38 protein-coding genes and 1 pseudogene (1 of these 39 running past the window's edge) are annotated in these 40516 nt (G+C 39.8%); 30 read left to right on the forward strand and 9 right to left on the reverse strand.

Annotation, left to right across the window (positions count from 1 at the left end; all coding sequences use genetic code 11):
• On the forward strand, nucleotides 1-451 hold the 3' portion of the coding sequence (adhP, locus tag H5058_RS06615) for an alcohol dehydrogenase AdhP (RefSeq protein WP_011330135.1). It extends 560 nt beyond the left edge of the window; the window shows 451 of its 1011 coding nt (coding positions 561-1011); the start codon falls outside the window, past its left edge; it ends in the stop codon at nucleotides 449-451.
• A 73-nt stretch (nucleotides 452-524) separates the two neighbouring features.
• Here the strand turns inward: adhP and H5058_RS06620 are convergent, their stop codons facing one another.
• A complete protein-coding gene (locus H5058_RS06620; protein WP_182677369.1) occupies nucleotides 525-2945 on the reverse strand; it encodes a TonB-dependent siderophore receptor in 2421 nt (806 codons plus the stop codon).
• Between the two features lie 277 nt (nucleotides 2946-3222).
• Entirely contained in the window at nucleotides 3223-4494 is a 1272-nt protein-coding gene (locus H5058_RS06625; protein WP_089369290.1) for an amidohydrolase family protein, read from the reverse strand.
• A gap of 157 nt (nucleotides 4495-4651) precedes the next feature.
• On the opposite strand from H5058_RS06625, the gene H5058_RS06630 reads away from it, so the two are divergent.
• From H5058_RS06630 to asd, 14 genes are all read left to right on the forward strand, one after another.
• On the forward strand, nucleotides 4652-6505 hold the full coding sequence (locus H5058_RS06630; protein ID WP_089369291.1) for a DUF885 family protein: 1854 nt from the start codon (nucleotides 4652-4654) through the stop codon (nucleotides 6503-6505).
• A 93-nt stretch (nucleotides 6506-6598) separates the two neighbouring features.
• On the forward strand, nucleotides 6599-7111 hold the full coding sequence (locus tag H5058_RS06635) for a YcgN family cysteine cluster protein (RefSeq protein WP_011330139.1): 513 nt from the start codon (nucleotides 6599-6601) through the stop codon (nucleotides 7109-7111).
• Nucleotides 7111-7623 carry an RNA methyltransferase gene (locus tag H5058_RS06640; protein WP_011330140.1) on the forward strand — a complete coding sequence of 171 codons (513 nt, stop codon included), beginning with the start codon at nucleotides 7111-7113 and terminating at the stop codon, nucleotides 7621-7623. Before H5058_RS06635 ends, H5058_RS06640 begins: the two co-directional genes overlap by 1 nt.
• Before the next feature lie 279 nt (nucleotides 7624-7902).
• Nucleotides 7903-9792, forward strand: a complete 1890-nt coding sequence (locus H5058_RS06645; protein WP_182677372.1) for a methyl-accepting chemotaxis protein — start codon at nucleotides 7903-7905, stop codon at nucleotides 9790-9792.
• Nucleotides 9793-9895: 103 nt separating this feature from the next.
• Nucleotides 9896-10510 (forward strand): DsbA family protein, encoded by a 615-nt coding sequence (locus tag H5058_RS06650; RefSeq protein ID WP_182677374.1) that lies wholly within the window; start codon nucleotides 9896-9898, stop codon nucleotides 10508-10510.
• 300 nt (nucleotides 10511-10810) lie between these two features.
• A complete protein-coding gene (locus tag H5058_RS06655) occupies nucleotides 10811-11563 on the forward strand; it encodes a DUF3450 domain-containing protein (protein WP_058375113.1) in 753 nt (250 codons plus the stop codon).
• Between the two features lie 10 nt (nucleotides 11564-11573).
• Nucleotides 11574-12941, forward strand: coding sequence for a MotA/TolQ/ExbB proton channel family protein (locus H5058_RS06660; RefSeq protein WP_182677376.1), 1368 nt, complete (start codon nucleotides 11574-11576; stop codon nucleotides 12939-12941).
• Between the two features lie 3 nt (nucleotides 12942-12944).
• Nucleotides 12945-13472: a MotA/TolQ/ExbB proton channel family protein gene (locus H5058_RS06665; protein WP_086999103.1), complete on the forward strand. Its 528-nt coding sequence runs from the start codon at nucleotides 12945-12947 to the stop codon at nucleotides 13470-13472.
• Nucleotides 13473-13525: 53 nt separating this feature from the next.
• On the forward strand, nucleotides 13526-13936 hold the full coding sequence (locus H5058_RS06670) for a biopolymer transporter ExbD (RefSeq protein WP_011330147.1): 411 nt from the start codon (nucleotides 13526-13528) through the stop codon (nucleotides 13934-13936).
• Nucleotides 13937-13945: 9 nt separating this feature from the next.
• Nucleotides 13946-14551 (forward strand): energy transducer TonB, encoded by a 606-nt coding sequence (locus H5058_RS06675; RefSeq protein WP_182677377.1) that lies wholly within the window; start codon nucleotides 13946-13948, stop codon nucleotides 14549-14551.
• 67 nt (nucleotides 14552-14618) lie between these two features.
• On the forward strand, nucleotides 14619-15944 hold the full coding sequence (locus tag H5058_RS06680; RefSeq protein WP_182677404.1) for a lipopolysaccharide assembly protein LapB: 1326 nt from the start codon (nucleotides 14619-14621) through the stop codon (nucleotides 15942-15944).
• Between the two features lie 309 nt (nucleotides 15945-16253).
• A complete protein-coding gene (locus H5058_RS06685) occupies nucleotides 16254-17870 on the forward strand; it encodes a hypothetical protein (protein WP_182677379.1) in 1617 nt (538 codons plus the stop codon).
• Between the two features lie 90 nt (nucleotides 17871-17960).
• Nucleotides 17961-20642 (forward strand): TonB-dependent receptor plug domain-containing protein, encoded by a 2682-nt coding sequence (locus tag H5058_RS06690; RefSeq protein ID WP_182677381.1) that lies wholly within the window; start codon nucleotides 17961-17963, stop codon nucleotides 20640-20642.
• Between the two features lie 198 nt (nucleotides 20643-20840).
• Nucleotides 20841-21980, forward strand: a complete 1140-nt coding sequence (asd, locus tag H5058_RS06695) for an aspartate-semialdehyde dehydrogenase (protein ID WP_182677383.1) — start codon at nucleotides 20841-20843, stop codon at nucleotides 21978-21980.
• Between the two features lie 153 nt (nucleotides 21981-22133).
• On the opposite strand, the gene H5058_RS06700 is transcribed toward asd, so the two are convergent.
• Entirely contained in the window at nucleotides 22134-22943 is an 810-nt protein-coding gene (locus tag H5058_RS06700; protein ID WP_176359708.1) for an ion transporter, read from the reverse strand.
• An 80-nt stretch (nucleotides 22944-23023) separates the two neighbouring features.
• On the opposite strand from H5058_RS06700, the gene H5058_RS06705 reads away from it, so the two are divergent.
• The 5 genes from H5058_RS06705 to H5058_RS06725 all read left to right on the forward strand — a co-directional run bounded on the left by H5058_RS06705 (nucleotide 23024) and on the right by H5058_RS06725 (nucleotide 25046).
• Nucleotides 23024-23236 (forward strand): hypothetical protein, encoded by a 213-nt coding sequence (locus tag H5058_RS06705; protein WP_011330154.1) that lies wholly within the window; start codon nucleotides 23024-23026, stop codon nucleotides 23234-23236.
• A gap of 96 nt (nucleotides 23237-23332) precedes the next feature.
• Nucleotides 23333-23614, forward strand: coding sequence for a hypothetical protein (locus tag H5058_RS06710; RefSeq protein ID WP_011330155.1), 282 nt, complete (start codon nucleotides 23333-23335; stop codon nucleotides 23612-23614).
• 69 nt (nucleotides 23615-23683) lie between these two features.
• On the forward strand, nucleotides 23684-23875 hold the full coding sequence (locus H5058_RS06715) for a YwbE family protein (RefSeq protein WP_011330156.1): 192 nt from the start codon (nucleotides 23684-23686) through the stop codon (nucleotides 23873-23875).
• Nucleotides 23875-24393, forward strand: a complete 519-nt coding sequence (locus H5058_RS06720) for a DUF4240 domain-containing protein (protein ID WP_086999126.1) — start codon at nucleotides 23875-23877, stop codon at nucleotides 24391-24393. Before H5058_RS06715 ends, H5058_RS06720 begins: the two co-directional genes overlap by 1 nt.
• Before the next feature lie 191 nt (nucleotides 24394-24584).
• Nucleotides 24585-25046, forward strand: coding sequence for a hypothetical protein (locus H5058_RS06725; RefSeq protein ID WP_011330158.1), 462 nt, complete (start codon nucleotides 24585-24587; stop codon nucleotides 25044-25046).
• An 18-nt stretch (nucleotides 25047-25064) separates the two neighbouring features.
• On the opposite strand, the gene H5058_RS06730 is transcribed toward H5058_RS06725, so the two are convergent.
• The 3 genes from H5058_RS06730 to H5058_RS06740 all read right to left on the reverse strand — a co-directional run bounded on the left by H5058_RS06730 (nucleotide 25065) and on the right by H5058_RS06740 (nucleotide 27227).
• On the reverse strand, nucleotides 25065-26324 hold the full coding sequence (locus H5058_RS06730; protein WP_182677385.1) for a Y-family DNA polymerase: 1260 nt from the start codon (nucleotides 26322-26324) through the stop codon (nucleotides 25065-25067).
• The gene (gene umuD / locus H5058_RS06735; RefSeq protein WP_086999133.1) at nucleotides 26312-26725 is read right to left on the reverse strand and encodes a translesion error-prone DNA polymerase V autoproteolytic subunit; all 414 of its coding nucleotides are present in this window, start codon (nucleotides 26723-26725) and stop codon (nucleotides 26312-26314) included. Before umuD ends, H5058_RS06730 begins: the two co-directional genes overlap by 13 nt.
• Before the next feature lie 82 nt (nucleotides 26726-26807).
• Nucleotides 26808-27227, reverse strand: a complete 420-nt coding sequence (locus tag H5058_RS06740) for a MarR family winged helix-turn-helix transcriptional regulator (RefSeq protein ID WP_086999137.1) — start codon at nucleotides 27225-27227, stop codon at nucleotides 26808-26810.
• 120 nt (nucleotides 27228-27347) lie between these two features.
• Between H5058_RS06740 and H5058_RS06745 the strand changes: the two genes are divergently transcribed.
• The 3 genes from H5058_RS06745 to H5058_RS06755 all read left to right on the forward strand — a co-directional run bounded on the left by H5058_RS06745 (nucleotide 27348) and on the right by H5058_RS06755 (nucleotide 30502).
• Entirely contained in the window at nucleotides 27348-28091 is a 744-nt protein-coding gene (locus H5058_RS06745) for a siderophore-interacting protein (protein ID WP_182677387.1), read from the forward strand.
• Nucleotides 28092-28219: 128 nt separating this feature from the next.
• Entirely contained in the window at nucleotides 28220-29209 is a 990-nt protein-coding gene (locus H5058_RS06750; protein WP_041455000.1) for an LLM class flavin-dependent oxidoreductase, read from the forward strand.
• 270 nt (nucleotides 29210-29479) lie between these two features.
• Nucleotides 29480-30502, forward strand: coding sequence for a patatin family protein (locus tag H5058_RS06755; protein WP_179807665.1), 1023 nt, complete (start codon nucleotides 29480-29482; stop codon nucleotides 30500-30502).
• Nucleotides 30503-30595: 93 nt separating this feature from the next.
• Here H5058_RS06755 and H5058_RS06760 read toward each other — a convergent pair whose 3' ends face one another.
• Nucleotides 30596-31027, reverse strand: a complete 432-nt coding sequence (locus H5058_RS06760; protein WP_058375129.1) for an Lrp/AsnC family transcriptional regulator — start codon at nucleotides 31025-31027, stop codon at nucleotides 30596-30598.
• 168 nt (nucleotides 31028-31195) lie between these two features.
• On the opposite strand from H5058_RS06760, the gene H5058_RS06765 reads away from it, so the two are divergent.
• The 5 genes from H5058_RS06765 (at nucleotide 31196) to H5058_RS06785 (ending at nucleotide 36680) form a co-directional block, all read left to right on the forward strand.
• The gene (locus H5058_RS06765) at nucleotides 31196-32266 is read left to right on the forward strand and encodes an ornithine cyclodeaminase (RefSeq protein ID WP_182677389.1); all 1071 of its coding nucleotides are present in this window, start codon (nucleotides 31196-31198) and stop codon (nucleotides 32264-32266) included.
• Nucleotides 32263-33174, forward strand: coding sequence for a citrulline utilization hydrolase CtlX (gene ctlX / locus H5058_RS06770; protein WP_182677406.1), 912 nt, complete (start codon nucleotides 32263-32265; stop codon nucleotides 33172-33174). The genes H5058_RS06765 and ctlX overlap by 4 nt, the downstream gene beginning before the upstream one ends.
• A gap of 112 nt (nucleotides 33175-33286) precedes the next feature.
• A complete protein-coding gene (locus tag H5058_RS06775; protein WP_182677392.1) occupies nucleotides 33287-34693 on the forward strand; it encodes a sodium:alanine symporter family protein in 1407 nt (468 codons plus the stop codon).
• Nucleotides 34694-34876: 183 nt separating this feature from the next.
• Complete coding sequence (locus H5058_RS06780; RefSeq protein WP_182677394.1) at nucleotides 34877-35920, forward strand: patatin-like phospholipase family protein; 1044 nt, start codon at nucleotides 34877-34879, stop codon at nucleotides 35918-35920.
• Between the two features lie 211 nt (nucleotides 35921-36131).
• On the forward strand, nucleotides 36132-36680 hold the full coding sequence (locus H5058_RS06785; protein ID WP_182677396.1) for a hypothetical protein: 549 nt from the start codon (nucleotides 36132-36134) through the stop codon (nucleotides 36678-36680).
• A gap of 292 nt (nucleotides 36681-36972) precedes the next feature.
• Here H5058_RS06785 and H5058_RS06790 read toward each other — a convergent pair whose 3' ends face one another.
• Complete coding sequence (locus H5058_RS06790; RefSeq protein ID WP_011330176.1) at nucleotides 36973-37536, reverse strand: YSC84-related protein; 564 nt, start codon at nucleotides 37534-37536, stop codon at nucleotides 36973-36975.
• Between the two features lie 138 nt (nucleotides 37537-37674).
• Here H5058_RS06790 and H5058_RS06795 point away from each other — a divergent pair, with 138 nt between their 5' ends.
• Entirely contained in the window at nucleotides 37675-38886 is a 1212-nt protein-coding gene (locus H5058_RS06795) for a tyrosine-type recombinase/integrase (RefSeq protein ID WP_011330177.1), read from the forward strand.
• Entirely contained in the window at nucleotides 38886-40079 is a 1194-nt protein-coding gene (locus H5058_RS06800; protein ID WP_182677398.1) for a sodium:proton antiporter, read from the forward strand. Before H5058_RS06795 ends, H5058_RS06800 begins: the two co-directional genes overlap by 1 nt.
• A 68-nt stretch (nucleotides 40080-40147) precedes the next feature.
• Here H5058_RS06800 and H5058_RS06805 read toward each other — a convergent pair.
• Nucleotides 40148-40516: pseudogene (locus tag H5058_RS06805) on the reverse strand (hypothetical protein); the annotation flags it as partial.

Genomic DNA, 40516 nt, shown 5'->3' on the forward strand with positions numbered 1-40516 from the left:
GGGATTTAATGTTATAGCGGTTGATACCGGCAAAGAAAAACTCGCGCTGGCCAAAGAGCTTGGCGCAGATATTACCCTCGACTTTAAAGAAGTGGTTCCAAGCGAAGCCATTTTTGAACAAGTAGGCGGCGCGCATGCAGTTGTATGTACTGCAGTTTCAAAGCCTGGTTTTGAGCAAGCTTATAAAAGTGTACGTCGTGGTGGTAAGTGTGTGTTAGTTGGTTTACCGCCAGAGGATATGCCATTACCTATTTTTGACACAGTATTAAATGGTGTGTCAGTTGTGGGCTCTATTGTAGGTACTCGAAAAGATTTACAAGAGTGCTTAGAATTTGCAGCACAAGGTAAAGTAAAAGCAATTATTGAAGAAAAACGCTTAGAGGATATTAACGAAATTTTTGATGATATGCTCAAAGGCGAAATTAACGGCCGTATAGTTGTTACTATTTAACGGTTAAAAAAGGCAATAAAAGGCGTACATATTAAGTATGTACGCCTTTTATTATTTTAGTGACAAATCCTAGTTAAAGTGTGTAGCTAAAGCTCAATTTAGCATTGCGCTCTTGCCCAGGCATACCGCCTAAAAACATGGCTTTAGAGTAATAACGCTTATTAAATAAATTATTAAGATTTAGCTGCATATGCCATTTATCAGTTGTGTACGAAATAGCAGTGTCATAAATTGTATAGCTAGGTACATAACCATCCGGAATCGAAAACGAGCTAGAGTTAGTGCTGCGGTTATCTACAAAAGTAATACCGCCGCTAATATTTACCGCCTCTGGTAAATTAAACATGTTTGCGTAGTAAGTTACCCAAGTGCTGGCAGTTACATAGGGCACGCCTTTTTGGCGAGTATCGAAACTGCTGCTATTAGGATTACTTTGATCACGTGCATCTTGGTATACGCCGTTGACGTTTATTTTCCATTTATCGTTTAAGTAAGCGTTTAAATCAAGCTCCACACCTTTGGTTTCTTCTTTACCATTATAAAAGCTTTCAACTACCCCCTCTGCAGATACACCCGCTTCATAAAGAGGATTAGCATACTCTAAATTAGTTCGTGCGCTTTCAAATACCACAATAGATGCTAATAACTGATCGTCAAAGGCCTTAAAGCGAAATCCTAAATCGTTACTTAACGATTCAGAATCTTCTCTGTCGGCTTCATTACCACTTACAGAGCCTAAAACACTGTAGGCTGTACGCCCTTTAGAATGATTAATAAATATCGAAAAATCTTCAGTTGGCTGATAAGTCGCACCTAAATTATAGGTTAAACCACTGTCTGATGTATTTGCCTCAGGTGTTGGGTTTGCACGGCTTGAACTGTAGCGCTCATCTACACCTAAATGCTCGTAACTTTGTTTAATGCGGTTATAGGCAACCCCAATACGTGTAGTAAGGGCTTCATTAATATAGCTTACATGTTGAATACCTAACCCCCAAGCTTGTACTTTTTTATTATAGTCGCTGGTTTTAAGTGGGTCGTAATCGGCAAAGTTACCGGTTGGCCAGTTAGGCTCTCGTATATCGTAAATGTAGGGCAGTGTGCCTTGGTAAAGTAAGTTACCGTCGCTATCGTTGATCACTTTATCGGCATCATAAATAGAGTACTGTTTAAAGCCAATATCTCTATCTTCATAATTAGCGTTTACTAATAACTCGTTGTCTATATCGGCTACTGAAAAGTCGTAACGCAAATCGGCAAAGTACTGCCACGACTTCTCGTCGGCCTCCACTTGGCGATACTCTTGGCGGCGTGCTGCAAACGGGTAAAGTACACCGTCTTCAACTAGTGGCGCGCGCGGATCTTGATTTATTACTCCACTGCGGGTTGAATACACGTAATTATAAGCCCCGGTTTGACGAGCAAAGCTTGAGGTGTAATTACGATACTGCAATTGTTGATTCAAAAACAAATCATCGGTAATAAAGTAGTTGTGGGTTAATTTAAAACGCAGCTCCTCACCTTCGTTATCTTTAGCCATAGGTGAAATAATACCATTAGTACCAAAGCTGTAAGGCGTTAAACCATCGGAAGACGATAATGAATTTGCAAGCTCAATGCGTTGCGCTTCAGATAATTGCAAGCCATTGCCAGACGGATCATTTACTAAGTCAGCACCGGTTACTTGATCAGAGGTTAGTCCATTTACCGAGTTTGCATCGTAAATACGAATAGGGTGACCAATTGAATCCACTGCAATGGCATCTTTAATGTAGGCCGCGGAGAGCATAATATTTTGTTTGTTATCGAATACATATTTAAGCGAGGTATAAATTTCGTCGCGATCTTCTTTTAAGTCACGAAAACCGGCACTGGAAGCCGTTTTAGCCATGACTCTGTAGGCTAAATTATCGGTTATAGCATTGGTGCTATCAATCGAAACTGCATAGCTATCCCACTGGCCAAGCTCTACGCCCACTTTATGTTTTTCGTTAAACTCAGGCTTTTTTTCAATAAGGTTTATTACGCCACCAGCGCTACCAATGCCATATAAACCAGTAGCAGGGCCTTTTAGTACTTCAACCGATTCAACATTAGTAAGCGAACGAGTCGGGTTAAAGGTATTACCTAGCCCCGCACCGCCATACATACCGTCGTAGGTGTAATTGGCATCTAAACCGCGAATAACTAAATTATCGCCAATACCGTAGTTATTGCCGGCTTGAGTTAAACCACTTACGTTGCGTACTAAGTCTTGCAGGCTTTTAACCCCTTGTGATTCTATAAGTTCACGGTCAATAATAACCACAGGAGCTGGGGTTTCCATTAACGACATATTTGACTTAGTAGCTAGGCCGGAACTCATAACAACACGGTTTTGTTTTTCGTAAACGCTAATGCGCTCTATGTTGTCTTCAACTTTTATGTCATCGGCAAAGGCTAATTGTGCATTTAAACAAGCAAGGGTAAGTAAAGAATATTTAAAGTTATGCATATAATGGTAAGTATTCGTATTTAACAAGTTGCGTGAATGATAATGGTTATCGTTATTAAAATAAATAAAAAGTTCAAAAAAAAACTTTAATAACAATCTGTTTGCTGTTTTTTTAATCGTGTTGAAATTGGTAAGCGTAACTTATGCTTTTTAAATGTACGATTAGCTTTTTCAGCCTAAGTTGGCCAAAGTTTCAGCTATAAATTGTTTAGACTTAAAATAAAGGCCCGCTATAAATTAAAAGCGGGCCTTATGTAGAGCTATCTAAAAAGAGTTACTAATTTTTGTAAACTACCCCTGCCTTCATTACAAAAGGAATGTGCTCAAGTGTTGCAATATTTTTAAGCGGATTGCCTTTTACTGCAATAATATCGGCTGCAAAGCCGGTTTTAAGTTGGCCTAACTGCTTATCCATTTTTAATAGCTTTGCGCTATTTACAGTAGATGCTTGAATTGCTTGCAGTTCAGTCATACCAAACTCAACCATGCGAGAAAACTGTTTAGCATTATCGCCATGCGGGTAAATAGCAGCATCGGTGCCAAATACCATGTTTACGCCGGCGTTCACTGCACGTTTAAAGCTATCACGCTGTACTTTAGATACTTGGCGTTCTTTATCTAGGTTTTCCTCATCTACGCCATTTTGTTCGCCAAAACTCAATGTATATTCGGTATTGTAAATATCCATTGAAAGCCAAGTACCATGATCTTTAGCTAATTTAATTGCCTCGTCATCTAAATAACTGGCATGCTCTACGCTATCAACACCGGCTTTAATTGCGGTTTTTATACCATCTGTACCATGAGCATGCGCGGCTACTGGTAAGTCGCGAAGGTGCGCTTCATCTACAATGGCTTTCATTTCTTCAAACGAGTACTGCTGTGCACCCAATTTAGTTCCTTTTGAAAATACTCCCCCTGTGGCACAAAATTTAATGGCGTTGGCTCCGTATTTAATATTTTCGCGCACTTTAACGCGTACCGCCCATGGACCATCGGCAACGCCTTGCGAGGTATATTTAAGCTCAGGTGGCAAACGGTTGTTATCACAATGGCCGCCGGTAATACCTAAAGAGGGGCCTGCTGCCCAAATACGAGGGCCAATTATATCGCCTGCATTAATTCCATCGCGTACTGCAATTACGCTGTAACCTTCTGCGCCCACGTTACGCACAGTAGTAAACCCAGCTTCTAGGGTTTTTTTCGCAAAGTATGCTGCTTTTACAGCCATACGCGGTATCGATTGTCCTACACGCTCACTGCGAGGTACCGTTGGATCGCTGGTTAAATGCACGTGCATGTCCATTAATCCTGGCATAAGTGTCAGTTCAGGCAGCTTAATATGTTCATCCCCTTTATTAAGCTTAGGCGTTTTATTGCTATCAATTGCGGTGATCACGCCATTATCTATGGTAACTAGGGGCGACTGTATTAACTTACCACTTTGAACATCAAGCATTGCCTTAGCAGATACATAAGTAACAGCATAGGCATTCATACTGTTTAAACATAAAAGTGCGATAGAAGCAGACAGTAGTTGTTTTTTCATATTAGGGGGTCTTTTATTAGTATTTTAAATTAACTCGACTTTACCAACCTAAACACAAACTGCAAATAAATAGCGATGGCTGTTATCTATCGTAATTTCTTTATTTAGTTGATGTAACTACGCATACTCGATAAGTAAATTTTAACAAGGGATCAGCATGAAATTAATAAACTTGGCGGTTATAGCCAGTGGTGTACTGCTTGCTTTAAGTGGTTGCACTAATATAAATAAAAGTAAGCATGAAAGTAACACCACCAGTAGCCACGCGCATTTGAGCATGGCTAATACTGCCAAAGCAGTGGTGTCAGAGCTTTCAGCACAACAACAGCTTGATGTACTGGTAGCGCAATATTACGATGAATCGCTTATGTTTAGCCCTCTCAGTGCCACTTACAATGGCCGTAATGAGTTTAATAACCAATTTACGCCTGTTATTTCATCGGCTAGCCGTGATAAAAAAGCCGCTTTTTATAAAAAATATCAACAGCGCTTATCACTTATAGATAAAGAGCAGCTAGTAGGACAAGCATTATTAAGCTTTGAAATATTAACTCAAGACTTAGCGCTTAAGCTTGAAGGAATGCAATACCCAGATTATTTACTGCCAATTAATCAAATGGCAGGGGCACATAACACCTTTGCTGGTTTTGGCTCGGGACAAAGTGCACAACCTTTTAATACAGTTGAAGATTACAGCAACTTTTTAGCCCGAAGTGAGGGCTTTATTAATTGGCTTGTAAGTGTGCAAGAATCAATGGCGCAAGGCATAAAGCTTGGCGTAGTGTTACCAAGGCCACTGGCTAAAAAGCTGCAACCACAATTTGCAGCCCATCTGGTAACTGACGCTGAAGACTCACTATTTTGGGCGCCAATTAAAAACTTCCCAGAGTCGTTTACAGCACAGCAAAAGCAACAAATTACAGCACAATATAGAAAATTGATTATAGAGCGTTTAGTACCTGCATATAACAGCATGAGCGAGTTTTTAGCTAATCAATATATTCCTAATAGCCGAGAAAGTGTTGGTTATAGCGATTTACCTAACGGTAAAGCGTGGTACGAATACCAAATTAAAAAACACACTACGCTTAGTTTATCTGCCAACGAAATTCATGATATTGGTTTAAGTGAAGTAGCGCGTATTTTATCGCAAATGAAAAAAGTAAAAGAAACAGTTGGCTTTAAAGGTGACTTATCTGCATTTTTTGACCACTTACGTGATTCGGACGAATTTTATTACAACACGCCGCAAGAGTTAATAGCGGCATACGAAAACGTAAAACAAAAAATTGATGCGCGTTTGCCACTGCTTTTTAACATAGCACCAAAAGCGCCATACGTTGTAAAAGCAGTAGAAGCTTACAGAGCACAGTCGGCTGCGGGCGCATCTTATGCGTCTCCAGCACCAGATGGTTCTCGCCCAGGTGTTTTTTATATTAATACCTATAACTTAAAGGCGCAGGCTAAGTTTTTACTCGAAACACTATCGATTCACGAAGCAGCACCTGGGCATCACTTTCAAATAGCATTACAGCAAGAAATAGATGGCCTGCCAGATTTTCGTAAATTTGGTGGCTACACCGTATTTGCCGAAGGTTGGGCGTTGTACGCTGAAAGTTTAGGGAAAGAGCTTGGCTTATTTACCGACCCGTATATGTGGTATGGGCGTTTATCAGATGAGCAATTACGCGCTATGCGTTTAGTACTCGACACTGGTTTTCATGCAAAAGGCTGGACGCGTGAGCAAGGTATTGATTACATGCTAGCTAATTCGTCTATGGCTAAAAGTGATGTAATAGCCGAAGTTGAGCGTTACATAGCATGGCCAGGCCAAGCGTTGTCGTATAAATTAGGAGAGTTTAAAATTAGTGAGCTGCGCGACTACGCACATAAACAGCTAGGTAATAAGTTTGATATTAAAGCGTTTCACACGCAAATACTCATAGATGGCGCATTACCTATGCCAATTTTAGAACAGAAAATAAAGCGCTGGGTTAAATCAGTACAATAATGCTTAGGCAAAGCCCTTACCTGCAAGGTATTGGCTTTGCGCCATTTGCAGCAATACGGTAGAATGCGCGCTCTTTAGGGGCGCGAGTACATTATGTTTGATCAACAATTAGCAAATACACAATTTTGGCTTGAAAAAAGCCTAAGCGACATGAACCAAAATGAATGGGAAGCCATTTGTGACGGCTGCGGGAAATGCTGCTTAAATACCTTTATTGATAGCGAAGATGAAGATGAATTTACCGCCACCGATCAGCTACGCGAAGGTGAGCAGTTAATATTTACTAATATTGTGTGTCAGTATCTCGATAATAATACCTGTGGTTGTAGCGAATACGAAAATCGTCAAACGCTGGTACCATCTTGTGTAAAACTTACCAAAGAAAACCTCAAAGATATCTTTTTTATGCCACAAAGTTGTAGCTATCGCCGTTTGCACGAAGGGCGAGGGTTGGCCTCGTGGCATCCGCTGTTAAATAATGGCGACAAAACAAAAATGCATCAGCAGGGCATTTCGGTAAAAGACAAAACCGTAAAAGATTGCGACGTTAAGCTCGATGACTTTGACCTATATATAGCAGAGTGGCCAACCAAGGATAGTGATTAATGAGCAAGCAACAGGCTGTTATTGGTTTATTAAATCCCAAAAGCCCAACTAATGTGGGCGGTGTATTACGTGCTGCAGGTTGCTACGACGCACAGCAGGTGTTTTTTACCGGAAACCGTTATTTAAATGCACAAAAGTTTCATACCGATACAAAAAATGTGGTTGAACGAATTTCACTAACTGCCACCGATAATTTAGAAAAAGTAAAGCCACAAGGTGCCACGGTTGTGGTTATTGAGCTAATTGAAGGTGCAACGCCACTGCCTGAGTTTACCCACCCAGAAAACGCATTTTATGTGTTTGGCCCAGAGGATGGCTCAGTGTCTAAAGACGTTTTAAAGTGGGCCGACGAAGTCGTGTATATTCCTACTATTGGCTGCATGAACCTCGCCGCCACTTGTAACGTGGTGCTATACGATCGTTTAGCAAAACTAGGCGGCGTAGAGAGCAGCGATACTACAATTATCAATTCGCGCGATACCAATAATAAAATGAAATGGGAAAAAGCATAGCGCTTTAGTCGCTGTGCAGCGTATTTTAAAACGACATAAATCTCCCGCAGTTAAGCGCCAATCAGTAATAAGCCTCGCAAGGGGCTTGTATTTTTAAGTACACAATTTAAACAACACACCTTAATCTTCCCGATCCTTCTAAGTTCATGAATAATCATAATTAAGCCTTTATTACTGTTTTAGCTCTTTTGTTGCTCGTAAGCTTTAATAACTAAGACATTTAGTTAAATATTTGCTAAAACTGTAGGTGCTAATAATAACAATTAAAAAAGGGCACTTATGTTTGGCACGTTAAAATTTACCTCTAAGGTCACTATTGCTGCATCACTGGTATTAGTGTTGGTACTTGGTGTTTTTACAATTAATAACTATGTATCTATGCGTAATCAAACCGAGCAGCAACTTGCTCTTGTACTGCAACAAAGTTCAGAATCTGTTTCGCAAAACATTGCTAATTGGCTAAATGACAAACTGGCAATTGTTATTGCCATAGCAAAAACGCACCAATCTGGTGATAGCAAAGCGCTTACCCTTACACAGCTTAATACCGCTGAGTTGGCCGGAAACTTTAAAAATACCTATATTGGTAAATCCAATGGCGTGTTTATATTAAACGATCAAAGCGTAGTATTGCCCGCTGATTTTGATGCCACGTCTCGCCCTTGGTACAAGCTAGTAGAAAACAAAGAAAATACTGCCTTTACTACCCCTTATATAGATGTAACCAGCAATGAACTTACTATATCTGCGGTTGTGCCGATGCAGCAAAATGAGCAGTTTATTGGTGTAGCGGGCGCCGATATAGAAATGAGCATTATTACAAAAATTATTAACGATATAGATTTTTTAGGCTTAGGTTACGGCTTTTTAATTGACAGTAACGGCCAAGTGTTAAGCCACCCTAACAGAGCACTTAATTTAAAAAATACTACTGAGTTATTTGGTACCCACACTGCTTTGCAAAGCGAATTTACAGAGTATCAAGTGGCAGGGCAAAGTAAGCTTATATCGTATACAAAAATACGCGGTATAGAAAACGTTGACTGGTACTTAGGCGTGGTAATCGATAAAGATAAAGCCTTTGCCAGTGTGTCGGCCTTTGGCAAAACGGCCGCTATATATATGCTTATTGGTATCGTTGTTATCATTATTATGATGCAACTATTATTGCGCTATTTAATGCGCCCAATGCAGCGATTAAACGACGCTATTAAAAACATTGCCCAAGGTGAAGGCGACCTAACGTGTAGATTAGAAGTTGAAAATGAAGACGAATTTGGCGAGTTAAGTCATTCTTTTAATTTATTTATTGAAAAAATACAGCACTCTATTGAACAAGTAAAACACACCACAGAGTCATTAGATGTGGCTATTTCGAGTTTAGTCGCGCAAACCGACTCAACATTATTAATGTACGAAGACCAAACTAAACGCACCGACAGTGTAGCAACCGCAATTAATCAGTTTTCTGCCACCGCAATGGAAATATCAAACAGTGCTGAGCGTGCCTCTAAGTTAGCTAAAAATGCCGATCAGCACTCAGCGCAAAACCAGCAAACACTCAGTAATAATGTGGCCAGTATTCATCAGTTATCAAAAAATATGGAACAGGCACAGCAAACTATTAATAGCTTAAATGTGCATACAGCCAGTATTGGCCAAGTACTTGAGGTAATTAAAGGCGTAAGCGAGCAAACAAATTTACTTGCCCTGAATGCCGCAATAGAAGCTGCACGGGCTGGTGAAGCTGGGCGAGGTTTTGCTGTAGTTGCCGATGAAGTTCGCCAATTAGCGCATCGTACTCAGCAATCAACCCAAGAAATAGAAGACACCGTAAGCCAATTACAAAAAGGCTCTAATTTAGCGGTAGAACTAATGAAAACCAGTTTAAGCGACAGTGAAACAAGCGTGCAACAAGCCGATGCGGTAGGTGTTGTTATGCAACAGATTATAGATGCAATACAAAAAATTAGCGATGCGAATCATGTTGTTGCTAGTGCAACCGATGAGCAAAATCAGGTTGTTAAATCCCTCGATTCAGACATTCATAATATTAGTGAGCTTTCAATACAGGGCAAAGCTAATTTAAACCGTACCTTGGATGAATGCACCAAGCTTAAACAACAATTTAGTGATTTAGAGCGCATGGTTAAAAAGTTTAAAGTTTAAAGTTTAAAAACAATCGCTAACAACAGTTTAGCTATTAACCATTATAGTATGTGTAAATGCTGGTGGCTTACATTAAGCACGGGCTGTTAATACGGAGGAGCAAATGGCTCAAAGTAAACTTGTTTATGTACACGACCCTATGTGTAGTTGGTGTTGGGGTTATGCACCAAGCTGGCATAAATTAAAAGCTGCTCTTGAGAGTAAGCTAGTAGTTGAATACAAAGTGGGAGGGCTTGCACCTGACAGCCAAGATCCTATGCCACAAAACATGCAGGATATGCTACAAAACACCTGGCATAAAATAGCAGCGCAATTGGGGACTGAGTTTAATTTTGACTTTTGGCGCAACTGTAAACCAAGGCGCTCAACGTACCCAGCGTGTAGAGCGGCGCTTATTGCGCGTAAAGCGGGCAAAGAAAGTGCAATGGTTGCAGCCATTCAGCAAGCTTACTATTTAAATGCTCAAAACCCCTCAGATGAAAGCACATTAATTAGCTTAGCCGAGCAAATAGGTTTAAATAAAGCGCAGTTTGCAAATAGGCTTCAATCAAAAGAGCTTAATGATGAGTTAATTGCAGAGCTTAATTATGTACATAGTTTGCCCATTCAGGGTTTTCCATCTTTAGTGCTTATTAATGAGGGTAGCGCGTACCCAATAGCAATAAACTACACCGACTGGCAAAAAACATTAAACCAAATTAATGCTATTTTAAGCTAAATAGCCTGAACTCAGGTTAAGTATTGCTAAATTATGCGTGTTTGGCTGCCAAACACTCACTCCCCTTATAACACTTGTTACACAACACTCCTTACACAGCACTTCCTACACAGTCCCCTTAGACAGGCTATTTATTAACGCTGTCATAAAAGCGACTTCTTTGCGCAACATGCTTGTCATTTTTCATCTATACACTTTCGCTCATTGAAAATATTTAGTTTTTAATTGTTTGTATCAAACGTTTAAAGCTAACAAAAACAAACTAGCAAATCTGCTAACTAACGAGTAAAGGTGTATGCGATGAAAGGCGTTAAACCATTAATTATAGCTGGTATTGTGGCCGCAAGTGCCGCTGTACACGCAAACGATTTAAATAAGGTTATTGATAAAAGCAGTGAAATTACTAAATCGGCTGCGCAATCACAAACAAAAATAGACAAGATTGCAGATTCAATGCAAGGGCGTCTGCAACAGTTTAAAACTCTTAATAAAGAAATTGATGGTTTAGCTGTGTATAACGCTCAGCTTACAAAACAGTTAAATAACCAAATTGCAGAAATGCAATCGATGAATCTCTCTATGGATCAGGTTTCAATTATTGAGCGTCAAATTACGCCACTAATGATGCGCATGATCACCGGCCTTGAACAGTTTGTATTACTCGATGTACCATTTTTAAAAGACGAACGTGAAAAGCGTTTAACCTCTTTAAAAGCCATGATGGAACGTGCCGATATTACCTCTAGCGAAAAGTTCCGCCGCGTACTCGAAGCCTACCAAGTAGAAGTTGATTATGGCCGTACTATTGAAGCCTACAGCGCACTGCTTGAGGTAGATGGTAAAGAGCGCGAAGTCGATTTTTTACGCATTGGTCGCTTAGAGCTCATTTACTTAACCCGTGATAGTAAATTAGCTGGCAGCTGGGATACACAAACAAAAACGTTTGCAGCACTTCCAGACTCAACCATTAGCCAAATTAATAAAGGTTTACGCATTGCGCGTAAGCAACTTGCCCCAGATATGTTAACTCTGCCAGTTCACGCAGCACGATAAGAGGTCGAAAATGAAATTGTTTACTCAAATGACAAAAATGGCCGTACTTGCTGCAAGTATAAGTTTTACATGCGCAAGTGTAGCAGCAGAGCCAATGGATTTAGATTCATTACTTAAAAACCTTGAACAAGGTAAATCTGCGCAAAGTGTGCAAAATACTCAGCGTGAACAACAGTTTACTGCGCGTCAAAACGAGCAAGTAAAAATGCTAAAAGACACGCAAGCAAAGCGTAGCCAAATGCTTAGTGAATCAGAGCGTTTAGAAACACAGTTTGAAGAAAACGAAATTAAACTGGCTAATTTAACCGATACTCTATCAAAGCGTATGGGATCACTTAAAGAATTGTTTGGTGTGTTGCAACAAGTGGCAGGCGATTCAAGCAATAAGTTTGCTACCTCTGTGGTATCGGCAGAAATACCTGGTCGAAGTATTTTTATGGACGATCTGGCACAAAAAATGGGATCTACTTCACAGCTTGCTTCAATCGAAGATATTGAAAAAGTGTGGTACGAGCTACAACGTGAAATGACCGAGCAAGGCAAAGTGAGCCGCTTTAATACTCAGGTTATTATTGAAGGTGGTAACAAAGCAGAGCAAGAAGTTGTGCGTGTTGGTGCTTTTAACCTTATATCCAACGGTAAATATTTAGAGTACAGCCCAAGTACAAATACGCTAAGTGAGCTTACGCGCCAGCCGGTATCGCGCTATACATCAACCGCAGGCGATTTACAGCAGGCTAAAAACGGTATTGTACAGTTTGCACTAGACCCAACCGGTGGCTCAATTTTAGGTTTACTAGTACAAGCGCCAGATACCGCTGAGCAAGTACACCAAGGCGGCGCTGTTGGTTACGTTATTTTAGGTGTGGGTTTATTAGCACTGTTAATTGCAATTGAGCGTTTTGTATCTTTATTACTGGTGGGTGGCAAAATTCGCCGACAACTTAAAGACACAGTTGCCCGCGACGACAATCCACTTGGCCGTGTTATGAAAGTAAAAGACGATTACCCAAATGTAGCCTACGACACCCTAGAGCTTAAATTAAGCGAAGCTATACTGCGCGAAATGCCAAAAATAACCCGTAATTTAACCCTAATTAAAATTATTTCAGTAGTGGCTCCGCTGCTTGGATTACTTGGTACAGTTACCGGGATGATCAATACCTTCCAAGCCATTACCTTATTTGGCACCGGGGATCCTAAGCTCATGGCAGGCGGTATTTCACAAGCGCTTGTAACAACAGTACTTGGCTTAGTTGTGGCAATACCCACAGTATTTATTTACACCATACTCAACACCCGAGCAAAAAGCTTACTGCTTATTTTACAAGAGCAAAGCGCGGGCATTATTGCAAAACGAAGTGAAAAAGGAGCATAAACCATGGTGCTATTGATTGATTCAATCAATGCTATCCGTGATTTTCTCGACACTGGTGGCCAAGTTCTCTTGGTCATTGGGGTGTTAATCTTCGCGATGTGGTTATTGATACTCGAGCGATTTATTTACTTTTTTAATGGTTTTCGTGGTTACAAAAAAACCATCAAAAATAGTTGGCTTACCCGCAGCGAGCGTAATAGCTGGAATGCAGAACAAATTCGCCAAGCGATGATCTCACGCGCCAGTATGCGCCTTAACGCTAACTTAGCACTTATTAATGTGATGGTTGCATTGTGTCCGCTACTTGGCCTACTTGGCACAGTAACAGGAATGATTGAAGTGTTTGATGTTATGGCAATTACAGGTACAGGCAGTGCGCGCTCTATGGCGTCGGGTGTATCTAAAGCAACTATTCCAACTATGGCAGGCATGGTCGGTGCGTTATCTGGGGTATTTGCCTCAACGTACTTACAGCGCCGCGCTAAACGTGAAGTAGCGCTACTTGAAGACAGCATGGTTTTAGACCATTAAGCAATTATTAATAAGTGGCTCTACCTATAGTCACTTATTTTAGGAGAATAAAAATGAGAGCCCCATTAGGAAACCTATTTCAAGAAGACGAAGCAGAAGAAATAAACATGACCCCCATGCTAGATGTAGTATTTATCATGCTTATTTTCTTTATTGTAACCGCCTCATTCGTAAAAGAGTCGGGTATTGATGTTAACCGCCCCGAAGCCGCCACTGCAGTTAAAAAAGAACGCGCTAATATTTTGGTCGCTATTTCAGACACAGGTGAAATTTGGATTAATAAACGCCAAATAGATGTACGTGCGGTGCAGGCAAATATTGAGCGTTTAAAAGCCGAAAATCCACAAGGGAGCGTGGTTATTCAAGCTGATAAAAAGTCGACCACGGATACTTTAATTAAAGTAATGGATGCAGCGCGCGCCGCGGGTGTGTTTGATGTGTCGATTGCGGCCCAAGAAGCCTAAGGGTTAGCCATGCGTTATTTAATAGCATTTGTAATAGCCATTTTAGTGACCTTTATGCTGTTTTTAGGCATGCAGGCACTTATTACTGGTGGTGAGGGCGCAATGAGCGAACCTGCAAAGGGGAGCGTGCTTGACTTTGTACGGCTTAAAAAAGAAGAAAGCTTACAAACAAAACAGCGCAAACCTCAAAAACCACCCACACCTAAAGAGCCGCCACCACCAATGGAGTCACCAAAAATGCAAAACAGCGATGCCAATGCAAAAGCTAATAATTTTGACTTTGCGGCCAATGTTAATGCCGAGGTGAATTTAGCCGGTGGTTTAGCCCTTGAATCAAGTGATGGTGAATACCTGCCCATTGTAAAAGTGGCGCCAGTGTACCCCAGGCGTGCATTGTCTCGTGGGATTGAAGGCTACGTTATTGTTGAGTTTACAGTAACCAAACAAGGTACAGTTCGCGACCCTCAGGTATTAAAGGCAGAGCCTGAATCGCTATTTGACCGAGCGGCGATGGATGCAGCCCTTAAATTTAAATATAAACCCCGCGTAGTTAATGGTGAAGCCGTTGAAGTTGCGGGAGTACAGAACAAAATATCTTTCCAGATAAGCGGTTAATTTTTGGATTAATTAATTCAACCTATTATTAATTCAATCTATCGATGGATAGAAAAGCGAGGCGATGATGAAACTACAACCAATAGCAGTTATTTTTAAATTAACACTTTTTTGCAGTGCAGCAATAAGCGCAAGTATTGTAACCCCCAGTGCACTTAGTTTATTACCAGGTGTGAGTGTTTTTACAGCGCAAGCCGCAGAGCAAAAAACCAAACGAGTACCGGCCCTGCGTGAAAAAGTATATAGCCAGTTAGCGCGAGCCCAAAAGCTTGCAGACGATGGCGATGTTAAAGCAGGCCTTGAAGCGCTTGATTCCATACAAGATCGCGCATCAAGCATGAATTCCTACGAAATTGCGATGATGCATAACTTTTATGGCTTTATTTATTACAACGAAAACGACTTACCAAAAGCAATAGCCGCGTTTGAAAAAGTAGTCGCAGAGGAAGGTATTCCAGAAACATTACGTTTAAGCACGACGTTTAGTTTGGCTCAATTGGCAATGGCTAACAGTGACTACAGCAAAGTAATTACGTTTTTAGATCAATGGGATGCTATTAATACAAAAGACAAGCCAGAGAGCTACTATGTGTTAAGAGCGCAAACCTATTATCAGCTAAAAGACTACCAGCAAGGCCTTAACTATATAACGCAAGCTATTACACTAAGTGACAGCGAAGGCAAAGTACCAAAAGAGAACTGGCTAGTATTACAGCGTGCTATGTACTACTCACTTAATCAAACTGATAAAGTAGTAAAGGTACTAGAGCGCATGGTAAAGCTGTATAACAAACCAGAATACTGGGTGCAGTTAGCAGGTATGTATGGCGAAACAGGTCAAGAAAAACAACAACTCGCAATTATTGAAGCGGCATATCAGCAAGGCTTTTTAACCTCCAAGTCAGATTTACGCCAATTAGCCCAGGTGTATTTATACAATGGCTTGGCTTATAAAGCAGCCATAGTGATGAGTAAAGCAATTGAGGCAGGGATAGCTGAGCAAACCGCTAAAAACTATGCCTTTGTAGCTGAAGCCATGATCCAAGCTAAAGAAGATGCGCAATCGATTAAATACTTTGTTAAAGCGGCGCAGTTATCAAGCAGCGGCAACTATGATCAGCGCTTAGCACAAGTGTATATTAATACGGAGCAATATGAAGAAGCTGCCGACTCTGCGCGTAAAGCACTTGATAAAGGCAATCTTGATTTTGAATCAAACGCATTTGTGGCCTTAGGCATGGCGCAGTTTAATTTACAAAACTTTGATGCCTCTATTTTAGCGTTTGAACAAGCGCAAATACATAAAAAATCGCAGCGTTTAGCCAAGCAGTGGATTAAATATGTAAAGCGCGAAAAAATACATGCTGAAACCCTAAAAACAGCATTACTTTAATGTTTTATTTTTGCGCTAGGTGCTAAATTAATAGCGCATAAAAACAGTTTATAATCGCAACGCCAAACCGCACTAATATTAATTTAGTGCGGTTTTTTTACTTCTGTAAAGTTAACCATATGAATATATTTAATTTATTATTGTCACATAGTGTTTATTAAAATGTAACGGCACTGTCATATCTCTCCCGTATTGTACTCCTATTCGATAACTCAAGTGACCTTAATGCATGAGTGTCGTGCCTTAAAGTGACTTAAGTTATTACTTAATGCGCTAACAAAATAATTAAATACTTTAACGGAGTGAACAATGAAATTATCTGGCTTATTTAAGGTTAGTCTAGTGGCTACTGCAATGACTTTAGCAGGCTGTGGCGGCGATATCGAAATTACACCCACGGTGAACGATAACAGCACCAGTACTGATAACAGTGTTAATAATTCAAATAATAATAGCGGTGGCACTAACGATGATATTAGTTGTACCGAGTATCAAACTGATGCGGGCACGGTTGCCGGTATTTTTGATGGTAAGGACTGTTTATATAATGACTCGTTTGCCAGTAAAAACATTCAAATTACAGCTAACTTAACCTTTGAAGAATTACCAGATGGCGGTGTTCACTTATTCGAAGACGCATTATTAATTGGTACAGATGGCGACACGACTACTGATTTTAGCATTCCAACAAACGGCCCTACGTTAACGGTTAAGCCTGGGGCAACTCTTGCATTTAAATCGGGTGAGGCTATTGTGCGCATTGCCCGTGGTGCAAAAATTCAAGCAGTTGGCACTGCCGATAAACCGATTGTATTTACCTCTGCTAAGGCGTTTCCTCGCTTTGATGCCGAAGGTAAAGGCCCACTCTATGCAGATTGGGGCGGCATAATTATTAATGGTAATGGCATTACTGACCAATGTACCGACGCAGAGCGCGACGCGGCAACGTGTAATGTGCCCTCAGAAGGGATCACCAGTTACTTTGGTGGTAATGATAATAGCGACTCTAGCGGTAATATTAAATGGACCAAAATTTGGTATGCTGGATCAGGTCCTAAAGTAGGCGGAGAAGGGGATGATTTAAACTCGTTAACCCTCAATGCGGTAGGCTCGGGTTCAGAGTTTGACTACATTCATATTCATCAAGGTTTTGATGATGGTATTGAAATATTTGGTGGCGCAACCACCATTAAGCATGTTGTTGTAACCGACACTCAAGATGATTCGTTTGACTTTGATGCAGGTTGGCAGGGCAAAGCGCAGTTTTTGTTCGTTAAACACGGCACCGTAATTACCCGCGAAGGCACCACAGTATATATGGGTAATAACGGCTTTGAGTCAGACGGCGTAAAAGGTACATCAAGTGCGCAAGTGGCACCATCAAACCCAACCATTGCTAATGTCACTATCATCACCACCGATGGCCTATCGGTTCGCGATACTGACCCTTCAAATGCGTTTAAATTTGATGACTCATTTAATGCTAATTTTTATAACGTATTAATGACCAAAGACATAGCTTTGCAATCTAGCTGTATTAGCTTTTCAAGCGATGGCGAAAAACAAGCCGATAAAATTATTTTTAATAGCTCAGTAATGACCTGCGCCTCTGAATTTGACGATGCCGATGGCACCTTTAATAGTGGTAAAGAGCCTGCAACATTAACGGCCACTACACTTACTGCCTGGTTTGATAATAACGGCAGTAATCAACGTATAGGCGAAGGGGCCGATGTATTTGCTAGCAATGGCTTTGCTACAAATACTGCCTCAACCGATATTACTGTTACCGCTGGCGACTTAAGTGGCTTAGATGCAAGCTTTTTTGAAGCCGCTCCTTACATTGGTGCAGTGTCTGATCAAGACACCACATCACCTTGGTACAAGTGGGTAGAAACAGCACTCGCTGCATCAGCTCAAGACTAATACCTCAGTAACGCACATTAAATAGTTAGGGCGCCATTTGCAAAGTGCATTTTAGGCGCCCCTTTTTTAACTGATTAGGGATCTGTAAAGATGTTGAATCAAGCTAGATTGAATAAATTGTCATTGGCAATTAGTCTCTCGCTTTTAGCAAGCTCGCTTAATTTGAGCGCTGCACAAAGTGAGCAAAGCGAAATAGAAGAGGTTGTTGCTGTAGGCACTCGGCTACAAGGTAGCGCCGCTGCTGTGGTTGAGGAGCGTAAAAACCAAGCCTTTGTTGCCGATATTTTAGGTGCTGAGCAACTTGCGCGAACCGGCGATAGCGATGCGGCTTCGGCGCTGCGCCGTGTAACGGGTTTAACCTTAGTAGATGGTAAGTTTATTTATGTACGAGGCTTAGGTGAGCGTTATTCTAGCGCGCGTTTAAACGGGGCTTATATTCCCAGCCCAGATTTAACGCGCAACGTAGTGCCGTTTGATATTTTTCCTGCCAGTATTATTCAAAGTATGGCGGTACAAAAAGCCTACTCTCCAGATATGCCAGCGGCGTTTGGCGGCGGTAATATCGATATTCGTACTAAATCAATTCCTGCAGAATTTACTGCCGGATTTGCGGTTGGTTTATCTAAAGATACATCGGCTAGCAGCGGTTTTACCTATAAAGGTAACGATGGCGATATTCCCCAAATTTTAAATAACGCCATAGTGCAATACAAAGGCAATTTTGATGTGGGGAACATTATTGCTAAAGATAACTTGGTTGATAACAGCGATGCGTCACGCTCAGACCAAGCAATTGCCATTAACAATCAACTGTTAAAGTCGCTACCACGTAATTTTGCTTTAAAAGATGAATCGTTAGACCCAAATTGGAATATTAAAGGGCATTTAGGTAATAGTTTTGATGAGTCCTTTTTAGGCGGTACTTTTGGTTTTTTGCTCTCTGGTGAATACGATAAAAGCTGGGACTCGGCAAAAAGAAGAACCGCTGTTATAGCACAAGATATTGGAGATGATTGTGCAACCACCCTTAATTCAGCGCAAGATGTAAGTACATCGTGTTTTAACACAGTTAAAGACTCTGTAACCACCACCGAAAACGAGCGTTATAACGCCACGCTAAATTTAGGTTATAGATTAAATACCCATAGTATTTCATTTATGAGCTTATATTTACGCGACAACGAGGATGAAACCGAGGTGGCCACGTCGCAAAGCCCCGCAGGCAGCTCGGTATTCACCATAGTAAATGATAACCGAGCTAATCGTACTCATGAGTTTAATTTAGAGCAGCGCACGCTTACGGTAAATCAGTTATTAGGCCAGCATACCTTTTTAGATTACTGGGGTATTGGCGCTGACTGGCAATATACTCGTTCTAAAGCCAGTACTGACATTCCAACTAATGTAGAGTTTAAATTTAGAGATAACTACGATAACAGCGGTAACTATAGCAACTCGCAAATTACCGGCGATGATAACCGTGCGCTGTTCTCGTATATAAATATGCAAGACAGAGTAAATTCATACGGTGGTAATTTAACGCTTCCCTTAAGCTTTAATGCTGTTGAGGTAGAGTTAAAAACCGGCTTTGATATTGCCGACCGAGCGCGTATTTATAACACCTCTAGTTTTGCTGTAAATAACGGCACTGGTCTGGCGTTAACTGTGGCAGATAATCCGCTTGATGCGGGCAATTATTTAACCGATGAATTTATTGACGGCGAACGTATTTTACTCGACTTTAATGAACCCTCAGCCCCCGATGCCGATGACTATATTGCTGGGCAAAAAATATCAGCTGCGTATGGCTCGTTTGATGTTATTTATGATGACTTATTGCGCTTAAGTGGTGGGGTGCGTTATGAAGAATTTAAACAAACCTCTATCGGCACCTCAAGCTTAATTTTTACTGCGGATGACTTAAATATTTACTATTCCCCAGAAAAAATAGCCGCAGGCAGTATTAATGAAGATGACTTTTTTTCGGCACTATCGCTTACATATTTAGGCGGCGAAAACTACCAAGTACGTTTAGGGTATGGCGAAACAGTAGTGCGCCCCGATTTACGTGAAGTAGTGCCAGTGTCGTATTTTGATCCGCTAACCGACATTCGTACTTTTGGCCGTGTGGGTTTGCAAAGTAGCCCAATTAAAAATTACGATTTACGCTATGAATATTATGGCAACACCGGAGATTCATTCTCTGTGGCTGCTTTTTATAAAGACATAGATAAACCGATTGAAACTGTATTACGCATTGGCGATGAAGATTATTCAGCCTCATTTGTAAATGGTAAAACTGCGCAGGTGTACGGTATAGAAACCGAATGGCTAAAAGATCTTACTTATTTAACCGAAGGGCTATTTACCAGCGGTAACATTACGTTAAGTGACTCAGAGGCAGATATCGATCCTGCACTTGCGAGTAACTTAACTAACCCGACTAAACGCATGACCGGGCATTCTAAATACGTGGTCAACTTACAGCTAAACTACGACTCTGTTGATGGCCAGCACAGTAGCTCGTTGGTATATAACGTATTTGGCGAGCGTATATTGGCCGCCGGAATAGCCGGGCGTGATGATGCTTACGAGCAGCCTTTTCACTCACTCGATTTAATTTATACTTGGTATCCCGACTTTAACTCCAACGTTAAGTTTAAAGTGGCAAACTTACTTGATGAAGAGCAGCAAGTTACGCAGTCAGATATTGTAGTACGCTCTAAAGAAGTGGGAATGACCTTTGATGTGAGTTACAGCTACACATTTTAGCCATGCTAGCGTAAAGGTAATTATTATAGCCCCATGCTTTTGTATGGGGCTTTTGCTTTTTTATGGCTTAGTATGAAATATATTTAAGTTGTAACTTATTAACTAGTTTTGTTAAACCACCAGTGTTAGCTTAAGCTTGATATGAAAATTAAATCTCACGCAATGAATTTTAATTTTTAATCTTTTCAGGCAACTTTTATGAATCAAATAATGGAACTCACAATGAAAAAAGTAGGATTAGTCGGTTGGCGTGGCATGGTTGGCTCTGTGTTATTAGAGCGTATGAAGCAACAAAGTGATTTTGCACTTATCGACACCACCTTTTTCACCACCTCACAAGCAGGCCAATTAGGCCCAGATATTGCGGGCGAAGCAAAGCCGTTACTCGATGCCAGCAATATTACCGAACTGGCTAAAATGGACATTATTGTTACCTGCCAAGGTGGCGATTACACCAATGCGGTTTATCCACAATTGCGCGAGTCGGGTTGGGATGGTTATTGGATAGATGCAGCGTCGGTACTGCGTATGGCTAACGACAGCATTATAGTGCTTGATCCGGTCAATAAAGACGTTATTGAGCAAGGTTTATCACAAGGTGTTAAAACCTTTGTAGGCGGTAACTGTACGGTTTCTCTTATGTTGCTTGCACTGGGCGGTTTATTTGAGCAAGACTTAATAGAATGGGTAAGCCCCATGACCTACCAAGCCGCGTCGGGCGCGGGTGCGCGCAACATGAAAGAGTTAATTGCACAAATGGGCGCAATTCATCAAAGTGTTGCCGAGCAACTTGCAAATCCAAGTGCTGCTATTTTAGAAATAGATAAAATAGTCAGTGAAAAAATGGCCTCAAACCAATTGCCACAGGATCAGTTTGGTGTGCCACTCGCGGGGAGTTTAATTCCGTGGATTGATGTGCCTATGCCAAGTGGTCAAAGTAAAGAAGAGTGGAAAGCGCAAGTTGAAGCGAATAAAATTTTAGGCTCGGCTAAACAACCTATTCCAATAGATGGTTTATGTGTACGTATTGGTGCTATGCGTTGTCATTCACAAGCAATGACTATTAAATTACGCGAAGATATTAGCGTTGCCAAAATAGAGCAAATTTTAGAATCGCATAACGAGTGGGTAAAGGTTATTCCTAATGAGCGCGATATTAGCACTACCGACTTAACCCCAGTTAAGGTCACCGGTACACTTAATATTCCAATTGGGCGTATTCGTAAATTAGCCATGGGGCCTAAATATATTAGCGCCTTTACCGTTGGCGATCAGCTGTTATGGGGTGCTGCAGAGCCGCTACGTCGTATGCTTCGCATAATTGTTGACAGCGAATAATAGCAATTTAATGTAACCGTATAAACGCTCACATTGTTTTATAAAAAAAGGGTTAGCCATTGGCTAACCCTTTTTTATTTTAAATGCTAAATTAATTATTCTTCAACTTAGGACTATTAAGCTGGTGGCTGTGAATAATTAATAGCCTTTTATTTAATACTCTTTTTCTTTGAGTAATGATTTTAGATCAGCAATTTGTGCTTGCAAGGCGTTTACTTGCCCTTGTGTCGCGGGCAGTGAATCGTTATCGGCCAGCTCATCGCGGGCATTTTTGTGCTCTTGCGACATCACTTCTAAAATAGCGCCAACCATCATATTTAAAAATACAAACGCAGTTAAAAATATAAAGGTTAAGTAGTAAATCCAGCTAAGTTTATAAACCAGCATGGTTTCGTACATTACGTCGGTCCAATCTTCAAACGTGGCAATTCTGAACAAGGTCAACATAGATATTGATACATCACCCCACAATACAGGGTTTATATGTGCAAACATCATACTGCCTACAGCGGCGTAAATGTAAAAAATAACAAACATCAGCAGGGCTATGTAACCCATTTGCGGAATAGCTTTAAGTAAAGCGTTAACTAATAAGCGCAGCTCGGGGACCATAGACACCAGCCGCAATACACGAAATATTCGCAATAAGCGTGCAATTAGCATACTTGAGCCTGCCGCAGGGTATAAGCTACCTAGTACAATAAGGGTGTCGAAAATATTCCAACCTTTGGAGAAAAAATCTTTGATACCTTTACTGGCAATAAAGCGAATTACGAGTTCAATTAAAAAGAACGCCGTAATGCCTATATCCATCCAATTAAGGACAATTTCTACCGTTGGCGGAAGAGAATAGGTGTGAGCACCTACGGTAAGAGCAGAAACAACAATTACAGCAATAACAAATGATTGAAATAGTTTGCTTTTATCTATACGCTGAAACTGCTTTTGCAACTGCGGCAACATCATAATAAGTCCTGTACAAAGTAAGGTTTTTTGAGGCGCTTAATATACAGTTTTTACCTTCTAAAGTGTAAGGAATTTTAATGATTATCAATAAACTAAACGCGAGTTTACTGTTTGTAGCCGGTTTGAGTTTGCTCGCTGGCTGCAGCTCTGATGCACGCTTTCATGAAATACAATCTGCACGTCTTGATGAGTGTAACTACAAAGCAGACAAAGAATATTACGAATGCCTTAAACTACAAGAGGCTAATTTTGAAGAGTTTAAAAAACAACGAGCCGAAAACACTCAGTAACGCTTATTCAATCACTCTTATTAAATAACGGCTATTAAGCGTTATTACTATTTAATTTCAAATACTAATAAATTAAGAGGCTATGGCTAAAAAATTATGACAAAAACTCAAAAACAGCGTGATAAACAAATACGCCAAGTACTGACAATTGCCTGTGAAAATATAAAACAAACCGATTTTGGCTTTGCTTATTTAACACATACCGTTGATTTAAATAACGAAGCTAACACCTTAAAAGTTCAATGCTATTTTAACGATGACCTAGCGTATCAAAAAAGCGAGTTACATTTTGACGCGCTTAAAAATGAGATCACACAACAGCTTGCAACAATTGGTTTGGCTATTAAAGCAGCGAACATTTCGTTTTTAGTCGATTAACCTTTGTTAGGTTGGTTTGTGTATGCTTGAAGGCTATAATTGGCCAAATTATTTTTTAGAGTATAAATTATGGCTGTTCCTACTCGTTCGCAAATCTCCCCTGGTACAAAAGTAAATATCGTATTAAAAGAAGATCAACGCAGTGGCACATTAACGCAAGGTGTGGTTGAGCGTTTATTAACAAAGTCACCAAACCATCCTCATGGTATTAAAGTACGTTTAGACGATGGCCAAGTAGGCCGAGTGAAAGAGATCTTATAATGAGCACTTTAACAGAACAGGCTTTTTGGGATTTAGTAACCGCCCCCGATTTAGGGCTCGATCCGCAAAATGTGAGTGATAACTTAAAGCTTAAACTGCACGATTTAACCGATCAGCAGTTAATTGAGTTTGATAAATTCTTTGGTATTTGTATGCGTAAATGCTACACCTGGGATTTATTTGGCGCAGCATTTGTAATGGCCGGTTGTAACGACGAATATGGTTTTAGTGAGTTTAGATGCTGGTTAATATCGCGCGGCGCAGACGTGTTCGAAAACGCTTTACTAAACCCTGATTCAATTGCCGCCTGTACGCCTGTGTATCATGTTAACGAGCAGCCTTATCCGTACATTGATGAATACGACTTAATTGCTGGTTTACTTTACGAGGAGCGTAACGATGACGAACTGCCATTTATTCCCTCAGGAAGTGACGAGCCAAGAGGCAAACGCTTTAAAGACAAAGCTAAGTTTTTAAAGCAAAGCTATCCGCTGTTATTTGCTAAGTACTGGCAGTAATATTTTCACACCCTAATCGTTTTATTTTTTACTGCGTATAAAAACGCTTAGGGTGTGTAGCGCCTTTTTAAAGCAACACGACTTCTCTCCTTTTAAAGTAAATCTCTGTTATAGTTATAAAAGTTATAAAAATTAAGCAACCAAGCATTTCGCTATTATTTAACCCACTAATTCGAGGATACAACCACTTAATGAAATACTTAACACTTGCTTTATTAGCTATTGCTTTTACCAGCGCTCATGCAGTTGCAACCCCAAGTAATAAAAGCCGTTTTATTCCGCTTTTAAAAACAAAACTGGGTGCCTATGAGGTGGTGTCGGCTAATTCAGCGTTATGCGTTAATAGCCAATTGAGTTTAGTAAATCCAGATAATGAAGATGCCGGTTTTACTTTAGGTGAGCAAATTATTTTTGACTCATTACATAACGGAACACAAACGGTTAAAAAGCCCGATTTTTGTTTTGTTACTAGCTCATTAAAATACAAAAGCGACGGCATTGAAAACGGCTTAAGAATGAGTCGCTGCGAAAATCCAGCTAACGAAAAAATAATTAGCCAAAGCATTTACTTTTTAGCTAACGACACACTTAAATATACTTTAAGTCAGCCAAGCGTTGCATGCACTTTTAAAAAAGTGCCCGACAGTCAGTAACGCATAGGTAAGCTGTACTTACTCACAATATATTTTGGGTATATCACGCCAGCGGGTGGTGTACTGCGGGGATAAAAAATTCCTGTTCATATGCCAACCTTCATTTAATTTACTGCTTGCTAAACTAAGCATTCCTTTACCGTAGCGTTTATTTATTGCATCAAGACAATTCATTAGTGGTGGATTGTCGGTGCGTTCATTAAATAAATCGTCTTGTTGAAATTGCTGCGCAATAAGCTCTAAAGCACCTACACCACATTTATAATAGCGAATACCCGGCTGGTATATTTGCTCAAACACTTGAGATACAGCATTAGCCATTACGCAGGTGTCGTTAGTGGGGCTGGCAAATGTATACATATACGACTTTTTATAAAAAACGCTTTCGTGAGACGAGCTCGCCGCAAAAATATAAAGTTGTTTGGTAAGCGATTTTTGCTTTCTTAATTTACTAGCAACCACAGTAACGTGATTAATTAACGCGGTTTTAAGTGCCGTTGGCTCGTATATACGCTCACCAAAGCTTCGGGTCGAAAATATCTCGCGCTTATCTTGGCGTACGTCGTCCCAATTTAAGCAAGGTATGCCATTAAGCTCATTTACAGTGCGCTCTACCACCACACTAAATGCACGGCGCATACTGTTAGGGTTTTGCTGCGCTAATTGCCATGCAGTGTGTATGTTCATTACTTTTAATTTTTTTGCTAAACGCTTACCAATACCCCATATATCTTGGCAACTCATTCTTTGTAAAATAGCTTTACGGCTTGCTTCGCAGTTAATAACAGCGACGCCATTAAATCCGGATAATTTTTTAGCGGCATGGTTTGCCGCTTTTGCTAAAGTAGCCGTAGAGCCAAAGCCAACACCAACGGGGAGCTTAGTTTCGCGCCATACGGTGCGCCTAATAGTGTGCCCGTATGCAAACCAGTCATTAATAACAGGGGTGTAACCGTTAAAGTGTAAAAATGATTCGTCGATACTGTATACGTGTTGCACGTCGCAAAAACGGCCAATAACGTTCATCATTTTGTCGCTTAAATCTGCATATAATTCATAATTACTAGAGCGAATTACTACGTTATTTTGCGCAAGTAACTGCTTAACTTTAAAGTAAGGCACAAATTTAGGAATGTTTAAACGCCGAGCAATGGGGCACACCGCGCATATGCAACCGTCGTTATTGGTAAGCACTACCACAGGTTTTGAGCGAATAACCGGGTCGAATACTTTTTCGGCACTGGCATAAAAAGCCACTGCGTCTACTAGGGCATACATAGCTGTAACTCAGGGCTTTGGCGATGCAGACGAATTGAGCGTGTAACTACGCCCTCAAGCTGAAACTCATCGCAGGATGTTAGTTGTACTGGTTTATACAAAGGTGATGCTGAGAGCAGCCGGGCATTGGTTTTATCAAGTAGCTTACACACAAATAAGCCATTTAAATTAGCAACTATAACGTCGCCATTTTTAGCCTGTTCTGCGCGGTCTACTATTAGCAAGTCGCCTTCAAAAATACCCACATCTTGCATTGAACTGCCAGAGGCAACGCCAATAAAAGTGGCGTCGGGGTGCTTTATTAATAGCTCATCAAGCGATACACCAAGCTCGCTATATGGCGCAGCAGGCGATTCAAACCCGCACACACCCGCTTCTATATAAATGGGAATAACAAACATAAAGATCAACCAAAACGCATATACTGTACAGGCATACAGTATATGCGTTTTGTTTTACTTTTGCCAAGTAATGAATGAAAGATCACTGCATGTTTTTGATCATTGTTTGTGCGGTATTTAAGAAGTCGTTGATTTGCGTCGAGTTTAAATTTTTACACATTTGCTCGTTAACCTGGCGCTCGGCACTTAGTAATTTGTTAAAAAGCGCAGTGCCAGAGGCAGTAAAAGAAACAATAAAACAGCGTTTATCGTGCTCACTGGCACATTTGTTGATTAAATTTAACGCTAAAAGTTCTTTAATTAAACGGGCAATTTGTGCTTTGTCGCGTTGAGTTTGGGTAACAATATCGTTAGCAGTACACTGCGGCGTTGCTGCAATAATATGCAAGCAACGCACATGCATAGCGTTTAAACCAAGGTCGTTCGCATTAATCGCATCACGCGTTGTTACGCGGTAGCTTTGCATTAGCATAAAGAGTGTATTAGGTAGAGATGATTTCATAGTAATTACCAAATGGTTGACAATATCAATTAAATTGCTATAGTTGATTTTATCAACCAATGGGGCGTTGTGCAAATGTTGCTGCATGCAATTTAAACTTTTTGTAAAACGAGGTAATACATGAGTAGACAAATACGCAAAGCGCAGGTGCTAAGTACGAAGCAAATTACACCGCACTTACAACGCATTGTGGTAGGTTCTGATGAATTTAAAGATCTTACGCCAAGTTACATAGGCCACTATGTAAAAGTGTTACTGCCCCATAATGGTGAACTTGATTTAAACATAAAAACGGCGCTTATGCGCTCCTATACTATTAACCATGTTAATGAGCAAACGGGGGCGCTCACGCTCGACTTTGTAATTAATATGCATCAAGGTCCTGCTACAAACTGGGCGCAAACAGCAAAAGTAGGAGACACCCTAGCCATAGCTGGCCCGGGCCCTAAAAAACTCGATAATTATAGCCATTCGCACTACGTACTCCTTGGCGACTTAACTTCAGTTAATGCAGTGAAAGGCTATGCTCAGCAGTTACCGCATAGCGCGAAAATTGATATGTTTATTCATGCTCCTAGCGCTCAAGACATTATTAGTTTAGATACGCCGCGCCCTGTAAATTGGCTCGTTACCAATAGCCCAGATGAAAGCATGCTAACTGCATTAAACAATTTAAAAATAGGCGTACAACCCCCAATTGTTTTTATGGCGCTAGAGGCAGGTTTAGTGCGCAAAGTAAAAACTAAACTTAATGAGCTATACGCCATACCACGTACGCATATTGTGGCATCGGGTTATTGGAAAAAGGGACTAAATTCAGAGAGCTATAAACAGCAACGTCAGCAAGCGGCACAAGCCGTTTAAATATGCTCAGGTTATTTAGTGTTTAGCACCTTTAGTATCTTGAATTACAGGTAACGCACACCCATCTCTAGTTTTTATGCTTGTGGTTATAGCACACCATAAGCATGCCATTTATAGGAGCTGCTATTTTGTTATCTAATATTCCCTTTTCGTTATTAGAGCTTGCCCCGATGCCCAAAGGGGCAACGGTATCCGAAACACTACATAAAAGTACTAAATACGCTCAAAGAGCCGACGAACTAGGTTTTAATCGCTTTTGGTTAGCAGAGCACCATAATATGCCAGGCATTATATGTGCAGCTACCTCTATTTTAGTGGGCCATATAGCCAGTAAAACCGATCGAATACGTGTAGGCTCGGGGGGGATTATGCTGCCGAATCACTCGCCATTAGTTGTAGCCGAACAATTTGGTACATTAGAGAGCTTATACCCAGGGCGTATTGATTTAGGGCTTGGCCGTGCACCAGGAAGCGATCCTATTACGAGTAGAGCTTTAAATTCAGACATGAGCCGAGCAGAGCGCTTCCCTCAAGAAGTAACCGAACTGCAAACCTTATTAGGGCCTTATAATGGCACTCACCCAATACGGGCTATACCCGGTGAGGATACCAATATACCTATTTGGTTATTAGGCTCAAGCTTATTTAGCGCGCAACTTGCAGCGCAAAAAGGGTTACCGTATGTATTTGCAGGGCACTTTGCTCCGCGCTTTTTGTACGATGCCATAGAGTTGTATAAGCGTGAATTTAAACCTTCAAAGGTACTTGATAAACCATACATAATGCTGGCGTTACCGCTGATAGCAGCCGATACCGACGAAGAAGCACAATACCTATCGACCACTTCGCAACAGCGGGTACTTGCGCTAATGCGTGGCAGTGAATTATGGCTGCAACCACCTGTTGACTCTATGGACGGCCTATGGAGCGAGCAAGAGCGTGCACAAGTGGAAAACTTTTTAAGTTTAAGTGTAATAGGCGGGCATGTAAGTATAAGACACAAGTTAGAAATGATAGTAAAAGAGCTGGGCGTTGATGAATTTATATTTACCAACGATTTATACGACAGCGAAAAACGCCATAGAGCTATCGAAATTTTAATGGAATTAAAACGTTAAGTTTCATTTAGTTAAGCAGGCGTACACCTTACGCCTGCTATATTATAAGCGAAATCTAAACTTGTTTTGCTTATAGGCAACATCAATCTGTATTTTGGGTGCTCATTTAAGCTACTCCCAAATAACAGCAAATAAATTACCCTACCGTATTCGCTTTAAGCGATTAAACTAATAGATTTAATCAAATTTTATAGTGATAACTTACCCGCTATAATTAAAACCACAAAACGTTATAACTCTATAACTCTACTTTTTACAGGAAGGTACACCGTGAACTCGCTAAATAATGTAATCCCTAATTCAGTTAATAAAGCAGCGCAGCCAAAAATTGCGCTGATTGCTGAAGGTGGCGGACAGCGAGGTATATTTACAGCCGGTGTACTCGATGCGTGGTTAGAGCAAGACTACGACCCATTTGATTTATTTATTGGTACTTCTGCGGGCTCGCAAAACTTAACTAGTTTTTTAGCAAGGCAAAAAGGCTATGCAAAGCGTTTGATCAGAGGGCTGTCGCGTAATAAAAACTTTTTTCAATTAGGCCGTGGTTTAATTGGTAAGCACATAATGGACTTAGACTGGTACTTTGATAAAACCACTGAGGTGAATCGGAGTTTAGATTTTAAAACAGCCAAAAATAACTTAGGGGATCGTGAACTGCTTATTACAGCAACTAACTCACGAGACCGTAAACCGTACTTTTTAGCGCCTACAGGCGAGAGCAAGCAATGGCGTGAGCTATTAAAAGCATCAAGTGCGTTACCATTTTTGTATAAGCAAGGTGTAAAACTAACACCTTGGATGAACACTTTAGCAGCTAACGAAGCCGAGCTTGCCTTAGAGCAAGTAGAGCCAGCAGTAGCCGACTTTTATTTAGATGGCGGCCTTGCAGCACCTTTACCTGTACGTGAAGCCTATAACCGAGGCGCACGTAAAATAGTGGTGATCCGCACGGTTGATATTAACTTTCAAGTACAATCGGCATGGGTAAACAAACTAAGATCATTTGTGTGCGCATCAGGCTATTGTCCTAAAACCATAGATTATTTACTACAGCACGAACAAGCATACCAAGAAGAGTTGGAGTTTATTGCAAACCCACCGGAAGATGTTGAAATTATACAAATTTTTGCAACCGAAAAACTGCATAGCAAATTACTTGGCAGTTCAGATAGCGATTTACGCTTTGATCACAAACTTGGTTTACAGGCAGGGCGCGCATATTTAGCTGAGCAAAATCCGCAAATTTGGGAGCATAGCCATAATCATCAAGCATTGCAGTACTGTTATAACTAAATATAACTATAACTAAGGGGCTTATTTACTCAATTGCATTGAGATAATAAATAACTCCTTTGCTGGCGTATATAGTGCACGCCAGCATTAATTTTAAGTAGACGAAAGCAAAATACTGGTTTCGCTATTTAAAATACCGTTTATCTCTCTTACTTGCCTAAGCACCCCATCAAACTCACTTAAGTTAGCCGCTTGAATTTCGGCTACTAAATCCCACGCACCATTAGTAGTGTGCAATTTAGTTAGCTCAGGAATGCCGCGCATCGTTTTTATAACTTGCGAGGTTGACTTACCTACCACTTCTACCATCATAATTGCTCTAACTGCTTCAGTTTCAATATGCTGATGTACACGCACGGTAAAACCTAAAATTGCCCCAGATGACAGTAATCTATCTAACCTATTTTGTACTGTGCCCCGCGACACGTTTAATGTAGTGGCTAAGGTTGAAATAGAAGCGCGGCCGTCTTTTCTAAGTTCGGCTATTAATGCTTTGTCGAGGACGTCGTAAATATAGGGAGTCATAGGGTACGCCATAGGTAAATTTTGATCAAAATACTAAATTTAATCATTACTGCCTAGCAAAATGATAAAAAATAATGCTATTTGTATAACTAATTGCCATTTTAACTGGCGCACCAGAGCGATAAACTGCCTATAAATAATTGCACACACTTACTTATAGAGGTTTTAATGACGCATTTTATAGCACAGCCAAAACAAGGCGTTCCTTTTGTTAGCGTACAAACAATGGCACAGCTTATAAATAAACTCGGCATAGAAAATGTTTTACAACAGCTAACAAAGCGACTAGAAACAGACTTTGCTCGTTGGCAGCAGTTTGATAAATCCCCGCGTTATGCAGCGCATTCACCAGAGGGCGTAATAGAGCTTATGCCAGTGAGCGATGGCGAACTATTTAGCTGTAAGTATGTAAATGGGCATCCTAAAAATACCTTTAGAGAGCTGCAAACCGTTGCTGCATTTGGTATTTTAGCCGATGTAGATAGCGGTTATCCGGTTATGATCAGCGAAATGTGCCTACTTACCGCACTAAGAACTGCAGCCACTTCAGCATTAGTCGCCAAATATTTAGCCCCTGAAAATGCAACCACACTAACGCTAATTGGTAACGGTGCGCAGTCTGAGTTTCAGGCGTTGGCATTTAAAAGTGTACTGGGTATTACTCATATTCGTTTATACGATATAGACCCAAGTGCGTCGCAAAAAGCCTTTAATAACCTCACTGCCTATGGCTTAAACGTCACTATTTGTAACAGTGCTGCAGAGGCTGTAAAAGGCGCGCACATAATAACAACCTGCACTGCGGATAAAACCAATGCCACAATTTTAACCAGCGAGATGATCCCACAAGGCGTGCATATAAATGCCATTGGTGGCGACTGCCCAGGTAAAACAGAGTTAGATGCAAAGCTGTTGGAACGCGCCGCTGTATTTGTAGAGTACGAGCCACAAACACGTATTGAAGGTGAAATTCAACAAATGAGGGCTGATTTTGCTGTAACCGAGTTTCATCAAGTTATTAATGGACAAGCTTGCGGGCGTGAGAGTCAGCAACAACTTACTATTTTTGATGGTGTGGGCTTTGCTAGCGAAGATTTTACGGCATTGGCATTTATTCGCGATCAGCTCATTGCAACGGGGCAGTACAGTTTGCTTGATTTAATTACCCAGCAAGCCGATCCGCGTAATTTGTTTTCGGTTTTAATCACTGAGCATACGCAGCAAGAGAGTGTGGCATAAGTATGGTAAACCAAGCACCAAATAGTATTGTGATGGTTCGCCCACATCATTTTACCTCTAACCCGCAAACTATGCGTGATAACACATTTCAGCGCAGTTGTTTAACAACTGATCAAAGCTTACACGCGTATAACGAAGTAACAAATGCAGTTGAAGTGTTAAAGCAAGAAGGGATCTGCGTTCACCTTTTTGAAGATGAGCATAAAGATACGCCCGACTCGGTATTTCCTAATAATTGGTTTACTACTCACCAAAATGGCGAAATACTAACCTATCCAATGTACGCAAAAAGCAGAAGAGCAGAATATCGCAAAGATATTATTGATTTTTTAACGGATCAATATAAAGTGTCTTCAGTGACTGATTATTCACTTTTAGCGAAAGAAAATTCATTCTTGGAAGGCACTGGTTCACTGGTTATTGATCATCAATATAAGTTTGCTTATGCGGTTGAATCAAAGCGAACGACACAGTCAGTTGTTAACACAGTATGCGAGCAATTAAAGCTAACCCCGGTGGTTTTTAATGCCTACGATATGCAAGGCACAGCGGTTTACCATACCAATGTATTAATGTGTGTTGCTACAGAGTTTGCCATGATTGGCTTAGACATGGTGCCAAACGAACAGCGCAGGCAGCTAGTAAGCCATTTATTGCAAAGCTATCATCAAGTCATTGAGTTATCGGGCGATCAAATTAATCACTTTTGCGGCAATGCCATTGAGTTACAGGGTAAAAGCGGACGGATTTTAGCGTTATCAGCAACGGCTTTTAAAGCACTTACTGCAGCGCAAATTAAGGTAATAGAAAAAAGTGCCAAATTGGTGCCTTTACCTATTCCTACCATTGAATCTGCTGGTGGCTCAGTAAGGTGTATGATCGCTGGCATTCATTTACCAACAAAGTAAATGTATAAAATTTAATAGTATAAGGCAGTGTTACTGCCTTTATTATTTTATAACGTATATTTGTGTCGCTTGCAGTGCCTATTTAAATAAGAAATATAACAAGGAATTAGCAATGTTCGATACCGTAGTAAAAAGTGTAAATGGTATTTTATGGGGAGAGGGCCAAGTCCTCATTTACATTTTATTGTTTGCTGGTATTTGGTTTTCGGTGCGTTTAAAAGCCATTCAAATAATTAAATTTAAACATATGTTTAGTTTACTAAAAGGCAGCAGCAAATGTAAAAAAGGCGACATATCATCATTTCAAGCGCTGTGTACTGGTTTATGTGCGCGGGTAGGCACGGGTAACTTAGCAGGTGTTGCCGTTGCTATATCATTAGGTGGCAGTGGTGCCATTTTTTGGATGTGGGTTATTGCCATATTAGGCATGGCCACAGGCTTTGCCGAAAGTGTATTAGGTCAAGTATATAAAGTGCGCGACAGCCAAGGCGAGTTTAGAGGCGGCCCTGCGTATTATATTCAACAAGGATTAGGCAATCGAGCCTTCGCTATTACTTTTGCACTGTGCTTATTTTTAGGTTACGGCTTTACCTTTAGCGCCATGCAAACCAACACCATTACCGATGCACTTAATTTTGCCTTCGAAATTCCCACTTTTTACTCTGGATTAGTGATCACTGTGTTAGCCGGCTCTATTATTGTGGGTGGTTTTAAAGCAATCGCCCGCTTTGCTGAGCGCGTAGTACCGGTAATGGGCATAGTGTTTGTGCTTGTTGCAGTTATTATTACCTTAATAAACTTTACCCAAGTGCCTGCTATGCTTAAAGATATATTCTTATCAGCATTTGGGCTTCAAGAAGCAGGTGCAGGCGCGATGGGCGCAGCAATAAAAAATGGTATTCAACGTGGCCTTTATTCAAACGAAGCGGGCGCGGGCAGTGTGCCACATGCTTCAGCCAGTGCAAGCCCACTGCCTAATCATCCGGTAACACAGGGCTACATTCAAATGTTAGGGGTGTTTTTCGACACCATAGTATTGTGTAGTTGTACTGCGGTTATTATTTTACTTGCCGATATAGACATAAGCGGCGAAATGGAAGGTATACGTTTAACGCAAAGCGCCATGACCGCTCATTTAGCGCAAGGGGGTGTGTACTTTGTAGCAGCCGCTATTACCTTGTTTGCCTTTACGTCTGTAGTAGCCAACTATGCTTACGCAGAAAGTAACTTGCACTTATTTAAACTCGATAACAAAATGGGTCGTGGTATTTATACTTTGCTTTATTTATCAATGATGTTGTGGGGCGCGTCGGCCACATTAAAGCAAGTATGGGATTTAGCCGATATTGCTTTAGGTTTAATGACAGTGGTTAACGTTATCGCTATTATATTGCTAACCCCAACAATATTAGCGGTTACTCGCGATTATCATACGCAACGCGAAAAAGGCTTAGAGCCCGAATTTAAAGTAAATGATGTAAAAGTACAGGGTAAATGCGAAACCGGCATTTGGGACTAGTTAACGTATATTAAGTCACTTTTAGCATTAATAAACGGTTTTATGGCAGCATAAAATCGTTTTTATTTTTGCATAACTATTCTATTTTTAGCCTGGTTATATACAAAGTAATTAACAAGTATATGCCATTAAATAGAAATAAGCAGCGCAATTAAACACAGATTTTATAGGCTAAATTTTTAGATGATCAACATTTACGCAGGTAAAACTGCTGCAAAAATAATAAACGAACAGGGGCTTAAACCCGAATTATTCAGCTCATTTTTAGGTGCCAGCGGCGGGCCAAAATGGTTTACCTTGTTTGGTTTAGACAAATATATATTTGGTGAGTTTTTTAAAAACCATAGCCAACCGCTTAACTTAATTGGCTCATCGGCCGGTGCATTTCGCTCAGCGTGTTTTGCCCAAAACGATCCGGTTGCAGCAATTGAACGTTTAGCAAAATCGTATTCGCAAACTCGCTATTCTAGTAACAAACCAACACCAAGTGAAATAACTATAAAAGCACGCGCATTGCTTGAAGATGTTTTTGGCAATAACGGCGTGGCTGAAATTATAAATAACCCCGTATTTAAAGCACATTTTATAGTGGCAAAATCGAATGGATTTATAGCCAGTGAAAATAAATTATTACAGCTTATGGGTTTATCAAAAAGTTATATGCTTAATCGAGTAAACCGAAAATATTTAGGATCGCAATATGAGCGTTTTATATTTGGCCCAGCAACAAGCGACTTATCAATTACCGACAGCTATAATTTTAAAACACAAAAAATAGCGCTTACCCAAAATAATTTAAAAGATGCATTACTTGCATCGGGTTCTATACCTTTAGTTATGCAAGGGATTAAAAATATTTCCGGTTCACCGCTTGGCATGTATCGCGATGGCGGAATTATTGACTACCACTTTGATTTAAAAATTAACAACCCAGGACTCATTTTATATCCACACTTTAATAGCGACCCAAAACCAGGGTGGTTTGATAAAAATTTAAAACGTAAAGTGTCACCACTTAATTACGATAACGTGGTGATGATCACGCCGTCTAAAGAATTTATAGCAGGCTTACCCTACGGAAAAATTCCAGATAGAAATGATTTTACCGATCTAGATGCAGACACACGCATTAAATATTGGAATACTGTTTTTAGTGAAACTGAAAAGTTGGCTGAAGCATTTGATGAAAAATTAAATAATGAAAGTTTCGATTCAAAGTCATACTAGTAATTTAATAGCTAATAATCCATAAATTATAAGCGAAATAATTAAACGGCTGAAAGCACTTTTTTATTATAAATTTTAATCTGAGGACATCTGTGGCAGTTTAGGAGGGATCTACAAAAGCTGAATATTAAATACACCTCAAACATAACTAATAGTTGCATGTGTAAGTTTACGTGTCAAAATTAAGAGAAAAATATAGTTGTATGAAAATATGGAAAATCTAGTAGAAGAATCAACCAGAATTAAAGAAATGATGCCAATCTATACTGGAACATTAACAGCAATTGTAGCAATTACTGTGGGTGTTATTTCTGGGTGGTGGAATCATATGAATATGAAAGCTTCAATAAAAGGAATGGCTTCCCAAGAAGAAAAAAAAAGGAAATATGAAAAAACTGAAAAAGCATATGAGAATTTTAATATATGGAAAAAAGCATATGATATACGTACTTTTGATATGGTTTCCTATTATCACAGACATATTTCTTATGAAGAAATGATAGCTATGAAAAAAGAGCCAAATTCTCAATATGCTGGGAAAGCATTGGAAACGGTAGAGATGTTGATAGATCTATACTTATGTGAGGAATGCTCAAAAAAATTTAAAAGTGTACTAAGTAAAAGAGATGACGTTGGTAAATATTTTCACGAAAAAAATCAGAGTAAAAAAATATACGAATCATTTAAAAGAAATTTAGATGAATTTGAAGATGCATGTAATGATTTTAAAAAGCAATTAAAAAAAGCAATCACAGTTTAATGTTAAAAGGGCGAAAAGCTTTTAACATTAAAGCGATAAATATAATAAGGTTGTGTCATAGTTATTCCTCTCTGGGTAATCGTATAAATTAATAGCTTTTTTACATGATTAATTTTCCTTAGCTGAGAGATAGCGATACTGGAGTCCACGAACAGATTGAGGGCGCATTTGCGTTATTAATTACGTTATAGTAATAACAGCCCATAAGTTATGTTATGTTAAATTGCCTTATTTAAAAGAAAGCGAGGGTGATTATTCAAATCAGCTCGCTTTTAGGAGAGTAATTTAGGGGTTAATTAAGCTCAGAGTCGACCCAAAACTTAGTACCTTTTAATACTGCTTGTAGTGCAAGGCCGCTTTCGGTCAAAGAATACACAGTAACTTGGTCTGCTATTGCTTCGGCAACTAATGCACCGCCTTTTTCTTTATATTTAGCTGCTGCATCTGCGTTTCCGCCAAATGCCCAACCGTGTTCAATAAATCTGTTTAGTGCCGCTTGGTTATGAAAAACCATAACAACGTTAAAGTCTTTAACACCTAAACCTAGGCCTAAACCGGCTTCGCCCATATTCATGTATGTAGATTTACCCGTTAGGTTATTTTTAATAACACCATAACCACCACCAAAACTAGCTAAAACAACATTGACGTTGGCATTATCAAAAACAGCATAACCTGCAGAGTTAGCAATTTGCTTTTTAACATCTGGTTTTATCGCGTAAAGTTTACTTAATGTATTTGATTCCATGCTATGTACTAATGCACGTTTTTCGCTTGGTGAGGCGCTGCCTGTTGTTGCACAACCCGTGAGCGCGAGTGTAAATACGACCATACTTAGCAAAATAAATCTTTTCATGAATTTTCCTTAAATAACATTTATAACTAGCAAGTATATAATTACAAAATAATAGAATCTATTTATGTCCAATACTAGACAGTATCGGACTTTATGGTTAATCTATAAGTCTATTATTTTATTGAATATTTTATTACTATGCTAGTTGCTTTGGTTGATACGTTAAAACAATTGAGATATCAAATTGCTCATCTTGAAGATAATACTTTAAATTCAGAATATCCAGAACTGGCTACCTTTATACAGCAAGTTGGCTTGACTGTAACTGAATCAAAACAAGATCTTACCTTCTTATACCAGTTTTTATATGTTTATGGTCGCAAATCGGAAGCAACCTATAGTCGGTTTAGAAGTGAGCTTGAACGTTTTTATTTATGGGCATGGTTAGTGGCTGAAAAATCAGTATTTGATTTAAAGCGCGAAGATATTGAAGGTTATGTAGATTTTGTTGTTGAACCAGATAAAGCTTGGGCTACAACATCAGTACAATGGCGTTATAAAGACGAGCAAGGTATTCGTCGTTTAAATACAAATTGGCGCCCTTTCATCCAAAAAGAATCAATTGCTAGCCAACAAACATTATCGGCAATGTTTACTGCACTTAACGTATTTTATAAATTTGCTATTTTAGAAGAAAAAACCTTTGCCAATTTTGTGCCTGTAGTAAAAAAGAATAGTCCCTATTTAGTGGTTCAATCGCAAATACAGATCCCCGATACGCTAAGCGATATACAATGGGAATATGTGTTTGGGGTAACGCGCGACTTATGTGAGCAACAACCTGATCTAGAAAGAAATTTATTTACTCTTGCATGTTTAAAAGGATTATATTTACGGATCTCCGAATTGTCAGAGCGGCCACAATGGTCGCCCGTTATGTCGCATTTTTGGCAAGACAATGATGGTTTTTGGTTTTTGCGTATTATGGGTAAAGGTAATAAATTACGAGATGTAACTCTAAGCGATGATTTTGTTGAATATTTAAAACGCTACCGACTTTATCGTGGTTTACCTGCCCTACCACGCGTTGATGAATCTGAACCTTTGGTGCATAAAATCCGTGGCCAAGGTGGCATGACAGTTAGGCAAATACGACGTTTGGTACAACAAAGTTTTGATTTAGCTCAGCAATCTTTACTTGATGATGGTTTTAAAGATGACTCTGAACAACTTGAAGCAGCAACCGCACATTGGCTTAGACATACAGGTGCAACACACGATGCGCAAACACGACCACTCAAACATTTATCTGAAGATTTAGGACACGCAAAAATAGCAACTACAGACCAAATTTATATTCAAACAAATATAAAAGAACGTGCAAAATCTGGTTTAAAAAGGAAAATATAATGGAATATTTAGTTATTACTTTTATTGGCAGTTTGTTTTTAATTTATTCATTAACAATCCGGCAATTAGAAAGAACCGAAATCACTGGCCCAATGTTTTTTGTGATTGGAGGAATAGCACTTGCCTGGTTTATATCTGAGGAAGTTGAACAATTAAAAAATGGTGGAGCTTATATATTACCTTTAATTGAATTAACTTTAAGTTTGTTTTTATTTACCGACGCTACAAAAACAAAACTAAGCGTTTTAAAACATAGTTATCAGTACCCAAGTTTATTATTATTTGTTGCCCTACCCCTTACCTTGTTGTTAGGTATTGGTACTGCATTATTTTTATTTGCAGAGTTAACACTTATTCAAGCTGCATTATTAGCAATTATTTTAACACCAACCGATGCAGCACTCAGTAAAGGACTATTAGAAAGTACACAAGTGCCCGAAAATATCCGCGAAGGAATAAATACTGAAAGTGGTTTAAATGATGGTTTATGTGTACCTGTATTTTTAATTTTTTTGTTATTAGCTAATAACCCCGAGCTTGGGATCACAGCTTCACAAACTATGATTATTTTTACTCGGGAACTTGGTATAGCGCTATTAATTGCAATTGCGAGTGTTGCGATATTTATTCCTACTTTAAACTTTGCTATGCAACGCCATTATTTTGCACAAAAAACCAGTCCTTTTTTGCTGGTAGGTTTTGCAATGGCGATATTTTCTATTACACAGTATTTTCATAGTAGTGGTTTTATTGCCGTGTTTGTAGCAGGTTTATTGTTTGACCGGTTTTCTCCAGAATCGATACGTTGTGAAATTGTTGAAGACTCAGAGCACATAGCCGATTTTGCTGCATTATTAATTTGGTGTTTATTTGGTTTTGTAAGTGCCTATTTGGTTTTACCAAAACTCAGTTTTGAAATAATCATTTATGCTTTACTTAGTGCAACTTTGATCAGAATAATTCCGGTTATGTTGTCACTGCAATTTACTGCACTGAATATAAAAGAGCGATTTACTTTTGCTTGGTTTGGACCAAGAGGACTCGCATCGATAGTATTTACGTTAATGGTAATTGATACTCAAATAGAAAATAAATATCAGATTGCAACTATTGCTATGACCACTATTTTATTTAGTGTATTTATTCATGGTATAACTACTAAGCCAATTGCAGATAGTTTTGCTAAAAAGTAAAAAGTAAAAAGTAAAAATGCGTAATTTTATTTATAAAGTTACGCATTTTTTAATCAGCCTAATAAAGTTTAATTGCTAAGTAGGTGTGCAAGTAACTCAATTGGATGTTTAGGTTTAAATTTTTCATATCGTTTAACTTGGCTACGACAAGAAAATCCTGTTGATAACAGTTGCTCGGGTTTATTTTTATCTACAATAGGTTTCCAACTCATTTCGTATAGTGCGCGCGAGTTGTTTTGGTTTTGTGCTTCATGACCATAAGTACCCGCCATGCCGCAACAACCAGTACTGGTTGTTTTTAATGTTAAGCCAATATCGCTAAAAATATTTTGCCAAACACTCGCAGCTTTTGGTAAGGCGGTAGTTTCGGTACAGTGGCTTAATAAAGTAAATTCAGTATTAGTATTAGTATTAGTATTAGTATTAGTATTTTGTTT

This window comes from Pseudoalteromonas sp. SR45-4 (genome assembly GCF_014163535.1).
Taxonomy (GTDB): Bacteria; Pseudomonadota; Gammaproteobacteria; order Enterobacterales; family Alteromonadaceae; genus Pseudoalteromonas; species Pseudoalteromonas nigrifaciens.

What these genes read in the sequence shown, in the direction of transcription:
- H5058_RS06800 (WP_182677398.1), top strand. Translation starts at nt 38,886, where the DNA reads ATGGAATATTTAGTTATTACTTTTATTGGCAGTTTGTTTTTAATTTAT.
- H5058_RS06790 (WP_011330176.1), bottom strand. Translation starts at nt 37,536, where the DNA reads ATGAAAAGATTTATTTTGCTAAGTATGGTCGTATTTACACTCGCGCTC.
- H5058_RS06760 (WP_058375129.1), bottom strand. Translation starts at nt 31,027, where the DNA reads ATGACTCCCTATATTTACGACGTCCTCGACAAAGCATTAATAGCCGAA.
- H5058_RS06635 (WP_011330139.1), top strand. Translation starts at nt 6,599, where the DNA reads ATGTTTGATCAACAATTAGCAAATACACAATTTTGGCTTGAAAAAAGC.
- H5058_RS06700 (WP_176359708.1), bottom strand. Translation starts at nt 22,943, where the DNA reads ATGTTGCCGCAGTTGCAAAAGCAGTTTCAGCGTATAGATAAAAGCAAA.
- H5058_RS06625 (WP_089369290.1), bottom strand. Translation starts at nt 4,494, where the DNA reads ATGAAAAAACAACTACTGTCTGCTTCTATCGCACTTTTATGTTTAAAC.
- H5058_RS06715 (WP_011330156.1), top strand. Translation starts at nt 23,684, where the DNA reads ATGGCTGTTCCTACTCGTTCGCAAATCTCCCCTGGTACAAAAGTAAAT.
- umuD (WP_086999133.1), bottom strand. Translation starts at nt 26,725, where the DNA reads ATGTTTGTTATTCCCATTTATATAGAAGCGGGTGTGTGCGGGTTTGAA.
- H5058_RS06705 (WP_011330154.1), top strand. Translation starts at nt 23,024, where the DNA reads ATGATTATCAATAAACTAAACGCGAGTTTACTGTTTGTAGCCGGTTTG.
- H5058_RS06780 (WP_182677394.1), top strand. Translation starts at nt 34,877, where the DNA reads ATGATCAACATTTACGCAGGTAAAACTGCTGCAAAAATAATAAACGAA.
- H5058_RS06740 (WP_086999137.1), bottom strand. Translation starts at nt 27,227, where the DNA reads ATGAAATCATCTCTACCTAATACACTCTTTATGCTAATGCAAAGCTAC.
- H5058_RS06650 (WP_182677374.1), top strand. Translation starts at nt 9,896, where the DNA reads ATGGCTCAAAGTAAACTTGTTTATGTACACGACCCTATGTGTAGTTGG.
- H5058_RS06720 (WP_086999126.1), top strand. Translation starts at nt 23,875, where the DNA reads ATGAGCACTTTAACAGAACAGGCTTTTTGGGATTTAGTAACCGCCCCC.
- H5058_RS06745 (WP_182677387.1), top strand. Translation starts at nt 27,348, where the DNA reads ATGAGTAGACAAATACGCAAAGCGCAGGTGCTAAGTACGAAGCAAATT.
- H5058_RS06765 (WP_182677389.1), top strand. Translation starts at nt 31,196, where the DNA reads ATGACGCATTTTATAGCACAGCCAAAACAAGGCGTTCCTTTTGTTAGC.
- H5058_RS06645 (WP_182677372.1), top strand. Translation starts at nt 7,903, where the DNA reads ATGTTTGGCACGTTAAAATTTACCTCTAAGGTCACTATTGCTGCATCA.
- H5058_RS06795 (WP_011330177.1), top strand. Translation starts at nt 37,675, where the DNA reads ATGCTAGTTGCTTTGGTTGATACGTTAAAACAATTGAGATATCAAATT.
- H5058_RS06630 (WP_089369291.1), top strand. Translation starts at nt 4,652, where the DNA reads ATGAAATTAATAAACTTGGCGGTTATAGCCAGTGGTGTACTGCTTGCT.
- H5058_RS06690 (WP_182677381.1), top strand. Translation starts at nt 17,961, where the DNA reads ATGTTGAATCAAGCTAGATTGAATAAATTGTCATTGGCAATTAGTCTC.
- H5058_RS06710 (WP_011330155.1), top strand. Translation starts at nt 23,333, where the DNA reads ATGACAAAAACTCAAAAACAGCGTGATAAACAAATACGCCAAGTACTG.
- H5058_RS06785 (WP_182677396.1), top strand. Translation starts at nt 36,132, where the DNA reads ATGGAAAATCTAGTAGAAGAATCAACCAGAATTAAAGAAATGATGCCA.
- H5058_RS06620 (WP_182677369.1), bottom strand. Translation starts at nt 2,945, where the DNA reads ATGCATAACTTTAAATATTCTTTACTTACCCTTGCTTGTTTAAATGCA.
- H5058_RS06730 (WP_182677385.1), bottom strand. Translation starts at nt 26,324, where the DNA reads ATGTATGCCCTAGTAGACGCAGTGGCTTTTTATGCCAGTGCCGAAAAA.
- H5058_RS06680 (WP_182677404.1), top strand. Translation starts at nt 14,619, where the DNA reads ATGAAACTACAACCAATAGCAGTTATTTTTAAATTAACACTTTTTTGC.
- H5058_RS06775 (WP_182677392.1), top strand. Translation starts at nt 33,287, where the DNA reads ATGTTCGATACCGTAGTAAAAAGTGTAAATGGTATTTTATGGGGAGAG.
- H5058_RS06685 (WP_182677379.1), top strand. Translation starts at nt 16,254, where the DNA reads ATGAAATTATCTGGCTTATTTAAGGTTAGTCTAGTGGCTACTGCAATG.
- H5058_RS06660 (WP_182677376.1), top strand. Translation starts at nt 11,574, where the DNA reads ATGAAATTGTTTACTCAAATGACAAAAATGGCCGTACTTGCTGCAAGT.
- asd (WP_182677383.1), top strand. Translation starts at nt 20,841, where the DNA reads ATGAATCAAATAATGGAACTCACAATGAAAAAAGTAGGATTAGTCGGT.
- H5058_RS06665 (WP_086999103.1), top strand. Translation starts at nt 12,945, where the DNA reads ATGGTGCTATTGATTGATTCAATCAATGCTATCCGTGATTTTCTCGAC.
- H5058_RS06670 (WP_011330147.1), top strand. Translation starts at nt 13,526, where the DNA reads ATGAGAGCCCCATTAGGAAACCTATTTCAAGAAGACGAAGCAGAAGAA.
- H5058_RS06640 (WP_011330140.1), top strand. Translation starts at nt 7,111, where the DNA reads ATGAGCAAGCAACAGGCTGTTATTGGTTTATTAAATCCCAAAAGCCCA.
- H5058_RS06655 (WP_058375113.1), top strand. Translation starts at nt 10,811, where the DNA reads ATGAAAGGCGTTAAACCATTAATTATAGCTGGTATTGTGGCCGCAAGT.
- H5058_RS06725 (WP_011330158.1), top strand. Translation starts at nt 24,585, where the DNA reads ATGAAATACTTAACACTTGCTTTATTAGCTATTGCTTTTACCAGCGCT.
- H5058_RS06675 (WP_182677377.1), top strand. Translation starts at nt 13,946, where the DNA reads ATGCGTTATTTAATAGCATTTGTAATAGCCATTTTAGTGACCTTTATG.